Source organism: Pseudarthrobacter sp. fls2-241-R2A-127 (genome assembly GCF_030209355.1).
Classification (GTDB): domain Bacteria; phylum Actinomycetota; class Actinomycetes; order Actinomycetales; family Micrococcaceae; genus Arthrobacter.
Genome location: NZ_JARVSF010000006.1, coordinates 168,653 through 219,232, shown reverse-complemented (window position 1 = coordinate 219,232; position 50,580 = coordinate 168,653). Strand labels below are relative to the sequence as shown.

The 50,580-nt window shown below is 66.4% G+C and carries 50 protein-coding genes (1 of these 50 running past the window's edge); 15 read left to right on the top strand and 35 right to left on the bottom strand.

Annotated features, from left to right (window positions below; all coding sequences use genetic code 11):
• Positions 1 to 56: 56 nt before the first annotated feature.
• A complete protein-coding gene (uraH, locus tag QRN53_RS04160; RefSeq protein WP_285242757.1) occupies positions 57 to 395 on the bottom strand; it encodes a hydroxyisourate hydrolase in 339 nt (112 codons plus the stop codon).
• Positions 392 to 889 (bottom strand): 2-oxo-4-hydroxy-4-carboxy-5-ureidoimidazoline decarboxylase, encoded by a 498-nt coding sequence (gene uraD, locus QRN53_RS04155; RefSeq protein WP_285242767.1) that lies wholly within the window; start codon positions 887 to 889, stop codon positions 392 to 394. The genes uraH and uraD overlap by 4 nt, the downstream gene beginning before the upstream one ends.
• A 256-nt stretch (positions 890 to 1,145) precedes the next feature.
• Here uraD and QRN53_RS04150 point away from each other — a divergent pair, with 256 nt between their 5' ends.
• The gene (locus QRN53_RS04150) at positions 1,146 to 2,387 is read left to right on the top strand and encodes a GAF domain-containing sensor histidine kinase (RefSeq protein WP_285242756.1); all 1,242 of its coding nucleotides are present in this window, start codon (positions 1,146 to 1,148) and stop codon (positions 2,385 to 2,387) included.
• Here the strand turns inward: QRN53_RS04150 and QRN53_RS04145 are convergent.
• Genes QRN53_RS04145 through QRN53_RS04130 form a run of 4 tightly spaced genes read right to left on the bottom strand, consistent with a single transcriptional unit; the run spans position 2,384 to position 6,204 of the window.
• Positions 2,384 to 2,809 (bottom strand): ATP-binding protein, encoded by a 426-nt coding sequence (locus QRN53_RS04145; protein ID WP_285242755.1) that lies wholly within the window; start codon positions 2,807 to 2,809, stop codon positions 2,384 to 2,386. The genes QRN53_RS04150 and QRN53_RS04145 overlap by 4 nt on opposite strands.
• Positions 2,802 to 3,134, bottom strand: a complete 333-nt coding sequence (locus tag QRN53_RS04140) for an STAS domain-containing protein (RefSeq protein ID WP_285242754.1) — start codon at positions 3,132 to 3,134, stop codon at positions 2,802 to 2,804. Before QRN53_RS04140 ends, QRN53_RS04145 begins: the two co-directional genes overlap by 8 nt.
• Complete coding sequence (locus QRN53_RS04135) at positions 3,134 to 5,092, bottom strand: glycosyltransferase family 2 protein (RefSeq protein ID WP_285242753.1); 1,959 nt, start codon at positions 5,090 to 5,092, stop codon at positions 3,134 to 3,136. The genes QRN53_RS04140 and QRN53_RS04135 overlap by 1 nt, the downstream gene beginning before the upstream one ends.
• On the bottom strand, positions 5,089 to 6,204 hold the full coding sequence (locus QRN53_RS04130; protein WP_285242752.1) for a PP2C family protein-serine/threonine phosphatase: 1,116 nt from the start codon (positions 6,202 to 6,204) through the stop codon (positions 5,089 to 5,091). Before QRN53_RS04130 ends, QRN53_RS04135 begins: the two co-directional genes overlap by 4 nt.
• A gap of 263 nt (positions 6,205 to 6,467) precedes the next feature.
• On the opposite strand from QRN53_RS04130, the gene QRN53_RS04125 reads away from it, so the two are divergent.
• Entirely contained in the window at positions 6,468 to 6,749 is a 282-nt protein-coding gene (locus tag QRN53_RS04125; protein WP_285242751.1) for a hypothetical protein, read from the top strand.
• 257 nt (positions 6,750 to 7,006) lie between these two features.
• Here the strand turns inward: QRN53_RS04125 and bcp are convergent, their stop codons facing one another.
• The 7 genes from bcp to QRN53_RS04090 all read right to left on the bottom strand — a co-directional run bounded on the left by bcp (position 7,007) and on the right by QRN53_RS04090 (position 14,399).
• Positions 7,007 to 7,486, bottom strand: coding sequence for a thioredoxin-dependent thiol peroxidase (gene bcp / locus QRN53_RS04120; protein ID WP_285242750.1), 480 nt, complete (start codon positions 7,484 to 7,486; stop codon positions 7,007 to 7,009).
• Between the two features lie 79 nt (positions 7,487 to 7,565).
• Positions 7,566 to 8,222, bottom strand: coding sequence for a winged helix-turn-helix domain-containing protein (locus QRN53_RS04115; RefSeq protein ID WP_285242749.1), 657 nt, complete (start codon positions 8,220 to 8,222; stop codon positions 7,566 to 7,568).
• A gap of 9 nt (positions 8,223 to 8,231) precedes the next feature.
• Positions 8,232 to 9,575 carry an allantoinase AllB gene (gene allB, locus QRN53_RS04110; protein ID WP_285242748.1) on the bottom strand — a complete coding sequence of 448 codons (1,344 nt, stop codon included), beginning with the start codon at positions 9,573 to 9,575 and terminating at the stop codon, positions 8,232 to 8,234.
• Positions 9,568 to 10,761 carry a glycerate kinase gene (locus tag QRN53_RS04105; RefSeq protein ID WP_285242747.1) on the bottom strand — a complete coding sequence of 398 codons (1,194 nt, stop codon included), beginning with the start codon at positions 10,759 to 10,761 and terminating at the stop codon, positions 9,568 to 9,570. The genes allB and QRN53_RS04105 overlap by 8 nt, the downstream gene beginning before the upstream one ends.
• A gap of 2 nt (positions 10,762 to 10,763) precedes the next feature.
• Entirely contained in the window at positions 10,764 to 12,554 is a 1,791-nt protein-coding gene (gene gcl, locus QRN53_RS04100; protein WP_285242746.1) for a glyoxylate carboligase, read from the bottom strand.
• A 115-nt stretch (positions 12,555 to 12,669) separates the two neighbouring features.
• Positions 12,670 to 13,548 (bottom strand): 2-hydroxy-3-oxopropionate reductase, encoded by an 879-nt coding sequence (locus QRN53_RS04095; protein WP_285242745.1) that lies wholly within the window; start codon positions 13,546 to 13,548, stop codon positions 12,670 to 12,672.
• 50 nt (positions 13,549 to 13,598) lie between these two features.
• Positions 13,599 to 14,399: a hydroxypyruvate isomerase family protein gene (locus tag QRN53_RS04090; protein ID WP_285242744.1), complete on the bottom strand. Its 801-nt coding sequence runs from the start codon at positions 14,397 to 14,399 to the stop codon at positions 13,599 to 13,601.
• Positions 14,400 to 14,592: 193 nt separating this feature from the next.
• Between QRN53_RS04090 and QRN53_RS04085 the strand changes: the two genes are divergently transcribed.
• A complete protein-coding gene (locus QRN53_RS04085; RefSeq protein WP_285242743.1) occupies positions 14,593 to 15,435 on the top strand; it encodes a hypothetical protein in 843 nt (280 codons plus the stop codon).
• On the opposite strand, the gene QRN53_RS04080 is transcribed toward QRN53_RS04085, so the two are convergent.
• The 5 genes from QRN53_RS04080 to QRN53_RS04060 all read right to left on the bottom strand — a co-directional run bounded on the left by QRN53_RS04080 (position 15,432) and on the right by QRN53_RS04060 (position 23,398).
• Positions 15,432 to 17,156 carry a hypothetical protein gene (locus QRN53_RS04080; RefSeq protein WP_285242742.1) on the bottom strand — a complete coding sequence of 575 codons (1,725 nt, stop codon included), beginning with the start codon at positions 17,154 to 17,156 and terminating at the stop codon, positions 15,432 to 15,434. The two genes, QRN53_RS04085 and QRN53_RS04080, sit on opposite strands and share 4 nt — an antisense overlap.
• Positions 17,153 to 20,218, bottom strand: coding sequence for an alpha-mannosidase (locus QRN53_RS04075; RefSeq protein ID WP_285242741.1), 3,066 nt, complete (start codon positions 20,216 to 20,218; stop codon positions 17,153 to 17,155). The genes QRN53_RS04080 and QRN53_RS04075 overlap by 4 nt, the downstream gene beginning before the upstream one ends.
• Positions 20,218 to 21,111 (bottom strand): carbohydrate ABC transporter permease, encoded by an 894-nt coding sequence (locus QRN53_RS04070; protein WP_285242740.1) that lies wholly within the window; start codon positions 21,109 to 21,111, stop codon positions 20,218 to 20,220. Before QRN53_RS04070 ends, QRN53_RS04075 begins: the two co-directional genes overlap by 1 nt.
• A complete protein-coding gene (locus tag QRN53_RS04065) occupies positions 21,105 to 22,067 on the bottom strand; it encodes a carbohydrate ABC transporter permease (RefSeq protein WP_285242739.1) in 963 nt (320 codons plus the stop codon). The genes QRN53_RS04070 and QRN53_RS04065 overlap by 7 nt, the downstream gene beginning before the upstream one ends.
• A gap of 68 nt (positions 22,068 to 22,135) precedes the next feature.
• Complete coding sequence (locus QRN53_RS04060; RefSeq protein ID WP_285242738.1) at positions 22,136 to 23,398, bottom strand: ABC transporter substrate-binding protein; 1,263 nt, start codon at positions 23,396 to 23,398, stop codon at positions 22,136 to 22,138.
• Between the two features lie 151 nt (positions 23,399 to 23,549).
• On the opposite strand from QRN53_RS04060, the gene QRN53_RS04055 reads away from it, so the two are divergent.
• On the top strand, positions 23,550 to 24,611 hold the full coding sequence (locus QRN53_RS04055) for a BadF/BadG/BcrA/BcrD ATPase family protein (RefSeq protein ID WP_350224156.1): 1,062 nt from the start codon (positions 23,550 to 23,552) through the stop codon (positions 24,609 to 24,611).
• On the opposite strand, the gene QRN53_RS04050 is transcribed toward QRN53_RS04055, so the two are convergent.
• The 3 genes from QRN53_RS04050 to QRN53_RS04040 form a co-directional block, all read right to left on the bottom strand.
• Positions 24,604 to 25,776 (bottom strand): ROK family transcriptional regulator, encoded by a 1,173-nt coding sequence (locus tag QRN53_RS04050; protein ID WP_285242736.1) that lies wholly within the window; start codon positions 25,774 to 25,776, stop codon positions 24,604 to 24,606. The two genes, QRN53_RS04055 and QRN53_RS04050, sit on opposite strands and share 8 nt — an antisense overlap.
• Before the next feature lie 79 nt (positions 25,777 to 25,855).
• Entirely contained in the window at positions 25,856 to 27,109 is a 1,254-nt protein-coding gene (locus QRN53_RS04045; protein ID WP_502934817.1) for an MFS transporter, read from the bottom strand.
• A 98-nt stretch (positions 27,110 to 27,207) separates the two neighbouring features.
• Positions 27,208 to 28,434, bottom strand: coding sequence for a M20 metallopeptidase family protein (locus QRN53_RS04040; protein ID WP_285242734.1), 1,227 nt, complete (start codon positions 28,432 to 28,434; stop codon positions 27,208 to 27,210).
• Positions 28,435 to 28,562: 128 nt separating this feature from the next.
• Between QRN53_RS04040 and QRN53_RS04035 the strand changes: the two genes are divergently transcribed.
• Positions 28,563 to 29,591: an Lrp/AsnC family transcriptional regulator gene (locus QRN53_RS04035; protein ID WP_285242733.1), complete on the top strand. Its 1,029-nt coding sequence runs from the start codon at positions 28,563 to 28,565 to the stop codon at positions 29,589 to 29,591.
• 11 nt (positions 29,592 to 29,602) lie between these two features.
• Here QRN53_RS04035 and QRN53_RS04030 read toward each other — a convergent pair whose 3' ends face one another.
• Positions 29,603 to 30,631, bottom strand: coding sequence for a hypothetical protein (locus tag QRN53_RS04030; RefSeq protein WP_285242732.1), 1,029 nt, complete (start codon positions 30,629 to 30,631; stop codon positions 29,603 to 29,605).
• A 237-nt stretch (positions 30,632 to 30,868) separates the two neighbouring features.
• On the opposite strand from QRN53_RS04030, the gene QRN53_RS04025 reads away from it, so the two are divergent.
• The 4 genes from QRN53_RS04025 to QRN53_RS04010 all read left to right on the top strand — a co-directional run bounded on the left by QRN53_RS04025 (position 30,869) and on the right by QRN53_RS04010 (position 34,733).
• Positions 30,869 to 32,332 (top strand): cation:dicarboxylate symporter family transporter, encoded by a 1,464-nt coding sequence (locus QRN53_RS04025; RefSeq protein ID WP_285242731.1) that lies wholly within the window; start codon positions 30,869 to 30,871, stop codon positions 32,330 to 32,332.
• 118 nt (positions 32,333 to 32,450) lie between these two features.
• A complete protein-coding gene (locus QRN53_RS04020; RefSeq protein ID WP_285242730.1) occupies positions 32,451 to 32,750 on the top strand; it encodes a putative quinol monooxygenase in 300 nt (99 codons plus the stop codon).
• A gap of 106 nt (positions 32,751 to 32,856) precedes the next feature.
• Complete coding sequence (locus tag QRN53_RS04015; RefSeq protein ID WP_285242729.1) at positions 32,857 to 33,732, top strand: Rieske (2Fe-2S) protein; 876 nt, start codon at positions 32,857 to 32,859, stop codon at positions 33,730 to 33,732.
• A gap of 173 nt (positions 33,733 to 33,905) precedes the next feature.
• Positions 33,906 to 34,733: an MBL fold metallo-hydrolase gene (locus QRN53_RS04010; protein WP_285242728.1), complete on the top strand. Its 828-nt coding sequence runs from the start codon at positions 33,906 to 33,908 to the stop codon at positions 34,731 to 34,733.
• 40 nt (positions 34,734 to 34,773) lie between these two features.
• Here the strand turns inward: QRN53_RS04010 and QRN53_RS04005 are convergent, their stop codons facing one another.
• From QRN53_RS04005 to QRN53_RS03990, 4 genes are read right to left on the bottom strand one after another with little or no spacing between them, the layout of a single operon-like run.
• The gene (locus QRN53_RS04005; protein ID WP_285242727.1) at positions 34,774 to 35,973 is read right to left on the bottom strand and encodes an N-acetylglucosamine-6-phosphate deacetylase; all 1,200 of its coding nucleotides are present in this window, start codon (positions 35,971 to 35,973) and stop codon (positions 34,774 to 34,776) included.
• Complete coding sequence (locus tag QRN53_RS04000) at positions 35,963 to 36,775, bottom strand: copper homeostasis protein CutC (protein WP_285242726.1); 813 nt, start codon at positions 36,773 to 36,775, stop codon at positions 35,963 to 35,965. The genes QRN53_RS04005 and QRN53_RS04000 overlap by 11 nt, the downstream gene beginning before the upstream one ends.
• Complete coding sequence (gene nagB / locus QRN53_RS03995) at positions 36,760 to 37,539, bottom strand: glucosamine-6-phosphate deaminase (RefSeq protein ID WP_285242725.1); 780 nt, start codon at positions 37,537 to 37,539, stop codon at positions 36,760 to 36,762. The genes QRN53_RS04000 and nagB overlap by 16 nt, the downstream gene beginning before the upstream one ends.
• Positions 37,540 to 37,582: 43 nt before the next feature.
• Entirely contained in the window at positions 37,583 to 38,833 is a 1,251-nt protein-coding gene (locus QRN53_RS03990; RefSeq protein ID WP_285242724.1) for a PTS transporter subunit EIIC, read from the bottom strand.
• A gap of 232 nt (positions 38,834 to 39,065) precedes the next feature.
• On the opposite strand from QRN53_RS03990, the gene QRN53_RS03985 reads away from it, so the two are divergent.
• Together QRN53_RS03985 and QRN53_RS03980 are read left to right on the top strand one after the other, a co-directional pair.
• Complete coding sequence (locus QRN53_RS03985) at positions 39,066 to 39,296, top strand: PTS sugar transporter subunit IIB (protein ID WP_285242723.1); 231 nt, start codon at positions 39,066 to 39,068, stop codon at positions 39,294 to 39,296.
• Entirely contained in the window at positions 39,296 to 39,754 is a 459-nt protein-coding gene (locus QRN53_RS03980) for a PTS sugar transporter subunit IIA (RefSeq protein ID WP_285242722.1), read from the top strand. The genes QRN53_RS03985 and QRN53_RS03980 overlap by 1 nt, the downstream gene beginning before the upstream one ends.
• 6 nt (positions 39,755 to 39,760) lie before the next feature.
• On the opposite strand, the gene QRN53_RS03975 is transcribed toward QRN53_RS03980, so the two are convergent.
• The 3 genes from QRN53_RS03975 to QRN53_RS03965 all read right to left on the bottom strand — a co-directional run bounded on the left by QRN53_RS03975 (position 39,761) and on the right by QRN53_RS03965 (position 43,586).
• Complete coding sequence (locus QRN53_RS03975) at positions 39,761 to 40,513, bottom strand: GntR family transcriptional regulator (RefSeq protein ID WP_285242721.1); 753 nt, start codon at positions 40,511 to 40,513, stop codon at positions 39,761 to 39,763.
• Between the two features lie 197 nt (positions 40,514 to 40,710).
• The gene (locus QRN53_RS03970) at positions 40,711 to 42,198 is read right to left on the bottom strand and encodes a cation:dicarboxylate symporter family transporter (protein WP_285242720.1); all 1,488 of its coding nucleotides are present in this window, start codon (positions 42,196 to 42,198) and stop codon (positions 40,711 to 40,713) included.
• 131 nt (positions 42,199 to 42,329) lie between these two features.
• Positions 42,330 to 43,586, bottom strand: coding sequence for an SLC13 family permease (locus QRN53_RS03965; RefSeq protein WP_285242719.1), 1,257 nt, complete (start codon positions 43,584 to 43,586; stop codon positions 42,330 to 42,332).
• 265 nt (positions 43,587 to 43,851) lie between these two features.
• Between QRN53_RS03965 and QRN53_RS03960 the strand changes: the two genes are divergently transcribed.
• Together QRN53_RS03960 and QRN53_RS03955 are read left to right on the top strand one after the other, a co-directional pair.
• Complete coding sequence (locus QRN53_RS03960) at positions 43,852 to 44,115, top strand: hypothetical protein (RefSeq protein WP_285242718.1); 264 nt, start codon at positions 43,852 to 43,854, stop codon at positions 44,113 to 44,115.
• 1 nt (position 44,116) lies between these two features.
• Positions 44,117 to 45,049 carry a threonine/serine dehydratase gene (locus QRN53_RS03955; RefSeq protein WP_285242717.1) on the top strand — a complete coding sequence of 311 codons (933 nt, stop codon included), beginning with the start codon at positions 44,117 to 44,119 and terminating at the stop codon, positions 45,047 to 45,049.
• A gap of 41 nt (positions 45,050 to 45,090) precedes the next feature.
• Here QRN53_RS03955 and QRN53_RS03950 read toward each other — a convergent pair whose 3' ends face one another.
• From QRN53_RS03950 to hisC, 5 genes are all read right to left on the bottom strand, one after another.
• A complete protein-coding gene (locus tag QRN53_RS03950) occupies positions 45,091 to 45,444 on the bottom strand; it encodes a hypothetical protein (RefSeq protein ID WP_285242716.1) in 354 nt (117 codons plus the stop codon).
• A 205-nt stretch (positions 45,445 to 45,649) separates the two neighbouring features.
• Entirely contained in the window at positions 45,650 to 46,291 is a 642-nt protein-coding gene (locus QRN53_RS03945; RefSeq protein WP_285242715.1) for an NADPH-dependent F420 reductase, read from the bottom strand.
• Between the two features lie 33 nt (positions 46,292 to 46,324).
• Entirely contained in the window at positions 46,325 to 46,954 is a 630-nt protein-coding gene (locus tag QRN53_RS03940) for a PAS and ANTAR domain-containing protein (protein WP_285242714.1), read from the bottom strand.
• Positions 46,955 to 47,069: 115 nt separating this feature from the next.
• On the bottom strand, positions 47,070 to 47,759 hold the full coding sequence (locus tag QRN53_RS03935) for a YitT family protein (RefSeq protein WP_502934816.1): 690 nt from the start codon (positions 47,757 to 47,759) through the stop codon (positions 47,070 to 47,072).
• Complete coding sequence (gene hisC / locus QRN53_RS03930; RefSeq protein WP_285242713.1) at positions 47,756 to 48,874, bottom strand: histidinol-phosphate transaminase; 1,119 nt, start codon at positions 48,872 to 48,874, stop codon at positions 47,756 to 47,758. Before hisC ends, QRN53_RS03935 begins: the two co-directional genes overlap by 4 nt.
• Positions 48,875 to 48,957: 83 nt before the next feature.
• On the opposite strand from hisC, the gene QRN53_RS03925 reads away from it, so the two are divergent.
• Complete coding sequence (locus QRN53_RS03925; protein WP_285242712.1) at positions 48,958 to 49,437, top strand: Lrp/AsnC family transcriptional regulator; 480 nt, start codon at positions 48,958 to 48,960, stop codon at positions 49,435 to 49,437.
• Between the two features lie 11 nt (positions 49,438 to 49,448).
• Here QRN53_RS03925 and QRN53_RS03920 read toward each other — a convergent pair whose 3' ends face one another.
• Entirely contained in the window at positions 49,449 to 50,345 is an 897-nt protein-coding gene (locus QRN53_RS03920; protein WP_285242765.1) for a LysR family transcriptional regulator, read from the bottom strand.
• A 131-nt stretch (positions 50,346 to 50,476) separates the two neighbouring features.
• Between QRN53_RS03920 and QRN53_RS03915 the strand changes: the two genes are divergently transcribed.
• Positions 50,477 to 50,580, top strand: the start of a protein-coding gene (locus QRN53_RS03915; RefSeq protein ID WP_285242711.1) for a M20 family metallopeptidase. 1,327 nt of this gene lie beyond the right edge of the window; 104 of the gene's 1,431 nt are visible here — the first part of the coding sequence; the start codon lies at positions 50,477 to 50,479; the stop codon falls past the right edge of the window.

Genomic DNA, 50,580 nt, shown 5'->3' with positions numbered 1-50,580 from the left:
AGGCCCTCGCCACTTACATCACGCCACGCTGTTCACAACGTCCCTGGGAATTACAGCTAGCTCCCGCGGTAGGTGGAGTACGCGAACGGGCTCAGGAGCAGCGGCACGTGGTAGTGCTCGGGGCCGGTCACTTCGAAAACCAGGTCCACCTCGGGGAAGAACGTGGCGGTCTGCTGCGCTGCGTAGTACGTCCCGGTGGCGAAGTTCAGTTTGTAGTGGCCGGGTTCGAGCTGCTCGGGGCCCAGGTCTTTCGCCCGGCCGTCGGCGTCGGTGCTGGAGGCCGCCAGCTCGCGCCAGGTGCCGGCGTCGTTCTTTGAAAGGACGACGGCGACCCCCGCCGCCGGGCGTCCGGCGCCGGTGTCGAGGATGTGGGTGGTGACGTGGGAAACGCTCATTCGGTGATCAGTCCTTCAAGCCGCAGCACGGCAATTTCGCGCAGCTGCTGGGCCACGATGGTGTCTTCTTCTTCCGGGGAGTTGGTGAGCCGCTGGTTCAGGGACTGGAGGATTTCCGGCGCAGTGCGTCCGGCGGCCCGGATCAGGAAGACCCGGCCGAACTTTTCCTCGTACTCCCGGTTCCCTTTGGCAAGGGCCTCGGCGGCGGCAGTATCCGCCGGGTCCACGCCGGCCTGCTCGGAGCGGGACATGGAAGCCTCGGTGCCGGCCGTCGTCGGCCGTTCCCCGATCCGCGGGTGGTGGGCCATGGCGGCCTCAACCTCGGCGGGAGTGAAAGGGTTGGCTGCGTCGGCGGCAAACGCCAGGAGCCCGTCCCGGCTGGCGAACGGCCGGGCGCCCGCCACTGCCTCCACCCACCGGGTGACGTCGATGCAGGGTCGAAGGGTGGCCTGGGCCGCGGCGTGCTCCGCGGTGTTGAATTCGGCAAGCTTCATGCTGGCGTATTCCTTGATGGTCATGCTGGCATCCATGGTGACGGCTATGCGGATGCCGGTTGACCCGGCGCCGATCGTCCGAGCGGCTTCCGCATCATGGAACTGTTATTTCAGCATACGTAATATCTAAGATCAGGGTTCCGCCCGTGTCAAGAGCGTACATCAGCCCTTTGGGCCAGACGGTAGGATCGCGGAAGGGCCCACGGGTCCACGCTGACGATGCTGGGGGCTATAAGGGAACATGGATGGGGCGGCTATGCAGATGCTGACCGATCAGGATGCCGGGCGCGATCCGGGCCTGCGGGCCTACGGACTGCTGCCCTTGGCGCCGGGGGACAGGCCGGGGCTTGCCGACGACGGGGCGCAGGAGGCGCTGGACAACCTGGTGCGCCTGGCGGCCTCCGTGTGCGGGGTGCCGTACAGCGTCGTTAACATCATTACCTCGAGTCAACAGGTCCAGATTGCCGCCACCGGAATTGATGCCGGCGTGTGCTCCCGCGACGACTCCATGTGCGCCGTGGTGTTTCTGGACCACGCCACCACGGTGGTCCGCGATGCGTCCCGGGACCCCCGGTTTGCGGAAAACCCGTTTGTGACCGGGGATATTGCCGCCGTCCGCTTCTACGCATCCGTGCCGCTGGAAACGTCCTCGGGCCTGGTCCTTGGCTCGTTGTGCGTCTTCTCCAACGAGCCCGAGGTCCCCGCGACGGAACAGATCGAACTGCTGGAAGTGCTGGCCCACCAGGTGGTGGAGCTGCTGGAACTGCAGCACCGCACCCTCCAGCTCAACGACGCCCTGGTCAAACTCCGGCGCAGCAACGATCTGCTCTCCGAATTCGCCGGCCGGGTCAGCCACGACCTCCGCACCCCGCTGACCACCATCCTGGGATACGTGGAGCTCGCGCAGGACGACCCCGGAATCCCACCGTCACATCCGGCCGCCGAATACCTGGACCTGATCGGTACCGGAGGGCGGCGCATGCTGGGCACCTTGGAAGAGGTGCTGGCCTACGCCAAGGCCGACGGCGAAATCCGGCCCGAACGGGTATCCCTGCTGGCCGTCACCGCTGAGGCCGCGCAGGACCTGGGCGTGGACCTGGGGTACGGCAGCGGCATCTCCTGCGAGGATGCTGAACTGTATGCGGACCGGGCCCAGTTGCGGACGCTGCTGCAGAACCTGTTGGCGAATTCCCTGAACTACGGCCGCGCCGACCGGCAGCTCCGGGTATCCGTTGGCGCCGACTACGGACTCCAGGGCGTCACCGTCACCGTCGCGGACAACGGCAAGGGAATCCGGCCGGCGGACCGGGAACGTGCCGTGCAGCCGTTGGTCCGCCTGAACCGGCCCGGCGACGGGCCCGGGACCGGCCTGGGGCTGGCCACGTCCTGGCGGATCGCCGAGGCGCACGGCGGCGAACTGGCCATCGATGACACCCCGGGCGGGGGCGCCACGGTCTCGGTCCTGTTCCCGGCCCAGGCGCAGCCGGCCGGCTCCTAGTCCTGGGAGGACGTCCTGGACAGCACCCAGGTGTTGGTGCCGTCCTGGCGTTCGAACGTCACGGTGGTCACCAGCGCCTCGATCAATGCCAGGCCCCGCCCTGATTCCGCATCCTCGTCCGGAGTGGAGGCTTCCATCGGGCCGAAAGGCGGCTTGGCGTAGTAGGCGCTGACGCGGGCCTGCAGCAGCGCCGGCTGCACAGTGGTTTCCACGCCCAGCTCCACGTCCCGCTCACCGGCCGGCTGGGCGTGCTGGACGATGTTGGACGCAGACTCGATCACCGCGGTGGTGAAGGTCATCTGGTCCATGTCGTTGACGAACGGAACGTCCAGCCACAGGCTGTCGAGGTCGTTGTGGACCGCTTCGATGGCATCCTCGGCGGCCGGTCCCCGGAAGGCCCGCGAGGCCAGGATCTCAGTCATTGCCAAACGCCTCATCGGCCGTGGCGTAGGCGGTGAGGACCTTGTCCATGCTGGTCAATTTCAGGACCATGTTCACCTGCGGCTGCACGGCGGCGATCCGGAGGTCGCCGCCGGCCTGGCGCGCCGCCTTCAGGCAGCCGATCAGCGCGCCAAGGCCCGAAGAGTCCATGAACGCGGTGTTTTCCAGGTTCACCACGATCCGGTTCGACCCGCCGGCGATTACGTCGGTGACGAACTCGCGCAGCTTGGGCGCGGAGACCATATTCAGCCGTCCGTCCGCCTTGACCTCCGCGTATGAGTCTTTGACCTCATAACTGAACTCCATCAGGATTCCTCTCTTGTTTCAGGTTCTGTGGCCGGTTCGTACCCCTTGTAGAGCACGGCGCGGACCAGGATGCTCATGACCACCAGGTCAAAAACCACCCAGACGACATTGACCAGGGTCCCCAGCGGCTCCGCCAGCCCGGTGGCCAGGCGGATGATGCCGACGGCGGCGGCGACCGCCAGCAGGATGGACACCACGATCTGGGGCCGGATCAGGCTCCAGCTGGGTCCGCCGCTTTGGCGCGCTTTGGGGGTGACCGCAAACCCCAGGGGACGGCCGAACCATATGTTGCGGGCCGCCGTCGTGCATGCCTTGATCCACGTCGGGAACAGGGCCAGGCTGTACTGCTGGCCGCGCCAGGTGGGGATGCCGCGGCCGGCTACGGCAAACAGCAGCTGGTTGACCACCATGAACGGGATGAACCGGATGAAGAAGTCCCAGCTCAGGCTGCTCACCGGCAGGATGCCCAGCAGCAGGTAGATGATGGGAGCGGCGAAGTAGATGACGGCGGCGAACCCGCTCAGGTACGTCCACATGGTGGCGAAGTACATCAGGCGCTGGCCAAGCTTCAGGCCCTTCTGCACCAGGGGGTTCTCCCGCAGCAGGACCTGGATGGTGCCCTGTGCCCAGCGGAGCCGCTGGGTGAGCATGGTCGCTATGTCCTCCGGCGCCAGGCCATAAGCCAGGATCTCGTGGTGGTAGACGCTCTCCCAGCCCATCGCGTGCATGCGCATGGCGGTGGCCATGTCCTCCGTGACCGAGATGGTGGCCAGCGGCATGACCGGCTGGGCCTCCCCGGTGCGTTCCACGGTCAGGGCATCCAGCACTGCCTGGACTGACTCCAGCGCGCCCAGCGGCGACCAGTCGCGGGCGGACATGCGCTCCACGGCGTCGTCTGCCACCACCGGCACGCCGGACTCGCCCACGTGTGCCAGCTCCATGGCCGCAATCTCTTCGAGGTCGGCCTGCAGCGCTGCGACGTCGGCCTGGACGAGGGTTTGGACCGCGGCGTCCACGCGGCGCCGGACCCGGTAGGTGACCTCGGCCAGGGGCTGGCCGGCGTCCACTTCCTGCTGTGCGTCCCGGGTGGCGGCCTCCACCTCGTCGAGGACCTCAGCCACCAGGGCCGACTCGATGTCCGTGGACTTGCGGGCCTGCCGAATGGCTGCGCGGGACGCGGCCAGGGCGCGCCGGATGCTCTTTTCGGTTTCCTTGACGTATCCCACCAAGCCCAGCTGCATCAGTGCCTCGCGGCGGAGGATGGCGTTGGAGCCGCAGAAGAACGCAGCGTTCCAGCCGTCCTTGCCCTGCTGGATGGGGCCGTAGAACAGGGGCGCCTGGCTGCCCAACGGGTCTGACACGGGAACATTGCTGAAGTATTGGGGAGTCTGGACCAGGGCCACCCGCCGGTTATTGAAATATCCCAGGGTCTTTTCCAGGATGTCCGGCTCAGGGATTTGGTCCGCGTCCAGGATCAGCAGGAACTCGCCGTGGGTGACCATCAGCGCGTTGTTGAGGTTTCCCGCTTTTGCATGGCGGGGGAGGTCCTTGGTCCAGTCCTCGCTGCGGGTGACGTAGCCCAGGCCGTGCTGCTCGCAGAGCGCCTTGAGTTCGGGCCTGGCGCCGTCGTCCAGGATCCAGGTGCTGTGCGGGTGGCGGATCTTCTGTGCCGCCAGGGCCGTGGTGAGGACCATGTCCAGGTCCTCGTTGTACGTGGTGATGAAGACGTCCACGGTGGCATCCTGGGGTGGCTCGGGGGCGCCCTTGCGGATCTTCAGGTTCCACACCGTCATGCCGAAGAGCATGACGTCGATCAGGCTGTAGGTTTCTGCGGCCACCAGCGGCAGCGCGATCCACCACGCGTCCCAGTTCAGCGAGGACATCCAGCGCCAGGCGATGTAGTTCAGGCCCGTCAGGACGGTGAGGACCACCACCAGGCGGGTCCAGAAACGCGTCATGCGGCTGCATCCTCTGCGGGCAGGCGGCGGACCACGACGACGGTGACGTCATCCTCCGCGGTTTCCGCCGGTGCCAGCGCCAGGATGGCGGTGCTGGCTTCCTGGGCCGAGCCGGCGGACTGGGTGGCCGCCTGGACGGCATCGGTGAAGGCCTCCACCGATTCGAAGACGTCCAGGACGCCGTCGCTGACCACCACCAGGGTGTCCCCGGGCGCGAGCTCCAGTTCCGCATGCGGCCACTGCGTCCCCGGCCATGCACCCACCGGAGGTCCGCCGGAGGGGAGGCGTTCGGCCGGCCCGACGGGGTGGATGTGCAGCGCCAGGCCGTGCCCGGCGTCAACGTAGCTGACCTTGCCGGAGGCTGCGTCCAGCCGGGCGTGGAACAGGGTGACGAAGGAGTTGGAGGAGTCCAGGTCCGTGGCAATCGCCTTGCTGGCGGAGGCGAATCCGGCCTCGAGGTCTTGCCGCTGGCCGGTGGAACGCATGACGGCACGGACCGTGGCTGCGATCAGGGCCGCGCCCATGCCCTTGCCCATGGCATCGGCGAACGTCAGGTGGAGGCCCTCCGGCGTCTGGTACCAGTCGTAGAAGTCGCCGCCCACGTTGCGGGAGGGGCGGAAGATGCCGGCTATGTCGTAACCGTCCACCCGGATGGACTCCTTGGGCAACAGGCTCTGCTGCACTTCGGTGGCGCGTTCCAGCTCGCCCCGGGCGGCGGATTCTGCGGCGGCCGAGGGACGGCGCCGGAACAGTGCATTGATGCGGGACTGCAATTCGCGCGGGCTGAAAGGTTTGCTGATGTACTCATCGGCGCCGTTGTCCAGGCCCGTCAGCTTGTCCAGTTCGTCTGCCCTGGCAGTGAGCATCACGATGAAGGCGTCCGAGAATTCCCGCAGGAGCTTGCACACTTCGAGCCCGTCGAGGTCGGGCAGGTTAAGGTCCAGGGTCACGAGGTCGGGCTTGCGGCGGCGCACTTCCTCCACCCCGGGCAGGCCGGCACCGGCGTGGGTGACGTCGAAGCCCTGCTTCGCCAGGACACGGACCAGCAGTCCGCGGATGTCCGGGTCATCTTCGATGACCACCGCACGGCGGGATTCGGAGGGAGAGACCATAGCTCTACTTAACCGTATTAAGCCGCACACAGCATGTCTTATGCTTCACAGTTTCCGGTGACTTGCCTGACATGACGTTTTCCGGCCCGTATCTGCCCGCGCGCGGGCCCGCCACCCAGCAGATCTTGCGGAAATCTTGGCACCTGCTTGCCGGGACGTTGAGGAACCGCGCCCACACTCGAAAGCAGGCAGCAGCTTCCGGGAACCAGGATTCGACGACGACCGCCCGGAGGCTGTCCAGCTTGCGGAAGGCGGGGAAGCCCATGGAAGAGATCAAAAACAAAGGGGCGGGCAGGGCCAGGGCCCTGCTCCGCTTGTACTTCCACTCACGTAAAGTGCGGGCCGCGGCCCGGGAACTGGAGCAGGCCCTTGCCGAATCCCGGGAAGTTTCCAGCTGGCCCGGCGACCGCCTCCCCGTAGGGGAGGAAATGTCCCGGCATGTGGAGGAACTGACCCGGCGGCTCAAGGTGGAGATCGAGGCACACAGCAGGTTCGCAAATCTCTTAAAGACTGCGGGCGGTGGGCATTCCTTAGCGGCGCTGTAGGTGCCAGACTTAGCAGCAATCGATTGGCTGGGGATAGTCAGGAGATTGCAGTGGGCTTGTTGGCAGGCTGGGCGTACCTTTTGGCGGGACTCATGACCATGGATGCGCTGCTGCTGGCGCTGTGGGCCATGGAAGTTGACTGGGGAAAGTACTGGCGCCGGAAATAGCCGCGCTGCCCTGCCTGCCCGGAAACGCCGAACGCCCTTGCATCAAGTGCAGGGGCGTCCGGGGGAATGCTGCAGGAAGTGATGGCGGGTCTAGATGCCGAGGGCTTCCTTCAGGCGGGCCACGTGCCCGTCAGCCTGGACCTGGTACTGGGCCAGGGTGACGTTGCCTTCGGGGTCCACCACAACTGTGGAGCGGACAATCCCTTCGTGGATTTCGCCGTGGACCAGCTTCTCGCCCCAGGCACCGTAAGCCAGGGCGACTGCGTGGTCGGGGTCCGAGAGCAGCGGGAAGGTCAGGGAGAAATCACCGGTGAAACCGGCCAGCGCCTCCTGGGCGTCGGGGGAGACGCCGACTACTTCGTAGCCCTTGCCCTGCAGGGAGGACAGGCTGTCGCGGAAGTCGCAGGCCTCGGTGGTGCAGCCGGGAGTGGCGGCTTTCGGGTAGAAGTACACGATGACGTTCTTGCCACGGTAATCGGCCAACGAGGTCTCGCGGCCCTGGGCGTCCTGGAGGGTGAACTCAGGAGCCGGCGTACCGGGCTGAAGCTTGGTGGTCAGGGTGGGGCTCATGGCGTTCCTTTGTAAGACTGGTCAGTGATGGCCAAACATCCAGTGAAGCGGTTTGCCGCTTGGTGATACAACTCCGGCGTCATATGCAGTATTCCGCCGGACCCCGAACGGTTGCGTGCGGACCGGGAATGAACTGGTAGCCGCCGCCGCGGACGGTGGCCACGGCATGGCGGGCATTGCCCAGTTTCCTGCGGATCCTGCCTACATACACGTCGATGGACCGCGCGGTGGCCCCGGGAAAGGAGAGGGACTCCAGGAACTGTTGCAGTTCCTCCCGGCCCACCGTGCGGGACAGGTGCGTTACCAGGTAGCGCAGCACCTTGTATTCGACGCCCGTCAGGGCTACCGGCGTGCCGTCCAGCAGGACGGTATCGGCCGCGAGGTCCACGGCAACCCGGCTGACGGGGCCGGCCGACGGCGGCAGCAGGGTGCCGCCGTCGGGCGTGGTTGCGCCGGGGTCCTCCGCCGTGGAAGGAACGCGAGAGGAGTCGGCTGCGGCTCCTTCCGCATTGGCGGAGACCCCGGACGTGGGGGCTCCGGCGGCAGGCCAAAGGACTTCCGCCTCCGGAGCAGTCTGCAGGGCTTTGGCAAGGACCATTCGGGCGGCGTGGCGAAGGAGTTCCGGGCTGGTACCTTCAGTCGGAACCACCCAGACGGCCAGGCCATGCGCGGTGGCGCGCCTCGCCGGAATCTGGTGCGCGGCCGCCGGCCGGGGGTAATGGGCTTCCACTGCCATGGCGGGCCCTTATACGCCGCCGCGGCGGATCAGCCTGCCCGTGGGGGTCTGGCCGTCCACTACGGCGCCGCGGAGGAAGGTCTTGCGGACCACGCCGGACAGGGCCTTGCCGTCGTACGGGGTGATGGGGTTCTTGTGCTTGAGCTTGGAGACGTCCACCACGAAGGCGTCATCCGGGGCGAAGACGGCGAAGTCGGCGTCGTAGCCCAGCGCCAGCTGTCCCTTGTTGGTAAGGCGGGCCAGGTTGGCGGGCTTCTCCGCCATCCAGGAGACGACCTGTTCCAGCGGGATGCCGCGGTGGCGTGCCTCGGTCCAGATCAGGGACAGGCCAAGCTGGAGCGAGGAGACGCCGCCCCATGCGACGGCGAAGTCGCCGTTTTCCAAGTCCTTGAGGTCAAGGGTGGAGGGGGAGTGGTCCGAGACGATGCAGTCGATGGTGCCGTCCTGCAGGCCCTGCCAGAGCAACTCGCGGTTGGAGGCCTCGCGGATGGGCGGGCAGCACTTGTACGCGGTGGCGCCGTCCGGGATTTCCTCCGCCATCAGGGTGAGGTAGTGCGGGCAGGTTTCCACGGTGAGCTTCACGCCGTCGCGCTTGGCGGAGGCGATCATGGGCAGCGCGTCCGAGGACGACAGGTGCAGGATGTGCGCACGGGCACCGGTCCAGCGGGCCCGTTCGATGACCTCCGCGATGGCCTTGTTTTCGGCGCCCCGGGGACGCGAGGCCAGGAACGTTTCGTAGTGGTCCCCGCCCGGATGGGGTGCGCGGTCGATGGCGTGCGAGTCCTCGGCGTGGACGATCATGAGCGAGTCGAAGGACTTCAGCTCGGCCATGTCCTCTTCCATTTCATCCGCGTCCAGGTGCGGGAACTCATCCACGCCGGAGTGCAGGAGGAAGCACTTGAAGCCGAAGACGCCTTCGTCGTGCAGGGGGCGGAGATCGGCCTTGTTGCCGGGGATGGCGCCGCCCCAGAATCCGACGTCGATGAACGCCTGGTCCTCGGCCACCTCGCGCTTGAGCTTGAGGTTCTCCACCGTGGTGGTGGGCGGGACGGAGTTCAGCGGCATGTCGATGATGGTGGTGACGCCGCCTGCCGCTGCAGCGCGGGTGGCGGAGGCGAAGCCCTCCCACTCGGTGCGGCCGGGCTCGTTGACATGGACGTGGGTGTCCACCAGGCCGGGAAGCAGGGTCTCGTCGTCGGCGAGTTCGATCACTTCGGTGCCGGCCAGGCCGTTGCCCAGCGGCTCGATCGCAACGATCTTGCCGTTGCGCACCCCCACCTCGCGGGGGGCGATGCCGGCAGTGGTCAGGATGCGCCGTCCCCGGATGACGAGGTCAAAACGTTCTTCAGACACGGAGGTCCTCCTTGGTACTTGCGGCGGCAGGCCTGTTGGCCGCCAGTCCCGCACTGATTTGGGTGCCCAGCTGCTCGAGCAGCGGCCCTGCCTCTGCTATGCACCTGTTTACATCTGATTCGAGCGCCGTCAAAGCATAAATGTCTTCGAATCCGGCGGCGGCCGCCCGCTCCGGACCAAGGGTGGTCCGTCCGCAGACAGCGACGACCGGGACACCCTGGGCCGCGGCTGCCCGGGCGACGCCCATGGGAGTCTTGCCCAGCAGGCTTTGTTCGTCCAGGCTGCCCTCGCCCGTGATCACCAGGTCGGCGCCGGCCAGGCGGTCCGCCAGCCCCGTGAATTCGAGGACGACGTCGATGCCCGGCCGGCGTGTTGCGGCCAGCACGGCAATGGCGGCGTAGCCCACGCCGCCGGCTGCCCCGGCTCCGGGAGCCTCGGCAGCCTTGACGGCGCGGAATCCGATTTCCCTGGCCAGGACTTCGACAAACCTGGCCAGGGCGGCGTCGAGCATGCCGACGTCTTGTTGTGTGGCGCCCTTTTGCGGACCGAACACGGCTGCGGCGCCCTGCGCGCCCAGCAGCGGGTTGTCCACGTCGGACGCCAGCACAAAGCGGGTGTCCACCAGGCGGGGCTCGAAATCGGTGAAGTCGATGCTGTGCAGGTTTGCCAGCGCAGCCCCGCCCGGGGGAAGTTCGTTGTTGCGGCTGTCGAGGAACCTGGCGCCGAGCCCCTGCAGGAGCCCCGCACCGCCGTCGGTATTCGCGCTGCCACCAACGCCCAGCACGATCCGCCGGCAGCCGGCGTCGAGGGCTGCCCGGATGAGCTGGCCGGTGCCAATGCTGGTGGCGGCGGAGGCGTCCGCGGACACCGGACGGCCGCCCTTCCGGACATTCGGGACCAAGGCGAGCCCGGACGCGGTGGCCATTTCGATGACCGCCTCGTGCCCGCGGACCGCGAAGTCCGCTTCCACCGGCTGCCCGGTGGGCCCGGTGACCGTTGCCGTGCGGCGGGTGAAACCGGAGCCGACGGCGGCGTCGAGGGTGCCCTCGCCGCCGTCGGCCACCGGAATCCGGACCACCTCAAGGTTGCCCCCGGCCCCGCGCTGCAGGCCCTTGTCCAGGTGGCTGCACACCTCCGGGGCGGACAGCGATCCCTTGAATTTGTCCGGAGCGATCACGATGCGCATGGTTAGGCCTGCAGGGCCAGGATGGCGGTGGGAGCATCGGCGGCGGACTCGGCCAGTTCCTCGAACTCGTTCACGGCGTTGATTTCCACGCCCATGGAGATGTTGGTGACCTTTTCCAGGATCACTTCCACCACCACGGGAACCTGGAACTCGCCCATGAGCGCCTTGGCCTTGTCGAAGGCGGCAGCGAGGTCGTTGGGATCCTCCACGCGGACGGCCTTGCAGCCCAGCCCTTCGGCCACCTTGAGGTGGTCAACGCCGTAGCCGCGGGTGTCCTCGGACAGGTGCGAGCTGTTGATGTTCTCGAACGCCAGGGACACGTTCTGTTCCATGTTGAAGCCGCGCTGGGACTGGCGGATCAGGCCCAGGTACGAGTTGTTCACCACCACGTGGATGTACGGCAGGTTGAACTGCGCGCCCACGGCCAGTTCCTCGATCATGAACTGGAAGTCGTAGTCGCCGGAGAGCGCCACCACGGTCTGGTCCGGGTTGGAGCGGGCGACGCCGAGCGCTGCCGGGGCGGTCCAGCCCAGCGGGCCTGCCTGGCCGGCGTTGATCCACTTGCGCGGTCCGAAGACGTGCAGCATCTGGGCGCCGGCGATCTGCGACAGGCCGATGGTGGACACGTAGGTGGTGTCGCGGCCGAAGGACTTGTTCATCTCCTCGTACACGCGCTGCGGCTTGATGGGGATGTTCTCGAAGTGCGTCTTGCGGTGCAGGGAGGCCTTGCGGTCCTGGCACTCGGCAACCCAGTCGCTGTAGTCCGGCAGGGACCCGGCAGCAGCCCGTTCCTTGGCGAGCTCAACCAGCCCTGCCAGCGCCGCGCCGGCGTCGGACGCGATGCCCAGGTCCGGCGAGAACACGCGGCCGATCTGCGTGGGCTCGATGTCGATGTGCACGAACTTCCGGCCGGCGGTGTAGGTTTCCAGGCCGCCGGTGTGGCGGTTGGCCCAGCGGTTGCCGATGCCGATCACGAAGTCGCTCCGCAGGTAGTTCTCGTTGCCGTAGCGGTGGCTGGTCTGCAGGCCCACCATGCCGGCCATCAGCTGGTGGTCGTCGGGGATGGTGCCCCAGCCCATCAGGGTGGGGATCACCGGAACGTTGAGGGTCTCGGCCAGTTCCACCAGCTGCGCGGAGGCGCCGGCGTTGATGATGCCGCCGCCGGCCACGATCAGCGGGTGCTTGGCAGCCAGAAGCATGTCCAGGGCCTTTTCCAGCTGCTTGCGGGAGGCCTTGGGCTTTTCGACGGGCAGCGGCTCGTAGGTGTCGATGTCGAACTCGATCTCGGCCATTTGCACGTCGATGGGCAGGTCCAGCAGCACGGGGCCGGGCCGGCCGGAACGCATCAGCTGGAAAGCCTTCTGGAAGGCGCCGGGAACCTGGCCGGGTTCCAGGATGGTCATGGCCATCTTGGTGACGGGCTTGGCGATGGACTCGATGTCCACGGCCTGGAAGTCTTCCTTGTGCAGCTTGGCCACGGGGGCCTGGCCGGTGATGCAGAGCATCGGGATGGAGTCTGCCCAGGCGGCGTACAGGCCGGTGATCATGTCGGTGCCGGCAGGGCCCGAGGTTCCGATGCAGATGCCGATGTTGCCGTCCTTGGCGCGGCTGAAGCCGTCGGCCATGTGGCTGGCGCCTTCAACGTGGCGGGCCAGGGTGTGGCGGATGCCGCCGTGGGCGCGCATGGCGGAGTAGAAGGGGTTGATGGCAGCGCCTGGCAGGCCGAACGCCTCGATGGCGCCTTCCTTTTCCAGGATGGCTACCGCTGCGTCAACGGTACGCATCTTGCTCATGGGGTGCTCCTTGAAAGCTTGAAAGTCTGTTTTTGGGTGTGGTGGGGGAACCGCCGTCGTTGAGGTACGACGGCGGGGTCCCCTGCTGTGTTTCTTAGGCGCCGTGCGCCTGGCCTTACTTCCGGCCGCTGAGCTGCAGGACCTGCTTGAAGAGTCCGGAGTGGTCCAGTGCGCCGTCGCCCTGGTTGACGGTGGCGGCGACGAGCTGGGCGACGACGGCGCCGAGCGGGATGGCGACGTTGGCTTCGCGGGCGGCGGAGGTAACGATGCCCAGGTCCTTGTGGTGCAGGGCCAGGCGGAAGCCGGGGTCGAAGTTGCGGTCCAGCATCTTCTGGCCCTTCTGGTCCAGGACCTTGGAGCCGGCCAGGCCGCCGCCGAGGACCTTGAGCGCGGCGTCAGTGTCCACGCCGTAGGCCTCGAGGAAGGCGATGGCCTCGCCGAGGACCTCAATGTTGACGGCGACTATCAGCTGGTTGGCTGCCTTGACGGTCTGGCCGGAGCCGGAGGGGCCCACGTGGACGATGGTCTTGCCCACTGCGTTCAGGACGTCCTGGGCGTCGTCGAAATCGGCCTTGTCGCCGCCCACCATGATGGAGAGGACGGCGTCGATGGCGCCCTGCTCGCCGCCGGAGACCGGGGCGTCGAGGGGGCGGATGCCCGCTTCCTTGGCTTCGGCGGAGAGGCGGACCGCGACGTCCGGGCGGATGCTGGAGGCATCGATCCACAGGGCGCCCTTCTTCGCGTTGGCGAAGACACCGTCCTTGCCGCTGACGACGCCCTCTACGTCGGGGGAGTCAGGCACCATGGTGATGACGACGTCGGCATCCTTCACGGCGTCGGCGATGCTCGAGGCGCCCGTGCCGCCTTCGGAGACGAGTTTGTCGATCTTGTCCTGGCTGCGGTTGAAGCCGGTGACGGTGTGGCCGGCCTTGACCAGGTTGATGGCCATGGGCAGGCCCATGATTCCGAGTCCGATGACTGCAACGTTGCTCATGATGGTTCTCTTTCTGAAGTCTTTATGGTCTGGCCGGTGTGCGGCAGTGGTCAGCGTGCGGCGTGTTCGCGGATGGCCCAGCTGAAGGCGGTTTCCTGCGGTTCCTTGTACTCGAGGCCGATGTAGCCCTGGTATCCGAGTTCGCGGCTGCGGGCGATCCATTCGCCGAGGGGGAGGGTCCCGGTGCCGGGGGCGCCGCGGCCGGGGTTGTCGGCGATCTGGATGTGGCCGAAGTCCTTGGCATGGTTTTCGATGACGGACTCGACGTCGTCGCCGTTGACGGCCAGGTGGTAGAAATCGGCGAGGAGCTTGACGTTCTCGACGCCGGTTTCCTCCTTGACGCGGGCGATGACCTTGAGTGCGTCGTCGGCGGTGAGGAGCGGGTACTTCGGTGCGCCGCTGACGGGCTCCAGGAGGACGGTGCCGCCGATGCGGGCGACCCCCTGGGCTGCCGCCGCCAGGTTCTTGACGGCGAGTTCGTCCTGCTCTTCAGGGGTGAAGTCATCCTGGCGGTTGCCGTAGAGGGCGTTGAAGGCCTTGCAGCCCAGTCGCTCGCCGATGCCGGCAACGACGTCGATGTTGTCCTTGAACTCGGAGCAGCGTCCCTTCCAGGAGACCAGCCCGCGGTCGCCGCCGGGCATGTTGCCGGCGTTGAAGTTCAGGCCGGTGAGCTGGACGCCGGCATCCGTGATGGCGTTCTCGAACCTGGTGATTTCGCTGTCCGCCGGGACGGAGGTTTCGAAGGGCCACCAGAACTCGACGGCGTCGAAGCCGGCTGCCTTGGCGGCGGCGGGGCGCTCGAGCAGGGGCAGCTCCGTGAGGAGGATGGAGCAGTTCACTGTGTACGTCATCGTAGGTCCTTCCGAGGAGGGGCTTTGATCTATCTTCCCGCGCTTCCGGTTTCCTTACCGTTTCCGCTTTGTGGAATTTAGATTCTGCTTTATGAAAAGTGTAGGGATTCCAGGGTGGGCTAGTCAAGGGGCGCCGCAGGGCAGGACACTGGTAGGAGGCAAGCCTGCTCCAACGGAATGGAGTCACACGATCATGACCGGTGCCCGTTTGCGTCTTCTGGCCTGCGTGGTTGCCTTGGCCGGATTCCTCTCGGCCTGCACGCCAACGGCCGGCCTCCCGGAGGTTGCTACTGCACCTGCGTCACCGGCTGCGCAACCGGGAACGGTGTCTGCCGGCCCGGTTGCAGCGCCCGACGGCAGCGTGACTCCCGCGCCGGTGCTTACCACCGCAGCGCCGCCCGCGGCTGCACCTCTGCCGGCTCCCGCCCCGTCGCCACAGCCGTTCGCCCTCAACCTCTACCGGGAAGGTGATTTCGTCCCCCAGTACACCTTCGACTGGTGCGTGGCTGCGAGCATCCAGATGGCGCACAACCTCCTGGACAGCACGGGGGGAGGGACCTGGGCTGACAGGGCGCAGCAAAGCAACCTCTGGGAGATGGCCCGTGCCCGCTCGTCCGACTCCTTCAATGGCGCCAATCCTTTCGGCTGGGCGCAGGTGCTCACCGAATCGGGGATGGGGCCTTACCGGGTGGCCAGCATCCCCGACTATGGCGAGGCGCTCCGCACGGCGTCCCGCGCCATCGCCGAAACAGGGCGGCCGGTGGGCCTGGTCATGTGGAGCGGCCGTCACGCGTGGGTGATGAGCGGCTTCGAGTCCCTCGGCGATCCCCGGCAGTTCGCCGACTTCTCCGTGACCGGCATCCACGTCCTGGATCCCCTGTATCCCTATGGGAGCCAGCAGTGGGGGCCGTCCCCTGCTCCGAACGCATTGCTGACTCCGGAGCAGTTGGCCACCCAGTTCGTGATCCGCGAGCCGCGGCGGTGGAGCAGCGGATTGCCTGCCGGGTATCTCATGGTGCTTCCGGTGGCTGCTTAGGGTGTGCGGCTGGGCTTGAAGTCCAGGACCAGACGCTGGGGAGTTCCCGTCGAACCGCTGATCAGCAGCCGCGTTCCGGGTATCGAGTCGTTTCCGCCCATGTAAGTGAACATCTCGCCATCATCGAATACGGGCGGTGATGCGGTGTCTTGGACGGGGTCCACCGTGATCTGCAGTCCCGCGTCCGCTGAAGCGATCGAGGCTTTCCCACCCCGCAGCCACCACCCTTCGGGAACGGCTTCCGCGCCGCTGACCTCGGGGACGCCATCACACACCAATTCCAGGGTGTACGGCACCACGGGGCCCTCGAAAGCCGCATCGATGGTAATCCGCGAGTTGCTGACATCGACGGCCACCGTGCTGGTCAGAGTCACCGGGACTCGCTCGCGCTGGTCAAAAGCCATGATGGCGAAGAACCGGCCCTCCGCGTCGGGAACGGCCGTGGTGGGTGGCACTCCGCTGCCGAGATGGCCGTAGTACCCGGAGGTGCGGTGTTCCGTCAGCACGGCTCCAGACCCGGTAGGCCGGATGTCCTGGGGGCGGAGGCTGCCCATGGAAAAGAACGCCGGGGAGATCCTGAGGGATCGAAGGACCAGGCCGGGAATGCGGGCGCGGAGCAACGTGGCGGAATTGGCGAGCCCCGATCCAATCCTGTTTGTTGCGGCAAAGTCGCTGCCGGCGAACAACGTGGCGGAGAGTTCCCCCCGGGTTATGCGCAGCAAGCGGCTCTCCGGATAATAGCGGACGGCGTCCGCCGGGCGTGGCTCCGGGTTGTTCAGCTCCGCGCCAATCTCCGGAGTGCGGAGGAGCTCGGCCAGGTGGCGTTCCGGTTCCTGGAGGTCCCTGCCCTCGATCTCGGCCGCCAGCCGCGAAAATTCGGCGTTGCCATCGAGGATGGCGAGTGCCCGGTACGGGGTCAGCAGGTTTTCGACGTCGTAAGGAATCTTCTGGTCCTGCCTGCGGGAGTGCACGTTCTCGATTTCCCCGTCGGCTTCCACCAGCCCGGCCAGGGCATGCAGGTTCCGGCGCACAAAATCCAGGAGTTCCGGCCGGCCGAGATCGCGGGCCAGGGCCATGAGGCTTGGATTGGTTACCTCAGCGGCGTAGATCCCGCTGCGCTCCGAATACTGTCCATCGGCATCGATATCGACGCCCTCGCTCAGCCACTGCCCGGCGCGCCGGATCAATGCCTGCGCCATGGGAGAGTCTTCCGGGCCGTCGAGGGCATGCTTGGCCAAGGCGGCCAGGGCGCTCGCCAGCTCCCAGCGGTGGTTTGGTGTATGGACGCCCCCCGAAACCAGGGACGGCGCGGCCTTGCGGGCGATGCGACGCAGTATTGACTCGGTGGTGTCGAAGCCGGACGGGCGGTACATCTGGAGGAGTTCCAGGCAATGGCAGAGATCGTTGATGGTGAACGAGGTATCCGGCGGGGAGGCGAGATTTCCGCTGCTGGAAAAAAGTCCGTTCCCGTCTTGCTGGCCGGCGAGATGATGCGCGTAGGCATCTGCTGCACGGCGCCGGGCTGCCGCCTGTTCCGCTGGCAAACCCGGTGTTCCGGCCTCATCGGCGATGGCCATGGCAACCAGCGAAGTGATGGCCCGCATGGTGGGACGTGGGCCCAACCCGTCCAGGGCAGCGGCGCGGCCGATGAAGTTGGCCTCGGAAGCACGGGCATCCTCGGTGAGGCGCGCTGCGTACGCACCGTGGGCGGCGTGAGTCATTGGCTTTCCTCCGTGGATGTGAGCTTGAACCTCAGCGAGGCGACTTCGAAAGGACGCAACTCCACGCGGATGACTGATCCTTCAGCTGACAGGACGACGCCGCCGCCGGAGGCCGGACGGTCCAGGAGGTCCACCTCAGTGACGCCGGCAATGTCCGCCGATACCGCCAGGGCAGCTTTCGCCCGGCGGCCCTGGCTTTCGTAGAGCCGGACCACCAGGTCTCCGCTTCGGTCGGAGGCGAGGGTAACGGTCTCTGCCACAATGGCGGGATTGTCAACGGACACCAAAGCGGAGGCCCCCCTGGAACCGCGCACCGGGCGGCGATGGGTGTTGGCGGCATATCCTGCGCGGATGGCATCGCCAATGCCCGGGGCCACGGTAATGGTGGTGAGGAAGTCGTGGTGGCCCTGGTCCGCTTCGGGATCCGGGAAGGTGGGAGCCCTGAGCAGCGATTGCCGCACCGTGGTGGAGACTCTTCCGTCGTGGATGTCGCGTTCGACGTCGTAGCCGTAAACCGCGTCGCTGGCCACCGCTACGCCGAAGTCCGGTTCGCCCACGTGCAGCCAGCGGTGGGCACAGAACTCGTACTTGGCGTGCTCCCAGCTCGTGTTGTTGTGGACCGGGCGCTGCACGTGGCCAAACTGTGTCTCCGAGGAGGAGAAGCCCGCGTGGACGTCCAGCGGAAATGCCAGCTTGAGCAGCTTCTGCTTCTCGTGCCAGTCAACGGAGGTCTGGATCCGGACTGCGGGTTCCGTGCCGCTGAGCCCAATGCGCTGCTGCACTGTACTGTTGCCGAACTCGCGGCGGACTAAGATCTCCTTGCCATCGGAGCCAGGCTCGGCGGAACCGTCGAACACTTCGACCACAGTGTCCCGGTAGGAGAGATCGATGTCCCAGGCATCCCATTGGTTGGGAGTGTCCCGGTGGAGTTGCAGCATGTTTGCCAGCCTGCCGCGGGGAATCACGTCTCGCCCAGTGCCCAGGTCGATGAGGCTGCTGATGTGGCCTTCGGGGGTCACGGTCAATTCAACAAGGCCGTTACGGAGGATGAAGTTCCCTTCCGGTCCACGGGCAAGCAGCTGCTGCTTGCGCACGGCGGCGGGGGCCCCGCTCCTGGAGGGAACGCCGTCGGCCGTTGCCGGGGAGGCATTGAAGACGAATTCTTCCCGGCCCTCTCCGGCGATGGCGGCCAGGGACTGCGTTATGACCTGGTCCAGTTCTTCGCTTACCGCCGCGTGGGTGGCCTCCGCTTCGCGGTGGACCCAGGCGATGGCGCTCCCGGGAAGGATGTCGTGGAACTGCAGAAGCAGGACTTGCTGCCAGAGGCGGTCGAAGCGCTCGTACGGGAAGGCCAGCCCATGGCGGATGCATGCCACAGCGGCCCAGTATTCCGCTTCGACCAGCAGCCGCTCGTTCCTGCGGTTGCCACTCTTGGTTCGGGCCTGCGAGGTGTAGATCCCGCGGTGGAACTCGAGGTACATCTCTCCGGACCAGATCGGTGGATTGCGGTAATCCTGCTCCGCCTCCGCGAAGAAGTCGTGTGCGGACGAGAATCGCACCCGTGGGGACCCCTCAAGGTTTTCCTGGAGCCGGCCGAGTTGCATCATTTCGCGGGTGGGCCCGCCCCCGCCGTCACCGTAGCCGAAGGGCATCAGAGACATGCTGGCGTCCCCGTGGTCCTTGAAGTTCCTGACGCTGCGCGCCAGTTCTGTTGGACGCATGTCGCCGCTGTAGGTATTGGTGGGCGGAAAGTGAGTGAAGATCCGTGACCCATCGAGTCCCTCCCACAGGAAGGAATGATGGGGCATCGAGTTCGTCTCGTTCCAGCACATCTTCTGTGTAAAGAACCAGCGCAGTCCCGATTTCCGCAGCAACTGGGGGAGGGCAGCCGAGTAGCCGAAAGAATCGGGGAGCCAGCCGACGTCGCTGATTGCGCCAAACTCCGTGTCAAAGAACCGCGCACCCTGCTGGAACTGCCGCACCAAGGACTCGCCGGACGGCATGTTGACGTCCGATTCGACCCACATGTTGCCGACCGGAACAAACCTCCCTTCCGCGACGCGCTCGGCGATGCGGGCAAAGATCCCCGGATGGTACTGCTTCATCCAGGCGAACTGCTGAGCCGAGGAGCAGGTGAACGTCAGCTCCGGATCACGGTCCATGAGGTCAAGGACATTGGAGAAAGTCCTGGCGCACTTTCGAACTGTTTCCCGGGTTGGCCACAGCCATGCCGAATCGATGTGGGCATGGCCGGTGGCAAAGATGCGGTGGGCGGAGTGTTCGGCGGGAGCCGCCAGCAGCGGTGCCAGGATCTTCCTCGCCTCCACTGCGCCCGCGGCAACATTGCCGGGATCCATGGCATTGATGGCGTCCTGAAGCCCGCCGAGGAGCAATTGGCGCCGGGGTGTCCCGGGCGGAAGCTCGCGGAGCAGCCCGAACAGGACTGTCGCCTCCAGGAACAGCGATTCAACCTCGGTGTCCACCTCCACGGCAAGGAAATCCCCGAGCCGATACAAGGGGACCGCCGGCACAGTCAAGGGGTCCCCGAACGGGGTGGGCGCGAAGGCATTCGGGCTGCCGAAGTCGTTTCCCCCGGTCAGGTCGGGGTTCGCAGCTCCCTCTACCCAGACGGTGAAGGCGCTGCCCGGCTCGCACTGCAGGGGGACTTGATGGTTTCGGGGCTCCAGTCCCTTGATGACGTGGCCGTGCTCATCCCGGACCAGGCCCTCGCACTGGAACCCAGGCTTGGCTCCGTTGAAGCCAAGGTCCAGGGAGAGCTCAAACCGGTAGCGCCCCGCCTCTGCCGGGGGGCGGCGGGCGGGAGCATGGCCACAAACCCGGAACCATGTGGTGGCCCAGGCCGGCCCCCAGGCTGTTCCGGGCAGCACTGGAGCGAAGGTGTTGCCGGATCCGGTGGCGGTGGCGAAGTCGACGGGCTCGCCAGGTGCGGTCCAGGCGGCCGCCTGCAGGGGAGCAGACGTTGCCGTTATGGCCGGTGCCAGCCGCTCGTGCAGGAACCTGTCGATCCGGCTCTCAAGCTTGTCGTTGTCGCGGTGCGCCATCAGTCCTTGAGTCCTGCGTCGACGTCGGAGCCGGTGATGTATTTCTGGAAGACCAGGTAGATGACCACCAGCGGGATTATTGACAGTACCGATGCCGCAAGCAGGATGGCCCAGTCAATGTTCTGGGCACCGATCAGCTGGCGCAAGGCAATTTGCAGGGTGAAATTCTTCGGGTTGTTCAGGACGATGAGCGGAAAAATGTAGTCGTTCCAGCGCCACTGGAACGAGATGATGGCCAGGGTCAGCACGATCGGCTTGGCAATGGGTAGCATGATGCGGAAGAAAATAGTCAGCTCCCTGGCGCCGTCGATCCTTGCCGAGTCCAGCAGTTCGTCCGGAACGGTGATGAAGAACTGGCGGAACATGAAGACGCCGGTGGGGGTAAGGATAGACGGCAGGACGATCCCGCCCAGGGAGTTGTACAGTCCAAGGTTCTTGATGACGGAGAACATGGGGCTGAGGATGACTTCGCCGGGAAGCATGGTGGTGGAGAGGATGCACAGCGCCAAGACGCTCAGCCAAGGGCTTTTGTACTTTGCCAGGGCATAGCCGGTAGTAGCGCAAAAGAAGACGGTCAGGGCCGTGGTCAGGGCTGCCACGACGAAGGTGTTGGTGAAATACCTGACGAAGTCGACACGTTCCAGGGCGCGTGCGTAACCATCGAGGCTCCATTCCCTCGGCAGGAGCGAGAGCGGGTAGGTGAACAGGTCACCGCCGGTCTTGAACGAGCTCAGCAGGAACCACAGCAGGGGGAAAAGCGTGAGGATGGCGATGGACCAGAGCATCGCCGTGGGAGCGATGGATTTGCGAAACTCGCCTGACCGGCGGCGCTGCACAACGGCGGCGCTGCCCTGGGGCCGCCTCGACGTCGGCGATGTTGTGGTGGTTACCATGCCCGGCTCCTCTTGCTGATGATGAGTTGTGCTGCTGCGATAACCATGAGGATGAGCAGCAGGACCATGGAAGCAGCGCTGGCGTAACCGACTTTCGACTGGGCGAAACCGGTCTGGTAGATGTACTGCACGATCAGCTGGTTTTCCGTTCCCGGTCCACCGTTGTTGAGCGCTTGGATCATGGCGAATTCCTTCATGTGACCCAGCGTTGACAGCAGCACCACAAGCAGGGTGGTGGGAGCGATTCCGGGAAGGGTGATGGATACGAACCGCTGCCAGGCGTTGGCCCCGTCCAGTTCGGCGGCTTCGTAGTGGGACTTCGGAACGTTGTTCAAGGCGGCGATGAAGAGAAGCATGTTGAATGCTGCGCCGGCCCACGCGGAGGCCAGGATCACCACAAACAGCGACAAGTCCGCGTTCGAGGACCACGGCAGGGCCCCGCCGCCCAGCGAGGTGATGATGAAGTTGACGAACCCGAAGCTTTCACCGAACATCCACCGCCAGATAACCCCCGTGACGATCGGAGAGACAAGCCAGGGAAGGAAGAAGATGATGCGCGCACCGATCTTGCCCCGGGCGCGCGCGTTGACCAGTGCCACGGCCATCACCAGCGACAAGGCGCACGAGAGCGGCACCGAGAAGACGGCGTAGACCAGGGTGCGGCCGACGGCTGCGTAGAACGCGGGGTCGCTGGCAAGTGCGGCGTAGTTGTCCAGGCCGATGAACTTCAGGTCACCAAACCCCCGGTATGAGGTGAAGGAGTACATGACGCCCAGCGCCCCGGGCCAGATGAAGAAGAGCAGGAACAGGACCACGACGCCGGCGGTCAGCGCGAAGGTGCTGAAGAAGTAGCGCGGGCGGCGGCGGGGCCGGGGAGCCGGCAGGGAGGCCGGGCCTTTGCCGGTGGCGTGCTTGGTGTCCGCGGCCGGGCGGACTTCAAGGGGCGGAACGGTCATTGCTGCTCTCCTGGTGGTTCGATTGCGGGGTTGCGCGGACCAGAAGGGCCGCGCAACCCCCACGGAGCTTAGTTGCCCAGTGCATCCTTGGTGGTGGCGAGGATCTTCGTCACCGTCTGGTCAACATTCTGCTGGCCATTGAGATATTTGATGGTTTCGTCCTTGAGCGGCTCTGAGGGCAGGAATTTGCCGCTGTAGCCACCCTTGAGCTGATCCACCGTCTGAACTGAAGAGACGTCGGGGGAGGCCGCGATCTCAGCGTTGTAAAGGGCGAACGCGTCCTGGTTCTTGGGGTATTTGACGTCGAGGCCGGAGACTGCGGGCAAGCAGCCGCTGATCTCGCAGTACTGGGTGTACTGCTGGGGCTGATAGAGCCAGTCAATGAAGGCCTGGGCCTCCTTTTCCTGCCCGGTGCCGTTGAAGGCCACAATCCATGACGCCGCACCGTAGTTGGTCGCCTTCACGGGCTGCTGGGGGGTGGGAACGGATGCCCACTCGAAATTGGTGATGTTCTTCTGGAAATCGGCGATCTGCCAGACTCCGGAGTAGTAGGACACAACCTGGCCGCTCTTGAACGTAGCGCTCGCGTCCTCGCCTGCGGTCCATACGGCCTTGGGCATGAAACCGTTGTCGTTGAGTTTCTTGAAGTACTCAAGGGCGGTCTTCGTCTGGTCGTTGGCCGTAAAGGAACCGTTGTTGTCCTCGACGCCCTTGCTGCCGAATTCGTATAGGAACGAACGCAAACGGTGCGCGGACGGGTCCATCACCATGCCGTACTGTGCGCCGGTAGCCTGCCGGACCTTCTCCGACTTGGCGACAAATTCGTCCCAGGTCCAGCTCTGGCTGGCATCAGTGGGGTAGGTGACGCCTGCCTTGTCGAAGAGTGATTTGTTGATGAACATGCCTACCGAGGTAAGGCTGGTGGGGAGGGCCTTGACTTTGTCGTCCGACGGATCCTTGACCGACAGCAGCGGCAGGATCTTCTGGGCCTTGGCCACGGAGCTCAGGTCAACCAGCTGATCCTTCCACAGGGGATCGACGTTGCCGGCCGCAGCCAAGGCCGGAAGCTCGCCCGCCTGGGCGCTGTTACGCAGCCGGGTGGTGAGATCGTTGCTGGGTACGTCAACAATTTCGACGGTGATTCCCGTCTTTTCCTTGTACAGGTCTGCCATCTTCTGGTATCCGCCACCTTGGGTGCCATCGCCTGAGAGGACAAACTGAAGGGGAGCGGAGGCCTTGCTGTCGGAGGAGCCGCCGGAGCAGGCGGTGAAGGAGGCGATCAACGCTCCCGCCCCGAGCAGCGCTACGGATACGCGTGCTGTTTTTTTCACGGAACACCTTTCGTGGATTATGGCCCTCCGAGAGCGTTAGGGTCGCTTCTTCGTCGGAACGTGTTTACTTTCATATCAATACAATAGTTAGCGAGTCAATACATTTTTGGTCCTTGGTGTGAACCAGCACACGTCGACTTTGCGGAAAACAATGCGTTTTGACCCCGCATTTCCGGGCAGGGGCCATCTGTGGGCAATGCTTGCAATCCGTTCAATGCGATGCTTTTATGTCAACGTGATAAAAAACTGCACCCGGCCACCGGCACGCATCATCGGCGTTGATGTAGGCGGAACCAAGACCCATGTCCGTACCGTGGGACCGCGCGGGGCATTGGGAGCCGAGATGGTAGTTCCGTCCGGGGCCTGGCGTGTGGGGGACCTGTTTTCCGACCCCGGAAATTTCCGCCGGCTGGCGGAAACGCTGGAGGCTGCCTGCGCCCCCCTGCCCGGATCCGTGGCTGTCCTCGGAATGCACGGCTGCGATACAGGCAGGCAGATTGAGGCGGCATCGCGGGTGATGTCCGGATTGTTGCCTGGGCGGGTCGTCGTCGTCAATGATGCCCAGCTGTTGGGCCATGCCATGCATTACTCCGAGAGCATCCAGATGATCGTGGGCACGGGTGCCGTCATATGCGGGACGACGTCGGACGGGACCCGTATCACGGTGGATGGACACGGCTGGCCCCTCGGGGACCAGGGCAGTTCCTCGGCACTGGTTTCTTCGGCGCTCCGTGCCACGCTCGCTGCGGGCGACAGCGGCAAGCTTGCGGAGGACGTGCTCTATGGAGTTGTGCTGGATGCCTTTGCCGCAGCCGATGCGCCCGAGTTGGCTGCTGCGGCATTGGACCAGGCAGGTCCCGCCGAGTGGGGCGCCCACGCACCGTTGATTTTTGCTGCCGCCGATGCCGGCTCCCAGGCGGCCGGGGCAATCGTGGACCGGGCCGGCACCAGGCTTGCGCGTGGAGTCCGTCATCTGCTGGATCGCGGTGCGGCGGGCCAGGTGGTGGTGGCTGCCGGTGGCGTGATCGTGAACCAGCCGGCGTATGAAGCACTCATACGCCGGAAGATAGCGGAGTTCAGCCCAGGCGTGGACCTTGTGGTTCTTCGGGAACCCCCGGTGGCGGGGGCCGTAGCGCTGGCTGAGGCTCTGGCGGGTCCTGAAAGTGGCGCGCCTGTACAAGGTCAGCATGGCAGTCCGGAGCGGGTCAGCTGAGGTAGGTGGCTGATCTGGCCCGGGCGATCGTCAGCTGTGCAACGCCTACCAGGGCTGCGTCGCCGCCGAGGTGCCCCTCCGTGATTCCCGGAGGATAGGCGATGCGTCCGACGATCCTTTTCCGGATCTCCTCCACAACGAAGTCGGGCTTATTCGAGAGGTGTCCGGCGAGGACGATCATCTCGGGATCGATGACGGTGCAGAGGGCTATGCAGGCCAGCCCGATGTAGTCCAGCACTTCGCTGGCCGGACCGGCTGCCTCCGGTTTTCCAGCCGCCGCAGCATCAAACAGCGCCGCAAACGCGTCCTCTTCGCTGGCCCCGTGGTCTGAAGCGAACTGCCGGGCAATCCCCAACACCCGCGATTCGAGGTCGCCCTGCGTTGCGTAGGGCCGTGCCAGGTGTGCCCGCTCGGTGACCAGGAAGCCGATCTCCCCGGCGGCGGAGCGCGCTCCGCGCAGCAGTGCGCCGTCGTGGACGATCCCGGCGCCCACCCCGACGCCAAGAACGTAAGCCACCATGCTGTGCGCTCCCTGTCCCGCCCCTTGGGACCACTCGCCAAAGCCGATGGCGTTGGCGTCGTTCTCTATCAGTACGGGCAGGCCGGTCCGGGACTGGATGATGGCTCCCAGTGCTACGTCGTTCCAGCCGAGTTCAATGGTCTTGGCCACCCGGCCCTCTTTGCCGTGCACGAGCCCGGGTACGGCTACGCCCAGCCCGGCGCAGGGCTTGGAGATCCGTTTCGAGGCGGCCACCAGCCTGTCTGCGATCTCCAGGGTTCCGGCGAGCCGCACGTCCGGAGCGGCGTCCGGGGCGCCGAAGTCGAACCGTATGACTTCCTCGGTGATGACTTTGCCGTCGAAATTCACGAGCCGGCCGCGGACCTGGCGTTCGGAGACATCAATGGCACCCACCACGCGGCTTTCCCCGGAGTAGCGGTATAGGATCGAGGGCCGTCCGCCGGAGGAGCGCTCATAACCGTCGACGACAATGAGGCCTGCTTCGACCAGCGCCGAGCACAGGCGTTCCACCGTGGCCGGGCTTAGGCCGGTATGCCGGCCGATGCTGGCGCGCGACAAGGGTCCTTGGAGGCGCAGCGCATCGAGGATGGCGGTCCGGTTAATCTCCGTAACCACTTTGGTGGTGGCGGTGCGCGGTTTGTTCATCCGACTCCATCAAGACTTGTTCATCATAGTGACAACTATTGATGGGGGTAAAGGATGTCGGCAGAAACTCCTGGAGGCCCTAGTGGGTCAGGTCCTTGCCCTTGGTCTCAGGAATGGTGAACACGAAGGCGGCACTGATCACCAGCAGGAGAACCGCATAGATGTTGAACACCTGTGGCGCCCCGAGGGAGGAACCCAGCCACTGCTGCAGGTAGGGAGCGGTGCCGCCGAAGACCGCCACGCAGATGGAGTAGGGGACGCCCACGCCCACGGTGCGGATGGACGTCGGGAACAGTTCGGCGTAGACCGCGGGGACGATTGCGGCGCTCGCCGCCACGAAGATCAGCATCACTGACATGCTTACCGCCAACTGCCAGGCGGAGTCCTTCAGCAGCCAGGTCATGGGGAAATGCAAGACGGCGGACCCAATGGCCCCGGCCCAGAGGACCTTCTTGCGGCCGATCCGGTCTGAGAGCTTGCCCCAGACCGGCAGTGCGGCGATGAACACGATATTGGCGATCACACCGGCCCAGAGAGCTTCGCCGCGGTCGATCTTCAGGGCGGTGGTGGCGTAGCTTGGCGCCACCACACCCCAGATGTAGTAGATCACCGTGAGGCCAACGGTCAGGCCGATCACCTGCAGGGCCTGCTTGCGGTAGCGGACAATCTGCGGCCAGATCGCTGCACGCTTGGCAGTGACTGCCTCGCCCTCAAATGCTTCGGTTTCGTGCAGGCGCGACCGCATGATCAGCGCGTAGAGGCCCATCGCCGCGCCGATCAGGAATGGGACCCTCCAACCCCAGGCGTTCATCGCCTCTGTGCTCAGTGCCATGTTCAGGACAGCCCCCAGCAGGGTGCCGAACAGGATGCCCACCGTGCCGGAGGTGTAGATCAGGGTGGCCCAGAATCCGCGGTGCTCCTTGGGTGCCATTTCGGACAGGTACGTTTGCGACGACGGCAGCTCGCCGCCGTGGGCAAGGCCTTGGACCAGCCGGGCCGCCAGAAGCATCAGCGACGCGAAGGCGCCGACGCCGGCGAATGTGGGCGCAACGCCGATCATCAGGCTGCCCAGCGAAGCCAGGCCGACGGCGAGCGTCATGGAGGTCTTCCGGCCCACCCGGTCGCCGATCCAGCCGAACAGGAAACCGCCGAAGGGCCGGGCCACGAAGCCGACGGCGAAGATCGCCAGCGTGGACAAAACAGCCGACGCCGGGTCCTCCTTGCTGAACAGCTGGCTGGCGATGAAGGGGGTAAACGTGGCGTAGATGGCCCAGTCGTACCATTCAACGGCGTTGCCGATGCCGGTGCCGACGATGGTTTTCGCGGTGGACATGCGTCCAGTCTGGGGCTTGCTTACTGCGACGGACATGGTGTTCTTCCTGGTCGGTGGGGTCTGGGGTCTGGGGGCGGCAGGCGGCGGTGTGCCGGAGGCTAGGCGGCCGGGGCGAGGGCGCCCAGCCGTGACATGGCGAGTTCCGCGTACAGCGCGGCCCCGTCAGCCAGCACGCCGTCGTCGAACGTTGCGTACGGTGAGTGGTTGAACGGTGAGGTGGCGGGGTCCGCGCCCGGGGCAACGGCACTGAGGCCCACGAAGGTGCCGGGCACCTCGGCCAGCACCCTGGAGAAGTCCTCGGACCCGCTGAGGGGCGTTGCCCAGCGTGAGAGCCGGCGCTCGCCGAACAGTTCCGTAATCACCTTCTCGGCGGTGTGGGTTTCATCCTCGCTGGTGATGGTGAGCGGGTATTCCTGCAGGTAGTCGACGGCCACCTCCACCCCGTGCGCAGCGGCGATTCCATTGAGCAGGCGCGGCACAGTGTCCATCATCTTCAGCCGCGACGTTTCCGAGAAGGTCCGGATGGTGGCCTCGATGCGGGCGGTTTCGGGGATGACATTGCGCTTGGTTCCGGCGTGGAGCACGCCCACGGACAGGACTACGGGATCAAACATGTTGAACTGCCGGGTGACCATCACCTGAAGCGCAGTTACCATCTCCGCGGCGACCGTAACCGGGTCCTTCGCCGAATGCGGGGCGGAGCCGTGGCCGCCGGCGCCGAGTACCGTGACCTCCAGCCCGTCAGAGGCGCTGAGCATGACGCCGGGCTTGGTGCAGAAGGTGCCGTGCGGCTCCAGCGAGGAGAACACGTGCATTCCGTAGGCTGCCTGCACTCTGGTTCCGGCGGCGTCCAGGACACCTTCGCGGATCATGTGGCTTGCCCCGTCGAACCCTTCCTCTCCGGGCTGGAACATTAGGACGACGTCGCCGCCGAGCAGGTGCCTCTTTTCGGCCAGGAGGGTGGCGGCTCCCGCGAGCATGGAGGTGTGCAGGTCGTGGCCGCAGGCGTGCATGGCCCCGTCCGCTTGTGACGTGAAGTCGACGCCGGTCTTCTCCTGGACGGGCAGCCCGTCCATGTCGGCGCGCAGGAGGACTGCGGGCCGCGGGCCGGAGGACTCCCCTCCCGGGTGCCCGCCGCGAAGGACTGCGGTGACCGAGGTCGTATCCTTGCCGAGCGTGATCTCAAGGGGGAGTCCGTCCAGCGCCTGGAGGACCTTCTCCTGGGTGCGGGGAAGCTGGAGTCCGATTTCCGGCCGGCGGTGGAGGTCGTGGCGCAGGCGGACGAGGTCTTCCTGCAGGTCCTTGGCATCAGCGGTTATGGGCATGTGTCACTCCTTGGCAATGGGCATCCGGGCTCGTGGACTATTCTGGAGTGGCGTGGTTCACACTCGGCGAAACCGCCGGAATTATGCTTGGAGGGCTGTTTCCGAACAGGATTCGTGCAAGGGAGAAAATGTCAGAGGAGCTGAGTGAGGACGATCTTGCCCTGATCCAGGTCCTGCAGGCCGCCCCCCGGCTGGGCTGGGCCGATGCTGCCAAGGTCCTCGGCGTACACGCCACCACGTTGGCTGCCCGATGGGAGCGGCTGACCTCCAGCGGCGCGTCGTGGGTGACGGCCCACCTGGCCGGAGATCCGAAGCAGATGCTCCTGGCCTACGTGGCCGTGGACTGTGAGATGACCCGGCGGGAAAGCGTCACGGCCCAGCTGGCCGCTATTCCGGAAATCGTCACAGTGGAAGAGGCGGCCAGCAACCGGGACCTGATGCTGACCGTCATCACCCGCTCGCTGGAGGAATTCAGCGACAAGATCGTCTCCAGGCTCAAGGCCATCGAAGGCCTGACCAAGTACCAGGTGGCCCTGTGCACGCGCCTGCACAGCAGCGGCGACGACTGGCGCCTGAACGTCCTGAGCCGCTCGCAGCTGGCGGCCCTCCGGACGATCGGAGCGCCAGCCGGGTCCGAACCGGCGCCGTCCGCGAGCCGGCTTCCTGAGAGCCACCTCGACCTCCTGCCGTTCCTGGCCCGTGACGGCCGCGCCACGGCCGCGGACATTGCCCGCGCGCTGGGCCGCCACCCGGCAACGACCCAGCGCCAGCTGAACCGAGTGCTGGCAAGCGGCATCCTGTCCTTCCGCTGCGAAATCGCCCAGCGGTATTCGTCTTTTCCGGTGACGTGCCAGTGGTTCGTCAACGTACCGGCAGGCGGCCATGAGGCGGCTGCGGCGGGGATACGCACCATCAGCAACGTCAGGCTCAGTGCCTCCACCACCGGACCCACCAACCTCGTGATCATCATGTGGCTGCACTCGCTGGCCGACATCATGTCCGCCGAGTTGGCGCTGCAGCAGAAGGTGCCCGGCATCGAGATCGTCGAGAGCGCCGTGATGCTGCGGACGGTCAAGCGGGTGGGCTGGATGCTGAGGGAGGATACGACGGCGAGCGGCGCCGTGGTGCACGAAGCGAACCTGGGGGCTGCCGGGTAAGGCGCGTGGTGCTAAGCGGTGCGGCCGTCGTCGTCCGCGAGGTTTGCCTGCCGCATCTTCTTCCTCCCACGGACGCTGAGGAGCAATGCCCCCGCAGTCCCAATGATCACGGCCACCAGGATGTTGGGGCCGGCGCCGCCTGACGACCCCAGGCTGGCCGCCAGGATCTGGCGCGACAGCACGGCCATCTCCTGGAAGTCGCCAAGGTGGATGCGGGTTCCCAGAACGTAATTCACGCTGGTGAAAAGCGCTGGAACCAGCCAGAGCAACGCCGCATCGGCCGCCCACACCAGGAGCCGGACGAGTGGCCTGAATCCACACCACGCCAGGGCGAGGCCAATCAGGACTGCCGGAAGCCAGCGCCAGGCCATGCTGATCGAGACGGGGACGGCGTCTGCGCCTGCCATGAATGTGGCGGCGGCGGCAAGCCAGGACGCGACCGGTACAGCCATGCAGCCGACGCCCAGGGTGGCCACGACGCGGGACCTTGCTGCGAGCATCAGGAGCGCCAGGGCGCCGGCAGCTATCGCGGCGATGGTGCCGCCGAGCAGGCCGGCGAAATACAGGGCTGAGCTGGATCCGGGTGCCAATCCGTCGTTGAGCGCGCTGAACGATTGGACCGTGGCGGCGACATGGACCAGCAGCACGCCACACAGGGCGCCGGCGGTGGTGACGCCGCGGCGGGCAGGTTTCCAAGCGCGCAGGGCCACTCCCGCGGCCGCTGCGCCCACCGTCAACAACGCCACAATGGTGGTTCCCCGGTATTGGCTCAGAGGCAGGAACGTGATGGGCATGTCCGGCGGAAGGGCGTCGTAGGCCCATAGATTTTGCAGCGGAAGCCGGGCCCCGGTGAGCAGCCAGGGGGCGAGCCCCACGAGTGCAGCGGCGATGCCCAACAGGACGGCGAGGCCGGCTTCCGCGCCCGGCCCCCGGCCCGCGGGCGTGCGGATGCTCCGGCCGGGGCGCCGGGAGGTTGGGTCCGTGACAGAGGGTCCGGTGTCCTGCGTTGGTCCGGTCTTGCCCTGCGCGGGGTCTTCCATTGGGTCCCTTTGTTTGCCGATGGAGCGTGTTTGCCGGCGCAGCCCGGGCTGGTGGGCTGGAGCCGCATCAACCGTACAGCGTATGGAATAAATACTTAATACTTCCGCATTACGGATTTATCTTTCCGGAAACATGGGCTCCCTACCTTTGGGATGACCCTGCGGCGTTCCTGGCGCCGCCCTCCGACGCAGATACCGCTCCCGTACGGTGTCTTTCCCAACGAACAGGCACACAGCATGAAGATCACCGCCACGCCGCGGCCGCCGGCCCACGATGCACGCAGGAAGCCGCTGTACACATCGCTTTTCGTCCAGATCCTCGCGGCGGTGGTGGCGGGTGTCCTCGTAGGCCACTTCTGGCCGGACCTCGGCGCAGGGCTCCGCCCGCTCGGGGACGGCTTCATCCAGCTGATCAAGATGATCATTGCCCCGCTGATATTCCTGGTGATCGTCACAGGGATCGCCGCGGTCAGCGACGTCAAGGCCGTGGGCCGGGTGGGCGTCAAGGCCTTGGCCTACTTCACCGGCGCTACGCTGTTCGCCCTGGTCTTCGGGCTTATCGTCGCCAACCTGGTGCAACCGGGTGCCGGCCTCAACATCGATCCCGCCACCCTGTCCCAGGACGCCCTCAACGCCAAAACCTCCACCGCCCCGCCCAAGGACGCGGGCGCCTTCCTGCTCGGCATCATCCCCACCAGTGTCGTTGGTGCCTTCGCCAGCAACAACCTCCTCCAGGTCCTCTGTTTCGCTGTCTTCTTCGGCGCGGCGATTGTCGTCGTCGGACGTGAACGCTGCCTGCCGGTAATCACCCTGATGGAAACCGTGCTGGAACTGTTCTTCAAGATCATGGGCTGGGTAATGCGTGCGGCGCCGGTTGGAGCGTTTGGCGCCATGGCCTTCATCATCGGCCAGTACGGCCTCGACTCCCTCGGGACCTACGCGGTGCTGATCGCCGCCTGCTACGCCGCCGCAGTGGTGTTCATCGGGCTCCTCTTCGTGGTGGCATGGGTTTACCCCCGGGTGCCGTTGTGGCAGTTCATCAAGTACACCAGGGAGGAATTTCTGCTGGCGCTGGGCACGGCGTCCACAGAGTCCGTCCTGCCGCGGATCATGGCCAAGTTGACCAGCGCCGGCTGCTCCCGCGCCACCACCGGCCTGGTGGTGCCCACCGGCTACTCGTTCAACCTGGACGGCGCCGCCATCTACCTCTCCATCTCGCTGCTGTTCCTGGCCCAGGCCTTCGGCTACCACCTTGACCTGGGCCAGCAGCTCGCGGCCTTGGGCATCCTGATGCTGACATCCAAGGGCATGGCAGGAGTTCCTGGCTCTGCCTTCCTTGCCCTGTCCGCCACGGCGGGGGCGCTGGGGATCTTCCCGGTAGCCGGCGTCGCGCTCCTCCTCGGCGCCGACCGCCTGATGGACTCCATGCGTGTTGTGGTGAACCTGCTGGGGAACTGCGTGGCCACGTTCGTGGTGGCCAAGTGGGAGGGCCAGTTCGATCGCGAGGCCATGCTGCGGGCGTTCGCCGGCGAGGACGGCGTGACGGACTCCGCTGGTGACGGCACGACGCCGGCAGTGGCGGGACAGCCGGGCGTTGCCACGGTGCTGCCGGGCGACGGGGCGGGAACCGGCGTTGACATCACGCACCCGGGCACGCCAGCAGGGCAGCCGGCACCCGCTGCGCCGGCCTCAGTCCGGTAGGTGCCGTCGGCCGCCCGGGCCGCCGCTCCAGCCGTTCCGTTGTTGCGGCCGCGCTGTTGACCCGGCCTGGCTGGCCGTCCCCGGGACTGTTGTCCGGCCCATGATGCACACTGTCCCTATGACTTTTGCCAACGTGGGAATGCTCGGAACCAAACCCGGCCGGCGCGATGCCCTCGTGGCAATCCTGCTCCGGCCCAAGCCCGGGATGCGGGAGGCCGGCTGCCTGCTCTACGAGGTGGGGATCAATGACGACGTTCCGGACACGGTGTTCGTTTCGGAACTCTGGGAATCCGCGGAGGCGCACCAGGCCTCGCTGCAGCTGGAGAGCACACGCGCTGCGATCGCCGAAGCCATGCCGTTGCTTTCCGGGCAAATGAGCGGCCACCGTTTTACGGTGCTGGGCTCGCCGCTGCAGTAGGGCCGGCCCTCCGTGCACTGCCGGCAAAGCCGGGGCAAAACAGTTCCGGTTTTTTGGGTACCGGTCCAGCGTGAGTGGGCTACGGTAATCGGGGTAAGGAGGCCACATGAAACCGCTGCCAGCGCTGGAAATTGTCACCCGCCTCGAGGATGCCGACTGGCTTGATCCCCTGGCCAAGAGCGTCCGGAAAGCCGTGAAGAAGGCCATTCCGGCCCGCTGGGCCCGCGATGCCCTGCACGGTGTCCCCATCGGCCACCCGGTCCACCCCCTCGCTGTCCAGGTGCCTATCGGTGCCTGGCTTTCGGCCGGCGTGCTTGATGCAGTTCCCGGAGGTGGGAAGGCCGCCACGCTCCTGATCGGAGTGGGGGCCGCAAGCGTGGTCCCGTCCGCCCTGGCCGGGTTCACCGACTGGTCGCAACTGCACCCGCAGCAGCAGCGGGTGGGGCTGGTGCATGCGGCGGCCAACGTGACAGCTACGGGCCTCTACCTTGCCTCGCTGGTCCAGCGGGCGAGGGGCAGCCAGGGCAGCGGCAAGGTACTGGCGTACTTGGGGCTGGCCACGGCGAGTGCCGGCGGCTTCCTGGGCGGCCATCTCACCTACCGGCAGGCCGCCGGTGTGAACCACAGCGAGGAAATCCCACACCGGTTCCCGTCCGGCTGGCATCCCCTGGCGCCCCTGGCCGACCTGCCCGAAGGCGGCCTCCACAAGCGCGACGTGGCCGGGATCCCGCTTCTGGTCCACCGCGAGGGTAACACCGTCAACGTTCTGTCCGACGTCTGCAGCCACCTGTCCGGACCACTTCATGAGGGCAAGATCAAGGACGACGGCGGGGACCCGTGCGTCGTCTGCCCGTGGCACCGGAGCGCCTTTTCGCTGCGGACCGGCGAGGTCAAAGCCGGGCCGGCCACCGCCCGCCAGCCGGTCTTCGAAACCCGGACCAACGGCGGCATTGTGGAGGTCTGCCTGCCGGGAGCCGACTGACCGGGCAGTTGCCGTGGCCGGCGCGGCAAGGCCATTCGGCCCTACTGCGCGGTGCGGAACGACGAAAGACTGGGCTCATGGCGGGTGCCGGCGGAGTGCAACCATGAGGCAGCGCCGCAGCGTCCCTGGGCGGCTGCGCTGGTTGATCCAGCACGCGGGGGTGTGACCGGACAATGCGCGTTTCTGAACCTCGGGAGATCGCTTCCGGCCTCCTGCTCCTCACCTCCGGCAGCGGCCCGGTTGCTTCGAACTTCTACCTTGTCCGGTCCGGTCCGTCCTGGGTGCTGGTCGACTGCGGCTGGGGTGGCAGCGCGGAACCAGCCCGCATGGCGGTTGAGCGGGTCGTTGGGCGCGGGGCGAAACCTGACGCGATCCTCCTGACCCATATCCATCCCGACCACTCCGGCGCCGCTGGTGCGTTGGCCCGCGCGTGGGAGGTGCCGGTGTACGCCCACCGGGCCGAGTTGCCCATGGCGGCCGGCAGGTACGTCCCCGCGCGGTCCATGCCGCTGGACCGGTGGATCACGGCCCCGCTGATGTGGTCGCTCCCGGCCCGTGCGCGTCGCAGGGTTGAGGTGGCGGGTGACATTTCGGACCTCGTGCGGTCCCTTCCCCGCAGCGGCGAGGTGCCGGGCCTGCCTGGCTGGGTGGTAGTGCCCACGCCGGGCCATACCGCCGGGCATGTTTCCTACTGGCGCGCCGGCGACGGCGTGCTCATCACCGGCGACGCAGTCGCCACAGTGAACCTGAACTCCTTCCGCGGGCTCCTGCTGGGACTGCCCGATCTGTCCGGGCCGCCCTGGTACACCACATGGAACATGGAACTGGCCAAAGACTCCGTCACGCGGCTTGCTGAACTGGGGCCACGCCTGCTGGCGCCCGGCCACGGGCAGCCGCTGGCTTTCGGAATCGTTCCCCGGTTGCGGTCCCTGGCTGCGAAGGAACCGAGGCAGCGGACCGCGTTTCGCCGCCGCGCCGCCGGGGCGCCCGGCGCTGTCTAAGGCCACTGCAAGGCGGAGGTCACCAGCCGGCGGCCAATCCTCAGCCGGGTGCGCTGACCCATTCACCCCTTCGCAGCACTGCCGTCAGGGCCAGGTCGTGGTCGAGGACCACGACGTCGGCCTGCATCCCGGCGCGCAGGTCACCTGCCTGCGCCGAGAGGCCCAGCAGGGATGCAGGGACGGCCGTGGCTGAGGTGACGGCATCACGCAATGGAACTCCGGCAGCCACGCAGCAGCGGACAACGTCCAGCAACGTGCTGGTACCCCCGGCAATAGCGCCCGTGGCATCGACCCGGGCTACGCCGCCGGCAACCGTCACGGCGAGGGATCCCAGCATGTACTGTCCGTCCGCCAGCCCGGTGGCGGCCATCGAATCGGTCACCAGCGTGATGTTCTCCGGCCCCACGAGGTCAAACACCAACTTCACGGTTTCCGGGGCCAGGTGCACGCCGTCAGCGATCAGCTCCACCACTGCCTGCCCGGCCTTGGCCGCGCTGAGGCTCGCCGATACCGGCCCGGGCGAGCGGTGGTGCAGTGGAGGCATGGCGTTGAACAGGTGGGTCACGGTCGGGCGGCTCCTCCCGGCCGGGTTGCCGGACGAGCCCAAAGCCGCCGCCGCGTGCGCCAGGAAGGCTGCCGCCGTCGCGTGGTCCGCGGCGGTGTGGCCGAGCGACGGGATGATGCCCAAGGCCGCCAGCCTGCCGGAAAGTTCGGAGGCGCCGGGAAGCTCGGCCGCCAGCGTCATGGAGGCCAGCGTTGAACCCGCCGAGGCCAGCATGCGGGCCACCAAAGCAGGATCTGGTTCCAGGAGCAGGCCGGGATCGTGGGCGCCGCACTGGTGGCCCGAGAGGAAAGGACCCTCCAGGTGCGAGCCCGCGATCAGTCCCAGGCCAACCAGTTCCCGCAACATTCCAAGGTTGCGGACCAGGTCCGCGGGCTTCCCGGTCACCAGGCTTGCCACCAAGGTGGTGGTTCCACGCCCGTGCAGGTAGCGTGCCGCCCGCTCGGCGCCACCGGCATCGCCCTCGGAGAAATCCGAACCGAAGGCCCCATGGCAGTGCACGTCCACCAGGCCGGGCACCAGGACCCGGCCGGCGGGTGCCTCCGGCGGAAGTACCCCGGGGAAACCCTGCGCCGGCCCCGCGAAGGTGACCAGGCCGCCGTCGGCCGCCACCACCCCGTCCGCAATATCCAGCGAGGCGGTGACCAACCGGCCGCGAAGAACAACTTCATTGCCCATCTTTGAGAGTCCTTCGTTCGTCGGAAGCATCGGCGCCCACTGCGGCAGCAATGCGTTCGGCCAGCGCGGGGTCCGCGATGCCGGACCGGTCTCCGCCGCCCGCAGCGCCGCCGTGCCGGGGTCGGGCCGAAGTGTGCACGGCATGGACTCCCGCTTCAAGGAGCGACGGTACCAGCGCCAGGGTGACGCCCCCGCCGGCCATGATCTGGACCGAGGGCGCGCTCCGGCGTCCCTGCTGCACGATCCTGCCCAGCATCTCCAACCCCGTGGCGCAGTCGGGACTGCCCCCACTGGTGAGGACGCGGTCCACTCCGGCGTGCTCCAGCCGGGAGAGCGCCCCCGCCGGGTCGACGCCGGCCGCCAAGGCTGCGTCGAACGCGCGGTGGAAGGTGATTTCGGCATCCGGTTTCACGGCCCGCGCTGCCGCCACGATGCGGCGGAGCGCCGGGATATCCGGGCTGCCGTCGGCGGACAGGACACCAACCACCACGCCCGCGGCTCCGGCTGCCAAAGCCGCGGTGGTATCGCGCTCAATGACATCGAGCTCGTCCGGACCATACATGAAGTCGCCCGGCCGGGGACGCACCAGGACATGCACGGGAAGGCCCAGGCCGCACGCCTGCCCGATGGTGCCGATGCTCGGCGTGATGCCCTCTGTTTCGGCCAGGGCGGCGCACAGTTCAACGCGGGCCGCGCCCACGGCGGCGGCCAGCCGGACGCCGTCGGCATTCTCCACCGCGAGCTCGAGCTGCGGCACGGTCCGGGCCTCGGGCACGCGCCTGGGGCTCAGAGTCCCTGCCATGCCGGCTTCCGGCCGAAGGTGTCTTGGTAGTACTCACGGTGGGCGAGCCGTGAGGCCGCGGCCTCGTCCACCAGTACCGACACGTGCGGGTGCAGCTGGAGGGCCGATGCCGGGCATGCCGCCGCGACGGGACCTTCGACGGCGGCCGCTACGGCCTCTGCCTTGGCCTCGCCCATAGCCAGCAGCAGCAGGTGCCGGGCCTCCCGGATGGTGCCCAGGCCCTGGGTCAACACATGGTCGGGCACGTCCTCCGGTGCGTCAAAGAAGCGGGCGTTGTCCTGGCGGGTTTGCCGGGTGAGCGTCTTGATCCGGGTGCGTGAGGCGAGCGAGGACATGGGCTCATTGAATCCCACGTGGCCGTCCGTCCCGATGCCCAGGATCTGGATGTCCACACCGCCGGCGGCCGCAATCCGGGCCTCGTAGGCGGCGGCCTCCGCCTCCGGATCCGGGGCCATCCCGTCCAGCCCGTGGACCGCGCCGGCGCCGAAGTCCACGCTGGCCGTGAATTCGTCCCGGATGACCGAGTGGTAGGACTGCGGATGCCTTGCAGGCAAGCCCACGTACTCGTCCAGCAGGAAGGCCTGGGCTTCGGCGAAACTCAGGCCGCCGTTGCGGTGCCGGTCGATGAGTTCCCGGTACGTGCCCAGGGGAGTGGAGCCCGTGGCCAGGCCAAGGACGGACGGCCCGCGGCGGACCTGTTCCTCGATGGCATCCGCGGCCATGCGGGCTACGTCGTCAGGGGTGGGCAGAATGATGATTTCCATGCGGTGTGATGCTTTCGGGTGGAGGTTGCTGTTGGTGGGCGGTCTATTTCGCGGCTTCGGTTTCCACGGTTACCTCGTCGTCCTCGCGGCCCGGGGTGCGCAGGTTCCAGCGCTTGATGACGAATGAGAACAGGAAGTAGTAGATGGCCGCGTAGCCCAGGCCCATCGGGATCAGCATCCACGCGTTCTGTGCTTTGCCGAAGTTGAGGACGAAGTCGATCAGGCCGGCTGAGAACGTGAAGCCGTCGTGGATGCCCAGTGCGTTCACCAGGGCCATGGACGTTCCGGTCAGGGCGGCGTGGACGACGTAGAGCGGGAACGCGACGAACATGAACGAGTACTCGAGCGGTTCGGTGATGCCGGTGAAGAATGCCGTGAGCGCGGTGGAGAGCATGATGCCGCCCACGATCTTCTTCTGGGAGGGTTTGGCGTGGCGCCAGATGGCCAAGGCCGCGGCGGGCAGGCCGAACATCATGATGGGGAAGAAACCGGTCATGAAGGTACCCGCGGTGGGGTCGCCGGCGAAGAAGCGGTTGAGGTCGCCCCGGACCAGGTGGCCGGATGCGTCCGTGTAATCGCCGATCAGGAACCAGACGCCGGAGTTCAGGATGTGGTGGAGGCCGGCGGGGATGAGCATGCGGTTGGCGAAGCCGTAGATTCCGCCGCCTAGCACCGCGTTGCCTGCCACGGCCTGTCCCACGGCGGTGAGGCCTGCATTGAAGAGCGGGTACAGCAGGGCCAGGACGACGCCGGCCACCAGGCTGGTGACGGAGGTCAGGATGGGAACCAGGCGGCGGCCGCTGAAGAAGCCGAGGAAGTCAGGCAGTTTGGTGCGGTAGAACCGCTGCCACAGGACGGCGGACAGCAGGCCCACCACGATTCCGGCGAGGACGCCGTAGTTGATCATGGCCGGCTTTCCGGCAGGGTCCAGTTGTCCGTCCAGGACCAAGGGGGACATCGCCTTGAAGACACCGTCGATCACCATGTAGCCCACCACGGCCGCGAGTGCGGTGGAACCGTCGGCCTTCTTGGCCCAGCCGACGGCGATGCCGACGGCGAAGATGAGCGGCAGCCACGTGAAGACGGCGTTGCCTGCGGCTGAGATGACGGACGCGCCGCCCTCGAAACCGGGGATGGCGCCGAGCAGGTCGGCCTGGCCGATGCGCAGCAGGATGCCCGCGGCAGGAAGCACGGCGATGGGGAGCATCAGGCAGCGGCCCAGCCGCTGAAGGGTGGCGAAGGCCCTGTTTGGCTTCTTCTCTGGAGCCAGGGCGGTGGTCTCGGATGTTGACATGGTTGCACCTCTGCGGGGTTCGGATGGGGGCTTGTGAAGAATGGGTTCCAGCCGGTACTGTCTGGTTATGACCAGTTCAGTGTGATTCATCCCACGGTCCGGTGTCAAGGAAGGAAAATTCCCTCCAGGACGGGCCGCCCGTGGCAAATGAAGCCATCATTGGTCGTACCGGGGCCGCCGGCCCAGGTGTTGGAAGATGTGCTCCGTACGGGCACCGTCAGAAAGGGCAGCCATGTCCAAAGCAGAAAAGATCATCGAAGGCCTGGGCGGAGCCGGCAACATCGTGGAAGTGGAAGCGTGCATCACGCGGCTGCGCACCGAGGTGAAGGACTCCTCGCTGGTCAGCGAGGCCTCGCTCAAGGCTGCGGGAGCCCACGGCGTCCTGACCGCCGGCACCGCCGTGCAGGTCATTGTTGGCCCCGAAGCGGACACGCTCGCCGAAGACATCGAGGACCTCCTCTAGTGGCGCCGTCCTTGCCCGTTAACGCCCCGATCGGCGGGTCGGTAGTTCCGCTCGCGGATGTTCCGGACCCTGTCTTCGCAGGTCAGATGGTGGGTTCCGGCGCGGCAGTGGAGCCGCCCGCCGGGGTGGCGTTCGACGTCGTGTCCCCCGTTGCGGGGAAAGTGGTCAAGATGCTGCCGCACGCCTTCGTGGTGGTTGAAGCATCGGGCCGTGGCGTCCTGACGCATGTGGGCATCGATACCGTCAAGCTCAAGGGCGAAGGCTTCAAGGTGCTGGTGGCCCAAGGGGACGTGGTCCAGGCCGGCGAGCGGGTCATGCACGTGGATCCCACCGCGGCCCTGGCCGCGGGCTACTCAATGGTGAGCCCCGTCGTCGTGCTGGATACCAAACCGGACACTGCCACCCTTGTGCAGGCCGGCACCGTGGGCGCCGGCGAACTGCTGTTTACGCTCGGCTGAGCTGCTTTACAGGCGGACTTCCATGGTGAGGGAGTAGCGGTCCGACCGGTACCACGAGCGTGAATGCTCGATGGCCAGGGTGCCCGAATAGGACACGCGGTCAAACGCAAGCACCGGAGCTCCGGTTCCCGTGCCGAGGAGCGCCCCGACGTCGGCCGGGGCGCCCTCGGACCGGACGCTTTGGCGGGCCCGGTCGATCTGGTGGCCGAACTGCGCAGCGAGTGCCTTGTAGACGGAACCGGTGAGATCGATCCCCAACAGCCCGGGCGCATGCTGGGGGTTGTACCAGGCATCATCCACGCTGACCGGCCTGCCGTCCGCCAGACGGAGCCGTTTCAGGTGGAATGCCTCCGCGCCGGGAGTGAGGCTGAGCGCGGTTGCCGTTTCGTCGGGGGCTGCCACTTGTTCGGCCACCAGGACCACCGTGCTGGGGACGTGGCCCATCGCCTCCATCTCCTGCGTGAACGAGGCAAGGTGCAGGGTGGACTGGACGGGGGAGTCCGCCACGAACGTCCCCTTGGCCGGGACCCGCACCAGGTGCCCTTCGTTGACCAGGCGGCCGATCGCGGCGCGCACGGTGATCCGGCTGACGCCGTAGGAGTCCATGAGCGTCCGCTCGCTGGGAAGCCGGGCGCCGGGCTCCAGCTCCTCCTTGGCGAGTTTGAGGATGATGAGCCGGAGCTGCTCATGCTTGGGGATCTGTGAGTTGTTGATGGGCGCGTTGGCCGCCTGCGCCGTGGTGCCTGGTGTGGCGGACATCCAGCCCCTCCTTAGTCTGGAGCGGTCCGGTTAGGACCACTTCTTCGGATTATTCCATAAGAAGCTGTCCGGGTAACCATGTGGCAGCGGCGGGCGGACGGCAGCCGCGCCATGCCGGCGAAAGCCAAAACGAGGGGCGGCCCAGGACATTTCTGTCCTGGGCCGCCCTCATTGCACCTGCTTGCCGCGCGGGCTGCCTACTGCGTCTTGCTGCCGAACCCTACGCGGGCACTCCCGTCTGTCGGGAGCTCCGGAATGACATCGCGGGTGGGTGCCCCGCGGAACTTCGGCGAAGGATCCTGGCCTTCGGTCAGGCGCTGCAGCTCCTGGCCTTCGAAGTCCTCTTCTTTTCCGAGCAGGATGGCGGAGTCGTGGTTGGTAATTTCCCCCTTGAAGGCCCGCACCATGACGCTGTGGTCGAACTGCCCCTCCCACTTGGACACCACGAAGGTGGCCACGCAGTTGCCCAGCAGGTTGACCACCACCCGCATCGAGTCCATGAGCCGGTCTGCGCCCAGGAGGAGCGCGACGCCGGCCACCGGGAAGATGCCGAGCGCTGCGGCCGTGGCCGACAAGGCCAGGAACGACGATCCCGGGACCCCTGCCATGCCCTTGGAGGTCAGCAGCAGCACGCCGAGGGCTGCCAGCTGCTGGCCCAGGTCAAGGTGGTGGCCGAAAGCCTGCGCCAGGAACAGCAGCGAGATGGAGAGGTAGATGGCTGCGCCGTCCAGGTTGAAGGAGTAGCCCGTGGGGACCACCAGACCGGTGGTGGCCCGGGAGCAGCCGGCATTGGTCAGTTTGGTCATGATCCGGGGCATCACCGCTTCGGTGGATGCCGTGCCCAGGGCCAGCAGGAACTCCTCCCGGGTGTACTTCAGGAACTGCCAGAGCGGCACCCGGGCAAAACTCCAGGCCACCACGAAGAGCAGGCCGATGAAGATCACCGCGGCGCCGTAGCAGGCAGCGATCAGGACCGCGTAGGTGCTCAGGGTATCCAGCCCGTACTGGCCGATGATGAACGCCATGGCCCCGAACGCGCCAAGCGGTGCCACCTTCATGATCCAGGCCATGATCTTGAAGATCAGTTCCAGGACCGTTTCCATGACGTTGATGACCGGCAGGCACTTCTCGCGTCCGATGACGACGATTGCAGCGCCGAAGAAGACGGAGAAGAACAGGACCTGCAGGAGGCTGTTGCTGGCAAATGCGCCGATGACGCTGGCCGGAATGATGTCGAGGATGAAGGAAGCAGCATCCTTGGGTGGCGCTGTGCCGGTCTTTGCGTCCAGGTCCGCCTGGGACAGTGTTGAGGGGTCGATGTTCAGGCCGGCGCCCGGCTGGACGATGTTTCCGATGATCAGTCCAAAGACCAGGGCGAACAGCGTGGCTGCCGTGAAGTAGAGCAGGGCCTTGACCCCAACCCTTCCAACCGCCTTGACGTCGCCTACGGCTGAAATTCCGGTAACAATCACCAGGAAGATCAGCGGCGCGATGATCATCTTGATGAGTTTGATGAAGCCATCTCCAAGCGGCCTCAGTTGGGAACCGAGGTCGGGCCAGAAATGCCCGATGAGTACACCTGCCACGACGGCGATCAGAATCTGGAAGAAGAGCGACTTGTACAGTGGCTTCCTCTTCGCGGGCACCGAACTCGCCTTCAGTGCCTCAGGGTTTGGGATCTTCATTGACCTTTGCCTATCAATTGGGAACAACCCGTTTGCGGGGCTGTTTCCAAAGTAATCCTCATCACACTTATTCCGCAAGAGGAAAACTGATTTCCACATTGTGGAACCCTAATCACGCTTTGTGACCGCCGCTACATGATGCCGGTAGCTACCAGCAGTGCCCAAGCCAACGCCGGAGCCACCAGCACCACGCCGCCTGCATAGAACATCAGCTGCCGGTAAACCCGTTGCCTGTCGTCCTCGCGGGCATTGGCCACCACCAGGGCGCCGTCCGTGGAGAAAGGGGAGACGTCGACGACGGTGGCTGCGACCGACAGCGCGGCCACAGTTCCGGAGGCGCTGAGCGAGCTCGTGGCGAGCAGGGGGCCGGCCATCGGGATGAACGCTGTCAGCAGCGCGGTGGAGGAAGCGAAGGCCGAGCCAACGCCGATGACGTAGCAGAGGACCAGTGCGATCAGCAGCGGAGCACCCAGGGCCAGGGCCTGCATGGCCAGGGTGTCGATCACGCCTACGTGCTGCAGCAGGGAGACGTAGGTGATCATGCCGGCCACCAGCAGGACCGTGGACCAGGAGATGCCGCCAATGAAGGTCCTGTGTTCCTTGATGTTGACGAAGGCAAGCAAAAGGCCGGCGGAGAGGGCCACGAACCCGATCGGCAGATGGAAACCGAGGGTGCACACGAGCATCGCGGCGATCAGGGCCAGCGTCAGGATCTGCTCGCCATGGGGCCGTTCGGTGGACGGCATATCGACGTCCGTGTGCTGGCCGCCCGCGCCGTCCCGGAGCCTGCCGGTGAGGGCGAACAGGAGGAGGGTCAGCGCCGAGAGGATCAGGTTCAGGGCGAAGCTCGCGGCGAACAGGCCGCCCTGGGAGATGGGGAAATGGTTCCGCAAGGCGATGTCATGGACCAACACCCCGGCCACCGAGAGCGGGGAGAAACCGCCGGCGTGGGCGCCGTTGATAATGAACGCACCCATGGCCACGGGGTGCAGCCGGGATTCGTACGCGAACCCAAGGGCCGCGGGAGCCAGCAGCGCGATCGCGGCAGGGGAAAACGTGCCCAGCGAGGTCAGGGCCGCAGCGGCCAGGAAGAATACCCAAGGCAGCAGCAGCGTCCTTCCGCGGACCATTCGCACGCAGGCCTTGACCAGGATGCCGATGGTGCCGTTCCGCTGCGCCATGCTGAAGAAGTAGGTTACGCCGATGATGGTCAGCACAATGCTGGCGGGAAACTCTGCCAGGATCTGCTGGTCGGACATCCCCAGCATGAAGTAGCCGACGCCGAAGGAGGCTACCAGCGCCATCACGCCGATGTTGAGGGGCCACCTTGTGGCGATGACGAACATCGCCACGAGGACTGCCAGCGGAATGATCTGCACGACGGTCATGGTCGGCTCCGGGCTCGGGCGGCCGCCTGGTTGAACATGCCGCGGAGAACGAGGGCAAGTGCGCCCGGGATGGCCACGCCGGCCACCGTCCAAGCAGGATACGACGCCGGGTGGAAGTGTGCGCGTGCGCCCTCGGGGGTTTCCGGGGCGCCGGAAGGCAAAACTGCCCGTGGTTTTCCTGGCCCGGTGCGGTAAAGCCCATAGGCTGGAGGCCGGGCAGGCGCTTCCCCGCCCGGACAAACAGTCCCAGGTGAAAGGCAGGACCATGACGGGTTCCAGCGATGACCCCCAGAACAATGCAGACCTCCGGGGGCCGGGGGACCCCGACACGGCGAAGGAACTGGCCCCGCAGGCGCCCCAGTCGGGACAGCATCCGGAACAGCCCGGCGCAGCGAACATCCGTGAGGAACAGCAGGCCCAGGCAGCTGGAACCGTGCCCGCATCCTACGTGGGCGGCGAAGAAGCGTCCCGGGAAGGCGCGCCGGAAGAGGCGCTGAATGACCCGGGCACCTGGGACGACGAAGTCTGAGATGATAAACCGCGCCGATATTGACCAGGCCGCGCGCCGCACGGCAGGCCTCATCCGCAGGACGCCCGTCATGGCGGCGGACACAAATGCCTACCCCGGCTCCGTATGGTTCAAATGCGAATTCATGCAGCACACGGGCACGTTCAAGGCCCGGGGCGGGCTGAACCGCATCCTCGCCGCCAAGGAGCGCGGGGAACTGCGGGCCGGCGTGGGCATAGTGGTGGCGTCAGGCGGGAACGCCGGGCTGGCTAACGCGTATGCAGCCAGTCAGCTTGGCGTGCCCGCTACGGTGTTTGTTCCTGAAGCCGCGCCCGCCGTCAAAGTGGCCAAACTGATGGCCATCGGCGCCACGGTGGTCCAGGGCGGGGCCGAATATGCTGCAGCCTACGAGGCCGCGGTGGCACATGCGGAAGAAACCGGCGCCGTCTACTGCCACGCCTACGACCAGCCGGAAATCGCCGCCGGTGCCGGGACCGTGGGCACCGAACTGCTGGAGCAGGTGCCGGACGTGGATACCGTCCTGGTAGCTGTGGGTGGCGGCGGGCTGATGGCGGGCGTGGCCGCCGCCGTCGAAGGCCACGCCAAGGTGGTGGCCGTGGAACCGGCAACCGCACCCACCTTGCACGCTGCCCTGGCAGCGGGTGGGCCGGTGGATGTGGCGGTGTCCGGCGTCGCGGCGGACTCCCTGGGTGCCCGCCGGATCGGTGACATCGGCTATTCCGTGGCGGTCCGCTGCGGCGTCGAAAGCGTCCTGGTCAGCGACGCGGACATCATTGCCGCGCGCTCGGCACTCTGGAACGACTACAGGATGGTGGTGGAGCACGGCGCGGCAGCGGCCTACGCTGCGTTGGCCGCCGGAGCATACGTACCCGCAGGGGACGAACGGGTGGTCGTCATCCTCTGCGGCGCCAATACGGACCCGGCCACGCTCTGACGCAGCCCGGACGAACTGGACGCCCGGGCTGCGGCAGCTGACTACTGGCCGCCGGCCTGGCCGCAGAGCTTGCTGTAAGTGCTGCCGGCTTCCTGGTAGCCGGACTGGAGATCGGCGAGCTTGTCCTTGTCCGGGTTCTCCTTGGCCTGCTCATCCGTGTACGCAAGGATCGAGGCGAGGGCGGGCTTGAGGTCGTCCGACGCAACGGCGTGGATGGGGCGGATCTGGTTGGCGAGGTTGTTCATGCCCGTCTTGCCGGCATTGTTGGCGGGGTTCGACACAACAGCCTGGATCCGCTCACAGGTTTCAGCGGTGGTCAGTTGGTGCGGGGCGGAGCAGGCCGTGGCGGAGGCAACGAGGCCGGCGGCAAACAGGGCTGTGGCGAATTTCTTCATGGGTCCCTCGGTAGTGGTCAGAGGTTTCGATTGTAAGCAGATTAGGTACCCGCTTGCCTTCGCGGCGGCTTTCATTGCCGCCGCCCTCGTCCCTTTCGGCCCGGCAGGGTCCTCATCGAGGACCCTGCGGCCGCCACCGGACACACCACTGGCCGGCAGGACGACCTGCCGGCCAGTGGTGTGGTGAAAGCCCTTTGCTGCCTGGTCAGAGAGTCCGCGGCGCCTTGGCCAGGTTGTCCGTCAACTCAGCGGCCGTCTGCCGCTTCACGTACGCCGGGCGGTCACGCTCCACGCGCCAGCTTTCCGAGAGCGGGCCAACGTTGACGGTGTCGAAACCGAACTCGTCGTAGAGGCGGGTGACCAGTTCGGCGGCCTCCGGGGAGTCGCTGGCGGTGGCCAGGGCACGGCGGTTCTCCGTGCCCGCAGGCGCCCCGTCAGTGGTGATGTCCTTGGCCATGATGTGGTTGAAGCCCTTGGCCACCTTTGACTGCGGAAGATGTTCCTGCAGCATCCCCGAGGTGGTGGTTTCGCCGTTGTCCAGGGCCGGAATCCTGCCGTCCCGCTCCCAGTAGTAGTTGTTCGTGTCGATGACAATCTTGCCGGCCAGTGGCTCGGCCGGAATGTCCTTGTAGTTCTTCAACGGCACCGTAACCACGGCAAAGTCGCCCGCGGCTGCCGCTTCGGCCGGCGTCGCCGCGCGGGCCTTCGGGCCGAGCTCGGCCACCAGTTCCTGGAGGGTTTCGGGCCCGCGGGAGTTGCTGATCACCACGTCATAACCCAGCTCCACGGCCTTGCGTGCAACCTGGCTGCCAATATGTCCTGCACCGATGATTCCGATTGTTGTCATACCGGCGGCAACACCGGGCCGTCCCGGGATATTTCATGGGCCGGCCGGCGCGGTCAGTTCTGTGGACTGCCGCGTGGCACGTTTCACGATCTCATGCGCAATCGCATAGACCTTCTTGTTCTGGGTCTGGCTTTGCTGGCTCATCAGCTCATAGGCCTCGTCCGCGCTGACGCCCGTGCGGCCCATCAGGATGCCCTTCGCCTGTTCAATGACCGCCCGGTTGCGCGCTGAAGCGGCGACGGCCTCCGTGGCCAGCTGACGCCGGTCTGAATGGATGGATTGGGTCAGGTCCACCACGACGCCCCAGACGCCGACCGGCGTGCCGTCTTCCATGATGAAGTCGCCGGAAAAGAGCAGCTTGTGCTGCCGGTCCTTTCGGTCCCGGATGGAGACGTAAATGGATGACGGTCCGCCGGACGCGGCCACGCGCTCCCAGAACGCCTGTACCTTGGGCCTGTCATCAGGTTCGATGTGGGCGAGGGCCATCTCCATCGACGGGATGACGTCGCCACGCTCGTAGCCGTAGATGCGGTACAAATCGTCAGACCAGCGGAAGATGCCGTCCGAGAAGAAATGTTCCACTAGCCCGGTGGGGCAATCGAGGTACGCGGGGCCGAGATCGTCCGCTGTCGCAGGTGCTGAAGAGATGCTGTTGGAAGTCACAGTGGGGCCGTTCGACGTGCTGTATCCCGGCTCCCCCCCTGGCCCGGAAATTCAAGTGAACAGAATATAACAGTTCCGAAACCCGGGGCGGGCCCTCCAGCGGGACATTTTCCCCTTACATCCCCAGGTAGCGGCCGGGCCGGTGGTTCAGGGCCAGGACCAGGTTCAACAGCGTGGCGCCCGCCGCGGACAGCACCACCATCAGCGGCGGGACGAGGACGAGCGATGCCAGGACGATTGCCACGTCCAAAACCATTTGGACATACCCGGCCCGCCACGCGAGCTTCTCCTGCAGGAGCAGCGCCAGGATGTTGAAGCCGCCCAGGCTGGATTTGTGCCGGAACAGGATCAGCAGGCCGACACCGGCGAGCAGGTTTCCGCCCAGCACGCCGTACAGGGGGTCCAGAAGCAGGGATCCGAACGCGGCAGGGTGCACACCGGCCAGTACCGAGACCAGTGCGATGGCGGCTCCGGTGCGAAGGGCAAAACCCCAGCCCTTTTTCCAGACTGCCAGGGCGAAGAACGGCAGGTTGACTGCAAAGAAGATGACGCCGAACGGCAACGGCACGGTGTAGCTGAACAGCAGCGCCAGGCCGGCGGTTCCGCCGGTCACCGCTCCGCTCGACTTGAGCAGGAACAACCCCAGCGACGCCGCGAAGGTGCCGGTGAGGATGCCCAGGACGTCCTCAACCACGGAATGGCGGATGGCCGGCGCCGGCCCGGGGCGCGCCGTCGTCGGATCTTCCTGGTGCCTTGGTCCACCGGCGCTGGGCGCATGGGCGGGGGTTTCTGCCGGGGCGCTCACTGGGCCGCGCCCGACTGGGGCAGGAACCGCCCGCGGTTGGCAAGGACGGCGAGCACCCTGTCGTTGGTCGCGGGGTCCGCCAGGGTGATCCGGACGCCGTCCGCGGCGTACCCGCGGGCCAGGATGTCGGCCTCACCCAGGGCGGCGAGGAGCTGTTCGCGAAGCTCGTCGGTCGCACGGAGCCAATAGAAGTTCGCCTGGCTGTCCGGTACGTCCCAGCCGTGGCCGCGGAGGGCACTGATGACCCGGTTGCGTTCGATGGCCACGGCCTCGGTCCGTTCGTGGATCTCGTCCCCGGCCGCGAGGGAGGCCACCGCGGCGGCCTGCGCCATCCTGTTCACGCCGAACGGGACCGCGGTCCGCCGTAGGCCTTCGGCGATCTCCGGCCGGGCAATCGCATAGCCGATCCGCAGCCCGGCCAGGCCGTAGGCTTTGGAGAACGTGCGCAGGATGCAGAGGTTGGGGTGCCGGCGGTAGAAGCCCAGGGAGTCCACGCCGGGTCCGCGCTGGAACTCGATGTACGCCTCGTCCAGCACCACCAGCACGCGCGGGGGCACCGAGCGGAGGAACCCCTCCAGCGCTTCGGGGCTGATGGACACGCCGGTGGGGTTGTTGGGCGAGCAGAGGATCACCAGCCGCGTGCGCTCCGTGATGGCCGCCGCCATGGCGTCCAGGTCGTGCTGCTCGCTGGCCAGCAGCGGCACGGGCACCGACACGGCACCGGCCACCGCCACCAGGATGGGGTAGGCCTCAAAGGACCGCCACGCGAACACCACTTCATCGTCATGTCCGCAGACGGCCGAAATGATCTGCTGCAGCACGCCGGAACTTCCCGGCCCGGCAGCGATTTCTTCGGGTGTGACGCCGAAATGCCGGGCGATGGCTTCCCGGGCCTCCGGTGCCCCCATGCCGGGGTACCGGTGGATCCGGGCCGCCTCAGCGGAGATCGCCTCCACTACCGAAGGCAGGGGAGCGAAGTGGCTCTCGTTGGCGGCAAGTGCGGCGGTCAGGTCCGTCTGCGCGCCCTTGCCTGCCACGTAGGCCGGGAGCTGGGCGACGGCGGCGCGGAGTTCCGGCGCGGCCGCTTCGGGAAGGGTGCTGGTCATGGACAGCATGGTGGGGCAGTGCGGGGCTTCTGCGCAACACAGCCGTCACTTGCAGGACAGATCCGGAGAATTTGTGCCATGAAAGTGGCAAAATGCTCACTATGCACAACATCGATGCCCTGGACGCCGAGATCCTCCTCACACTCGACCAGGACCCCCAGGCCACCGTCCTCTCCCTGTCCCGTACGTTGGGCGTGGCCCGTAATACCGTGCATGCCAGGCTGCGGCGGCTGGTGAACGACGGCAGCCTGGCTCCCTTCAGCCAGCGGGTACGTACTGCGGCCCTGGGGCTGCCGCTGGTTGCCTTCATCTCGATTTCCATCAGCCAGTCCTCCAGCGACGAGGCCGTGGCGGCGCTGCAGACCATTCCGGAAATCATCGAAATGCATGCCACCACCGGGGACGCCGACCTGCTCGCCAAAGTGGCCGCGAAGGACCCGGCCGACCTGCACCGGATCACCAACGCGATGCTGGCGATTGACGGCGTCGTCCGCACCAGCACGGCGATGTCCCTGGTGGAAGTCATGCCCACCCGGACGCTGCCCCTGCTGCAGGCGGCCGCCCGGAAATAGGCGGGCCGCCGTCAGGCGAGCTGGTCCAGGGCGTCGATGAGCGCGTCCACGAATGCGGTCAGGATGGCCGGCTGGGTGCGGCCGGTCATGGTCTGGATCTGGCCCTGGCGTTGCCGCAGGACCGGGTGCTCCAGGGTCACGGTCACCAGGTCCTCCTTGTCCCGCCGGTCCAGTGACAGGCCACCCACCAGCGAAACGCCCACCCCGGCCCGGGCAAACTGGATCACCGGATTGATGTGGTCGCTTTGCAGCGTAATGGTGGGCGTGAGGCCCTCGATCTGCATGGCAAGATCGAAGAGTTCCCGCTGGCTGGCGCCTGGCGCGGTCACCGCAAGCTTGTACCGGCACAGGTCCTGCAGGGTGGCGGTGCGCTGGGCCGCCAGCGGATGGTCCGGCGCCACCAGTGCGTATGCAACCGGGGTTGGCATGGAATGTTCCACGGTCACCCTGGACTGCGGCCCCAACGAGAAAACCGCGGCAACATCCGCCTCGCCTTCGGCCACCCGCCGGGTTCCCTCCGAGGAGCCAACCACGTCGAGGTGGAATTCGACGTCGTCATGCTGCCGGCTGAAGTTCGCGATCGCGGCCGGGACCCAGACCCGGGCGAAGCCTTCGGCGCAGGCCACCCGCAGCGTGCGGGTCTTCCTTTGCATGGACACCAGCAATTCTTCGCGCACAGCTGCCCCCTCGGCTTCGGCCCTGCGGACGTAGGCGAGCAGGAGGCGGCCGGCCTCGGTTAGCTCCACACCCCGGGAGTGCCGGTTGAACAGCGGTGTGCCCAGCGATGTTTCCAGCTTGTTGATCTGCCGGCTGATGGCGGATGCCGAGACGTGCAGCCTGTCCGCGGCCTGGGTGAGCGTGCCGTCCTGGGCCACCGCGTCGAAATACAGCAGTGCGGGCGTGAGCATGTTCACCGCGGCGCCTTGCCGGCCGCAAGGTTTGCATTCAAGTCAAGGCTCATCGACAAAATGATACTGGTTGTTTCGGATTCCCCGTCCTAATTTGGAACTCACGTTCCAACGGCAGAGGGTGAAGATTTATGCAGCAGCGCGAGCAACTCATGGCGGCAGCAGGAGATTATGCGGACTCCGGCAGCTTCCAGGCAGACCTTGGGAGGATCGTCTCCTACCCGTCCGAAAGTTC

Bases quoted from the DNA above. Each gene is read 5' to 3' on its own strand.
- QRN53_RS04070 (WP_285242740.1), bottom strand. From the start codon at position 21,111: ATGGTAACCACCACAACATCGCCGACGTCGAGGCGGCCCCAGGGCAGC.
- QRN53_RS03950 (WP_285242716.1), bottom strand. From the start codon at position 45,444: ATGAAGAAATTCGCCACAGCCCTGTTTGCCGCCGGCCTCGTTGCCTCC.
- QRN53_RS03945 (WP_285242715.1), bottom strand. From the start codon at position 46,291: ATGACAACAATCGGAATCATCGGTGCAGGACATATTGGCAGCCAGGTT.
- QRN53_RS03970 (WP_285242720.1), bottom strand. From the start codon at position 42,198: ATGAAGATCCCAAACCCTGAGGCACTGAAGGCGAGTTCGGTGCCCGCG.
- QRN53_RS03955 (WP_285242717.1), top strand. From the start codon at position 44,117: ATGATAAACCGCGCCGATATTGACCAGGCCGCGCGCCGCACGGCAGGC.
- QRN53_RS04040 (WP_285242734.1), bottom strand. From the start codon at position 28,434: ATGCCCATAACCGCTGATGCCAAGGACCTGCAGGAAGACCTCGTCCGC.
- QRN53_RS03965 (WP_285242719.1), bottom strand. From the start codon at position 43,586: ATGACCGTCGTGCAGATCATTCCGCTGGCAGTCCTCGTGGCGATGTTC.
- QRN53_RS04035 (WP_285242733.1), top strand. From the start codon at position 28,563: ATGTCAGAGGAGCTGAGTGAGGACGATCTTGCCCTGATCCAGGTCCTG.
- QRN53_RS04050 (WP_285242736.1), bottom strand. From the start codon at position 25,776: ATGAACAAACCGCGCACCGCCACCACCAAAGTGGTTACGGAGATTAAC.
- QRN53_RS03985 (WP_285242723.1), top strand. From the start codon at position 39,066: ATGTCCAAAGCAGAAAAGATCATCGAAGGCCTGGGCGGAGCCGGCAAC.
- QRN53_RS04015 (WP_285242729.1), top strand. From the start codon at position 32,857: ATGAAACCGCTGCCAGCGCTGGAAATTGTCACCCGCCTCGAGGATGCC.
- QRN53_RS04010 (WP_285242728.1), top strand. From the start codon at position 33,906: ATGCGCGTTTCTGAACCTCGGGAGATCGCTTCCGGCCTCCTGCTCCTC.
- QRN53_RS04025 (WP_285242731.1), top strand. From the start codon at position 30,869: ATGAAGATCACCGCCACGCCGCGGCCGCCGGCCCACGATGCACGCAGG.
- uraD (WP_285242767.1), bottom strand. From the start codon at position 889: ATGAAGCTTGCCGAATTCAACACCGCGGAGCACGCCGCGGCCCAGGCC.
- QRN53_RS04045 (WP_502934817.1), bottom strand. From the start codon at position 27,109: ATGTCCACCGCGAAAACCATCGTCGGCACCGGCATCGGCAACGCCGTT.
- QRN53_RS03925 (WP_285242712.1), top strand. From the start codon at position 48,958: ATGCTCACTATGCACAACATCGATGCCCTGGACGCCGAGATCCTCCTC.
- QRN53_RS03975 (WP_285242721.1), bottom strand. From the start codon at position 40,513: ATGTCCGCCACACCAGGCACCACGGCGCAGGCGGCCAACGCGCCCATC.
- QRN53_RS03960 (WP_285242718.1), top strand. From the start codon at position 43,852: ATGACGGGTTCCAGCGATGACCCCCAGAACAATGCAGACCTCCGGGGG.
- QRN53_RS04080 (WP_285242742.1), bottom strand. From the start codon at position 17,156: ATGACTCACGCCGCCCACGGTGCGTACGCAGCGCGCCTCACCGAGGAT.
- QRN53_RS04030 (WP_285242732.1), bottom strand. From the start codon at position 30,631: ATGGAAGACCCCGCGCAGGGCAAGACCGGACCAACGCAGGACACCGGA.
- QRN53_RS04095 (WP_285242745.1), bottom strand. From the start codon at position 13,548: ATGAGCAACGTTGCAGTCATCGGACTCGGAATCATGGGCCTGCCCATG.
- QRN53_RS04085 (WP_285242743.1), top strand. From the start codon at position 14,593: ATGACCGGTGCCCGTTTGCGTCTTCTGGCCTGCGTGGTTGCCTTGGCC.
- QRN53_RS04145 (WP_285242755.1), bottom strand. From the start codon at position 2,809: ATGACTGAGATCCTGGCCTCGCGGGCCTTCCGGGGACCGGCCGCCGAG.
- QRN53_RS04135 (WP_285242753.1), bottom strand. From the start codon at position 5,092: ATGACGCGTTTCTGGACCCGCCTGGTGGTGGTCCTCACCGTCCTGACG.
- QRN53_RS04005 (WP_285242727.1), bottom strand. From the start codon at position 35,973: ATGGGCAATGAAGTTGTTCTTCGCGGCCGGTTGGTCACCGCCTCGCTG.
- QRN53_RS04075 (WP_285242741.1), bottom strand. From the start codon at position 20,218: ATGGCGCACCGCGACAACGACAAGCTTGAGAGCCGGATCGACAGGTTC.
- QRN53_RS04140 (WP_285242754.1), bottom strand. From the start codon at position 3,134: ATGGAGTTCAGTTATGAGGTCAAAGACTCATACGCGGAGGTCAAGGCG.
- QRN53_RS04105 (WP_285242747.1), bottom strand. From the start codon at position 10,761: ATGCGCATCGTGATCGCTCCGGACAAATTCAAGGGATCGCTGTCCGCC.
- QRN53_RS04115 (WP_285242749.1), bottom strand. From the start codon at position 8,222: ATGGCAGTGGAAGCCCATTACCCCCGGCCGGCGGCCGCGCACCAGATT.
- QRN53_RS03990 (WP_285242724.1), bottom strand. From the start codon at position 38,833: ATGTCAACATCCGAGACCACCGCCCTGGCTCCAGAGAAGAAGCCAAAC.
- uraH (WP_285242757.1), bottom strand. From the start codon at position 395: ATGAGCGTTTCCCACGTCACCACCCACATCCTCGACACCGGCGCCGGA.
- QRN53_RS03920 (WP_285242765.1), bottom strand. From the start codon at position 50,345: ATGCTCACGCCCGCACTGCTGTATTTCGACGCGGTGGCCCAGGACGGC.
- QRN53_RS04125 (WP_285242751.1), top strand. From the start codon at position 6,468: ATGGAAGAGATCAAAAACAAAGGGGCGGGCAGGGCCAGGGCCCTGCTC.
- hisC (WP_285242713.1), bottom strand. From the start codon at position 48,874: ATGCTGTCCATGACCAGCACCCTTCCCGAAGCGGCCGCGCCGGAACTC.
- QRN53_RS04130 (WP_285242752.1), bottom strand. From the start codon at position 6,204: ATGGTCTCTCCCTCCGAATCCCGCCGTGCGGTGGTCATCGAAGATGAC.
- bcp (WP_285242750.1), bottom strand. From the start codon at position 7,486: ATGAGCCCCACCCTGACCACCAAGCTTCAGCCCGGTACGCCGGCTCCT.
- QRN53_RS04000 (WP_285242726.1), bottom strand. From the start codon at position 36,775: ATGGCAGGGACTCTGAGCCCCAGGCGCGTGCCCGAGGCCCGGACCGTG.
- QRN53_RS04090 (WP_285242744.1), bottom strand. From the start codon at position 14,399: ATGACGTACACAGTGAACTGCTCCATCCTCCTCACGGAGCTGCCCCTG.
- QRN53_RS04150 (WP_285242756.1), top strand. From the start codon at position 1,146: ATGCAGATGCTGACCGATCAGGATGCCGGGCGCGATCCGGGCCTGCGG.
- QRN53_RS04065 (WP_285242739.1), bottom strand. From the start codon at position 22,067: ATGACCGTTCCGCCCCTTGAAGTCCGCCCGGCCGCGGACACCAAGCAC.
- QRN53_RS04020 (WP_285242730.1), top strand. From the start codon at position 32,451: ATGACTTTTGCCAACGTGGGAATGCTCGGAACCAAACCCGGCCGGCGC.
- nagB (WP_285242725.1), bottom strand. From the start codon at position 37,539: ATGGAAATCATCATTCTGCCCACCCCTGACGACGTAGCCCGCATGGCC.
- gcl (WP_285242746.1), bottom strand. From the start codon at position 12,554: ATGAGCAAGATGCGTACCGTTGACGCAGCGGTAGCCATCCTGGAAAAG.
- QRN53_RS04055 (WP_350224156.1), top strand. From the start codon at position 23,550: ATGCGTTTTGACCCCGCATTTCCGGGCAGGGGCCATCTGTGGGCAATG.